Source organism: Okeania sp. KiyG1, from assembly GCF_014132355.1.
Classification (GTDB): Bacteria; Cyanobacteriota; Cyanobacteriia; order Cyanobacteriales; family Microcoleaceae; genus Okeania.
Genome location: NZ_BLZO01000198.1, coordinates 57672 through 115342 on the forward strand (window position 1 = coordinate 57672; position 57671 = coordinate 115342).

The 57671-nt window shown below is 34.3% G+C and carries 51 protein-coding genes and 3 pseudogenes (1 of these 54 only partly in view); 26 read left to right on the forward strand and 28 right to left on the reverse strand.

The window, feature by feature from the left end; genetic code table 11:
• Positions 1 to 1420, reverse strand: partial view of an FAD-dependent oxidoreductase gene (locus SAGCYANO_RS43315; protein ID WP_202225645.1) — the 5' portion only. 632 nt of this gene lie to the left of the window's left edge; 1420 of the gene's 2052 nt are visible here — the first part of the coding sequence; its start codon is at positions 1418 to 1420; its stop codon lies off the left edge, out of view.
• A 609-nt stretch (positions 1421 to 2029) separates the two neighbouring features.
• On the opposite strand from SAGCYANO_RS43315, the gene SAGCYANO_RS47175 reads away from it, so the two are divergent.
• The 4 genes from SAGCYANO_RS47175 to SAGCYANO_RS43335 all read left to right on the forward strand — a co-directional run bounded on the left by SAGCYANO_RS47175 (position 2030) and on the right by SAGCYANO_RS43335 (position 4568).
• Positions 2030 to 3430 (forward strand): GUN4 domain-containing protein, encoded by a 1401-nt coding sequence (locus SAGCYANO_RS47175; RefSeq protein WP_237397283.1) that lies wholly within the window; start codon positions 2030 to 2032, stop codon positions 3428 to 3430.
• Between the two features lie 211 nt (positions 3431 to 3641).
• Positions 3642 to 3932 carry a prevent-host-death protein gene (locus SAGCYANO_RS43325; protein ID WP_202225646.1) on the forward strand — a complete coding sequence of 97 codons (291 nt, stop codon included), beginning with the start codon at positions 3642 to 3644 and terminating at the stop codon, positions 3930 to 3932.
• Complete coding sequence (locus SAGCYANO_RS43330) at positions 3904 to 4317, forward strand: type II toxin-antitoxin system VapC family toxin (RefSeq protein WP_237397284.1); 414 nt, start codon at positions 3904 to 3906, stop codon at positions 4315 to 4317. Before SAGCYANO_RS43325 ends, SAGCYANO_RS43330 begins: the two co-directional genes overlap by 29 nt.
• A 23-nt stretch (positions 4318 to 4340) precedes the next feature.
• Positions 4341 to 4568 (forward strand): hypothetical protein, encoded by a 228-nt coding sequence (locus SAGCYANO_RS43335; RefSeq protein WP_202225648.1) that lies wholly within the window; start codon positions 4341 to 4343, stop codon positions 4566 to 4568.
• Positions 4569 to 4584: 16 nt separating this feature from the next.
• Here the strand turns inward: SAGCYANO_RS43335 and SAGCYANO_RS43340 are convergent, their stop codons facing one another.
• Positions 4585 to 4821 carry a UPF0175 family protein gene (locus tag SAGCYANO_RS43340; protein ID WP_202225649.1) on the reverse strand — a complete coding sequence of 79 codons (237 nt, stop codon included), beginning with the start codon at positions 4819 to 4821 and terminating at the stop codon, positions 4585 to 4587.
• Between the two features lie 221 nt (positions 4822 to 5042).
• Positions 5043 to 5636, reverse strand: a complete 594-nt coding sequence (locus SAGCYANO_RS43345) for a COP23 domain-containing protein (RefSeq protein ID WP_237397285.1) — start codon at positions 5634 to 5636, stop codon at positions 5043 to 5045.
• 360 nt (positions 5637 to 5996) lie between these two features.
• Between SAGCYANO_RS43345 and SAGCYANO_RS43350 the strand changes: the two genes are divergently transcribed.
• On the forward strand, positions 5997 to 6515 hold the full coding sequence (locus SAGCYANO_RS43350; protein ID WP_202225650.1) for a helix-turn-helix domain-containing protein: 519 nt from the start codon (positions 5997 to 5999) through the stop codon (positions 6513 to 6515).
• 767 nt (positions 6516 to 7282) lie between these two features.
• Here the strand turns inward: SAGCYANO_RS43350 and dndD are convergent.
• The 9 genes from dndD to SAGCYANO_RS47185 form a co-directional block, all read right to left on the reverse strand.
• Positions 7283 to 9265, reverse strand: a complete 1983-nt coding sequence (gene dndD / locus SAGCYANO_RS43355) for a DNA sulfur modification protein DndD (RefSeq protein WP_202225651.1) — start codon at positions 9263 to 9265, stop codon at positions 7283 to 7285.
• A gap of 1330 nt (positions 9266 to 10595) precedes the next feature.
• Positions 10596 to 10895, reverse strand: coding sequence for a hypothetical protein (locus SAGCYANO_RS43395; protein WP_202225658.1), 300 nt, complete (start codon positions 10893 to 10895; stop codon positions 10596 to 10598).
• A gap of 295 nt (positions 10896 to 11190) precedes the next feature.
• The gene (locus SAGCYANO_RS43410; RefSeq protein WP_202225661.1) at positions 11191 to 11493 is read right to left on the reverse strand and encodes a hypothetical protein; all 303 of its coding nucleotides are present in this window, start codon (positions 11491 to 11493) and stop codon (positions 11191 to 11193) included.
• Between the two features lie 295 nt (positions 11494 to 11788).
• The gene (locus tag SAGCYANO_RS43425; protein WP_202225661.1) at positions 11789 to 12091 is read right to left on the reverse strand and encodes a hypothetical protein; all 303 of its coding nucleotides are present in this window, start codon (positions 12089 to 12091) and stop codon (positions 11789 to 11791) included.
• Positions 12092 to 12224: 133 nt separating this feature from the next.
• Entirely contained in the window at positions 12225 to 12389 is a 165-nt protein-coding gene (locus SAGCYANO_RS43435; RefSeq protein ID WP_202225665.1) for a hypothetical protein, read from the reverse strand.
• Between the two features lie 281 nt (positions 12390 to 12670).
• Complete coding sequence (locus SAGCYANO_RS48770) at positions 12671 to 12799, reverse strand: hypothetical protein (protein ID WP_255502920.1); 129 nt, start codon at positions 12797 to 12799, stop codon at positions 12671 to 12673.
• A 107-nt stretch (positions 12800 to 12906) separates the two neighbouring features.
• Positions 12907 to 14463, reverse strand: a complete 1557-nt coding sequence (dndC, locus tag SAGCYANO_RS43445; protein WP_202225667.1) for a DNA phosphorothioation system sulfurtransferase DndC — start codon at positions 14461 to 14463, stop codon at positions 12907 to 12909.
• A 169-nt stretch (positions 14464 to 14632) separates the two neighbouring features.
• On the reverse strand, positions 14633 to 15034 hold the full coding sequence (locus SAGCYANO_RS47180; protein ID WP_237397286.1) for an HNH endonuclease: 402 nt from the start codon (positions 15032 to 15034) through the stop codon (positions 14633 to 14635).
• Positions 14995 to 15480 carry a hypothetical protein gene (locus SAGCYANO_RS47185; RefSeq protein ID WP_237397287.1) on the reverse strand — a complete coding sequence of 162 codons (486 nt, stop codon included), beginning with the start codon at positions 15478 to 15480 and terminating at the stop codon, positions 14995 to 14997. Before SAGCYANO_RS47185 ends, SAGCYANO_RS47180 begins: the two co-directional genes overlap by 40 nt.
• 1242 nt (positions 15481 to 16722) lie before the next feature.
• Between SAGCYANO_RS47185 and SAGCYANO_RS43455 the strand changes: the two genes are divergently transcribed.
• Positions 16723 to 18189: a DGQHR domain-containing protein gene (locus SAGCYANO_RS43455; RefSeq protein ID WP_237397288.1), complete on the forward strand. Its 1467-nt coding sequence runs from the start codon at positions 16723 to 16725 to the stop codon at positions 18187 to 18189.
• An 888-nt stretch (positions 18190 to 19077) separates the two neighbouring features.
• Here the strand turns inward: SAGCYANO_RS43455 and SAGCYANO_RS43460 are convergent.
• The gene (locus SAGCYANO_RS43460) at positions 19078 to 19338 is read right to left on the reverse strand and encodes a hypothetical protein (protein ID WP_202225668.1); all 261 of its coding nucleotides are present in this window, start codon (positions 19336 to 19338) and stop codon (positions 19078 to 19080) included.
• A 655-nt stretch (positions 19339 to 19993) separates the two neighbouring features.
• On the opposite strand from SAGCYANO_RS43460, the gene SAGCYANO_RS43465 reads away from it, so the two are divergent.
• Positions 19994 to 20884: a GlcNAc-transferase family protein gene (locus SAGCYANO_RS43465; protein ID WP_202225669.1), complete on the forward strand. Its 891-nt coding sequence runs from the start codon at positions 19994 to 19996 to the stop codon at positions 20882 to 20884.
• 508 nt (positions 20885 to 21392) lie between these two features.
• Here the strand turns inward: SAGCYANO_RS43465 and SAGCYANO_RS43470 are convergent.
• From SAGCYANO_RS43470 to SAGCYANO_RS43480, 3 genes are all read right to left on the reverse strand, one after another.
• Positions 21393 to 21800: a Uma2 family endonuclease gene (locus SAGCYANO_RS43470; RefSeq protein WP_375340113.1), complete on the reverse strand. Its 408-nt coding sequence runs from the start codon at positions 21798 to 21800 to the stop codon at positions 21393 to 21395.
• A gap of 157 nt (positions 21801 to 21957) precedes the next feature.
• Positions 21958 to 22881, reverse strand: a complete 924-nt coding sequence (locus tag SAGCYANO_RS43475; protein WP_202225670.1) for a hypothetical protein — start codon at positions 22879 to 22881, stop codon at positions 21958 to 21960.
• 270 nt (positions 22882 to 23151) lie between these two features.
• A complete protein-coding gene (locus SAGCYANO_RS43480) occupies positions 23152 to 24009 on the reverse strand; it encodes a sugar kinase (protein ID WP_202225671.1) in 858 nt (285 codons plus the stop codon).
• 370 nt (positions 24010 to 24379) lie between these two features.
• Between SAGCYANO_RS43480 and SAGCYANO_RS43485 the strand changes: the two genes are divergently transcribed.
• Positions 24380 to 25768 carry a DNA phosphorothioation system restriction enzyme gene (locus SAGCYANO_RS43485; RefSeq protein WP_202225672.1) on the forward strand — a complete coding sequence of 463 codons (1389 nt, stop codon included), beginning with the start codon at positions 24380 to 24382 and terminating at the stop codon, positions 25766 to 25768.
• 65 nt (positions 25769 to 25833) lie between these two features.
• On the opposite strand, the gene SAGCYANO_RS43490 is transcribed toward SAGCYANO_RS43485, so the two are convergent.
• Both SAGCYANO_RS43490 and SAGCYANO_RS43495 read right to left on the reverse strand, forming a co-directional pair.
• Positions 25834 to 28236 (reverse strand): hypothetical protein, encoded by a 2403-nt coding sequence (locus SAGCYANO_RS43490; protein ID WP_202225673.1) that lies wholly within the window; start codon positions 28234 to 28236, stop codon positions 25834 to 25836.
• A 15-nt stretch (positions 28237 to 28251) separates the two neighbouring features.
• Complete coding sequence (locus SAGCYANO_RS43495; protein WP_202225674.1) at positions 28252 to 29355, reverse strand: NACHT domain-containing NTPase; 1104 nt, start codon at positions 29353 to 29355, stop codon at positions 28252 to 28254.
• A gap of 379 nt (positions 29356 to 29734) precedes the next feature.
• Here SAGCYANO_RS43495 and SAGCYANO_RS43500 point away from each other — a divergent pair, with 379 nt between their 5' ends.
• The 6 genes from SAGCYANO_RS43500 to SAGCYANO_RS43525 all read left to right on the forward strand — a co-directional run bounded on the left by SAGCYANO_RS43500 (position 29735) and on the right by SAGCYANO_RS43525 (position 34726).
• Entirely contained in the window at positions 29735 to 30292 is a 558-nt protein-coding gene (locus SAGCYANO_RS43500; RefSeq protein WP_202225675.1) for a hypothetical protein, read from the forward strand.
• 212 nt (positions 30293 to 30504) lie between these two features.
• On the forward strand, positions 30505 to 30684 hold the full coding sequence (locus SAGCYANO_RS43505) for a hypothetical protein (protein ID WP_202225676.1): 180 nt from the start codon (positions 30505 to 30507) through the stop codon (positions 30682 to 30684).
• 137 nt (positions 30685 to 30821) lie between these two features.
• Positions 30822 to 30995: a hypothetical protein gene (locus SAGCYANO_RS43510; protein WP_202225677.1), complete on the forward strand. Its 174-nt coding sequence runs from the start codon at positions 30822 to 30824 to the stop codon at positions 30993 to 30995.
• 572 nt (positions 30996 to 31567) lie between these two features.
• The gene (locus tag SAGCYANO_RS43515; protein ID WP_202225678.1) at positions 31568 to 31813 is read left to right on the forward strand and encodes a hypothetical protein; all 246 of its coding nucleotides are present in this window, start codon (positions 31568 to 31570) and stop codon (positions 31811 to 31813) included.
• Positions 31810 to 33876: an AAA family ATPase gene (locus tag SAGCYANO_RS43520; RefSeq protein WP_202225679.1), complete on the forward strand. Its 2067-nt coding sequence runs from the start codon at positions 31810 to 31812 to the stop codon at positions 33874 to 33876. The genes SAGCYANO_RS43515 and SAGCYANO_RS43520 overlap by 4 nt, the downstream gene beginning before the upstream one ends.
• A 382-nt stretch (positions 33877 to 34258) precedes the next feature.
• Positions 34259 to 34726: a DUF4332 domain-containing protein gene (locus tag SAGCYANO_RS43525; protein WP_202225680.1), complete on the forward strand. Its 468-nt coding sequence runs from the start codon at positions 34259 to 34261 to the stop codon at positions 34724 to 34726.
• 153 nt (positions 34727 to 34879) lie between these two features.
• Here SAGCYANO_RS43525 and SAGCYANO_RS43530 read toward each other — a convergent pair.
• The 3 genes and pseudogenes from SAGCYANO_RS43530 to SAGCYANO_RS43535 all read right to left on the reverse strand — a co-directional run bounded on the left by SAGCYANO_RS43530 (position 34880) and on the right by SAGCYANO_RS43535 (position 38117).
• Positions 34880 to 35876: pseudogene (locus SAGCYANO_RS43530) on the reverse strand (RNA-guided endonuclease InsQ/TnpB family protein).
• On the reverse strand, positions 35851 to 36039 hold the full coding sequence (locus SAGCYANO_RS51245; RefSeq protein ID WP_375340114.1) for a helix-turn-helix domain-containing protein: 189 nt from the start codon (positions 36037 to 36039) through the stop codon (positions 35851 to 35853). Before SAGCYANO_RS51245 ends, SAGCYANO_RS43530 begins: the two are co-directional and overlap by 26 nt.
• Positions 36040 to 37352: 1313 nt before the next feature.
• Positions 37353 to 38117, reverse strand: a complete 765-nt coding sequence (locus tag SAGCYANO_RS43535) for a class I SAM-dependent methyltransferase (RefSeq protein WP_202225681.1) — start codon at positions 38115 to 38117, stop codon at positions 37353 to 37355.
• 535 nt (positions 38118 to 38652) lie between these two features.
• Here SAGCYANO_RS43535 and SAGCYANO_RS43540 point away from each other — a divergent pair.
• From SAGCYANO_RS43540 to glgA, 3 genes are all read left to right on the forward strand, one after another.
• Positions 38653 to 38988 carry a nucleoside triphosphate pyrophosphohydrolase gene (locus SAGCYANO_RS43540; RefSeq protein WP_202225682.1) on the forward strand — a complete coding sequence of 112 codons (336 nt, stop codon included), beginning with the start codon at positions 38653 to 38655 and terminating at the stop codon, positions 38986 to 38988.
• A 543-nt stretch (positions 38989 to 39531) separates the two neighbouring features.
• A complete protein-coding gene (locus tag SAGCYANO_RS43545) occupies positions 39532 to 39996 on the forward strand; it encodes a DNA phosphorothioation-associated protein 4 (protein ID WP_202225683.1) in 465 nt (154 codons plus the stop codon).
• 611 nt (positions 39997 to 40607) lie between these two features.
• Positions 40608 to 42026 (forward strand): glycogen synthase GlgA, encoded by a 1419-nt coding sequence (glgA, locus tag SAGCYANO_RS43550; RefSeq protein ID WP_202225684.1) that lies wholly within the window; start codon positions 40608 to 40610, stop codon positions 42024 to 42026.
• Between the two features lie 82 nt (positions 42027 to 42108).
• Here the strand turns inward: glgA and SAGCYANO_RS43555 are convergent, their stop codons facing one another.
• The 5 genes from SAGCYANO_RS43555 to SAGCYANO_RS43575 form a co-directional block, all read right to left on the reverse strand.
• The gene (locus SAGCYANO_RS43555; RefSeq protein ID WP_202225685.1) at positions 42109 to 42921 is read right to left on the reverse strand and encodes a hypothetical protein; all 813 of its coding nucleotides are present in this window, start codon (positions 42919 to 42921) and stop codon (positions 42109 to 42111) included.
• Between the two features lie 175 nt (positions 42922 to 43096).
• Entirely contained in the window at positions 43097 to 43282 is a 186-nt protein-coding gene (locus SAGCYANO_RS43560; RefSeq protein WP_202225686.1) for a hypothetical protein, read from the reverse strand.
• A gap of 146 nt (positions 43283 to 43428) precedes the next feature.
• Positions 43429 to 43830 carry a hypothetical protein gene (locus SAGCYANO_RS43565; protein ID WP_202225687.1) on the reverse strand — a complete coding sequence of 134 codons (402 nt, stop codon included), beginning with the start codon at positions 43828 to 43830 and terminating at the stop codon, positions 43429 to 43431.
• Positions 43831 to 44034: 204 nt separating this feature from the next.
• Positions 44035 to 44208 carry a hypothetical protein gene (locus SAGCYANO_RS43570; protein WP_202225688.1) on the reverse strand — a complete coding sequence of 58 codons (174 nt, stop codon included), beginning with the start codon at positions 44206 to 44208 and terminating at the stop codon, positions 44035 to 44037.
• A gap of 462 nt (positions 44209 to 44670) precedes the next feature.
• A complete protein-coding gene (locus SAGCYANO_RS43575) occupies positions 44671 to 45099 on the reverse strand; it encodes a DUF1824 family protein (protein WP_202225689.1) in 429 nt (142 codons plus the stop codon).
• Between the two features lie 878 nt (positions 45100 to 45977).
• Here SAGCYANO_RS43575 and SAGCYANO_RS49850 point away from each other — a divergent pair.
• The 4 genes from SAGCYANO_RS49850 (at position 45978) to SAGCYANO_RS43590 (ending at position 51072) form a co-directional block, all read left to right on the forward strand.
• A complete protein-coding gene (locus SAGCYANO_RS49850; RefSeq protein WP_307786330.1) occupies positions 45978 to 46676 on the forward strand; it encodes an RNA-guided endonuclease TnpB family protein in 699 nt (232 codons plus the stop codon).
• Positions 46660 to 47199: an RNA-guided endonuclease TnpB family protein gene (locus SAGCYANO_RS49855; protein ID WP_307786331.1), complete on the forward strand. Its 540-nt coding sequence runs from the start codon at positions 46660 to 46662 to the stop codon at positions 47197 to 47199. Before SAGCYANO_RS49850 ends, SAGCYANO_RS49855 begins: the two co-directional genes overlap by 17 nt.
• Positions 47200 to 47827: 628 nt before the next feature.
• Entirely contained in the window at positions 47828 to 48997 is a 1170-nt protein-coding gene (locus tag SAGCYANO_RS43585) for a glycosyltransferase family 4 protein (protein WP_202225690.1), read from the forward strand.
• Positions 48998 to 49071: 74 nt separating this feature from the next.
• Complete coding sequence (locus tag SAGCYANO_RS43590; RefSeq protein WP_375340116.1) at positions 49072 to 51072, forward strand: ABC transporter ATP-binding protein; 2001 nt, start codon at positions 49072 to 49074, stop codon at positions 51070 to 51072.
• Positions 51073 to 52144: 1072 nt separating this feature from the next.
• Here the strand turns inward: SAGCYANO_RS43590 and SAGCYANO_RS43595 are convergent.
• Complete coding sequence (locus tag SAGCYANO_RS43595) at positions 52145 to 53020, reverse strand: alpha/beta fold hydrolase (RefSeq protein ID WP_202225691.1); 876 nt, start codon at positions 53018 to 53020, stop codon at positions 52145 to 52147.
• Positions 53021 to 53103: 83 nt separating this feature from the next.
• Between SAGCYANO_RS43595 and SAGCYANO_RS47190 the strand changes: the two are divergent.
• The 5 genes and pseudogenes from SAGCYANO_RS47190 to frr form a co-directional block, all read left to right on the forward strand.
• Positions 53104 to 53265, forward strand: a pseudogene (locus SAGCYANO_RS47190) (transposase); the annotation flags it as partial.
• A 379-nt stretch (positions 53266 to 53644) separates the two neighbouring features.
• Positions 53645 to 54554, forward strand: a pseudogene (gene speB / locus SAGCYANO_RS43600) (agmatinase).
• A gap of 80 nt (positions 54555 to 54634) precedes the next feature.
• Positions 54635 to 55192: a thioredoxin family protein gene (locus tag SAGCYANO_RS43605; RefSeq protein WP_202225718.1), complete on the forward strand. Its 558-nt coding sequence runs from the start codon at positions 54635 to 54637 to the stop codon at positions 55190 to 55192.
• Positions 55193 to 55800: 608 nt separating this feature from the next.
• Entirely contained in the window at positions 55801 to 56523 is a 723-nt protein-coding gene (gene pyrH / locus SAGCYANO_RS43610; RefSeq protein ID WP_202225692.1) for a UMP kinase, read from the forward strand.
• Positions 56520 to 57068: a ribosome recycling factor gene (gene frr / locus SAGCYANO_RS43615; RefSeq protein WP_202225693.1), complete on the forward strand. Its 549-nt coding sequence runs from the start codon at positions 56520 to 56522 to the stop codon at positions 57066 to 57068. The genes pyrH and frr overlap by 4 nt, the downstream gene beginning before the upstream one ends.
• A 337-nt stretch (positions 57069 to 57405) precedes the next feature.
• Here the strand turns inward: frr and SAGCYANO_RS48775 are convergent, their stop codons facing one another.
• Positions 57406 to 57534: a hypothetical protein gene (locus SAGCYANO_RS48775; RefSeq protein ID WP_255502921.1), complete on the reverse strand. Its 129-nt coding sequence runs from the start codon at positions 57532 to 57534 to the stop codon at positions 57406 to 57408.
• Positions 57535 to 57671 lie beyond the last annotated feature (137 nt).

Consider the following 57671-nt stretch of genomic DNA (forward strand, 5'->3'; position numbering starts at 1 on the left):
CTTTAATGCCTGTACTACCTGCCCAAGGTTTCGGGTCGATCAAACCAAACAACTTGGAAGAATTCATAATGTGGGGAATTCGCATACTATCGCGGATTTTATAGTCCTCATCGCCACCGAAAACTGCTGTACTTTTATTATAATTACTGTTAGCAACTCCATAGTCCCTAGGTGGAACTTTTGCATCTAGATTCATACGAATCTGCATACTGCGGAGAGTTGTAGCAACAATCACATAATCGTATTGCTTACATTCTACTGTATTGTTAGGGGTTCCTGTTTGGATGCTGTAAACATTTACCTGGTTTGTATCATCTTGATCAATCCCAACGTAGTCAACAGTTTCGTTGCAAATAGTAACACCTGGACTAGCACCATCACCATGATTGTACTCCAATAGCCCATTGACAATATCAGCCATTGCCATACTAGGCGAATATTCTTGGTCATACTGCCAAAGTAAAAGACGAAATATCTCTAGAAAACAAACGGGGAACAAAGGACCGAAACCTCCACTTCCTAATCCTAAAACAGCAAACATATTGTACTGTTCCTCTCCCCAACGTTCTTCAAAGTAATCTTCAAGGGCCTTAACAAATGGCACATCATTGTAAATGCGCAAAAAGTAATTCCAGTAGTCGATAATTTGATTTTTTTGTTCACAGTTCAGAAGTTCTTCCTGGAGCAAATTAGCGATACTATCTACATTATTATGATCTCCATAATTTAGAGAACCGATGAATTCTCCTATATCGCTTTGTAGCTGTTCCCAATTGACATTGTTTGGGTTGCCTGGGTCTTCTGGTTGTGGGAATGGCTCATCTTTCCAACTGTATTTTAATCCCCGGAAAATTATCTGTGTAGCGACTACACCAGGGTTCGGGAAAATTTCCTGTATTTTATCTGGCTCTCCTGGATTGGATTTCTCCCAAACATTGGAAAAGTAATGCCAAAACAACTTGGAGTTTTCTGGGACTCTCATCGGCCCCATTTCATTTGTATATTCTTTGTTATTATTGCCTGTAAATTTGGGGGAATATGCACGTCCACCAACTAGAGCTTCTCCGTCTTTACGACGAGCTTCATAGACTGTGATATTTTTAATTCCTGCTCGACGCAATTCATAGGCGGCTGTTGCTCCGGCATAACCAGCTCCTATTATAGCAACCTTTACATTTTCTTGAAATTCTTCTTTAACGTTTGCAAAAGCATTAGAATCATCTCGTACCAATTGAGGATAATCATAAACAAAGCTATCCACCATGCGGGAATACCCGCTGTTTAGTTCACTTAGTAATTTACCCACAATGAGATTCTCGTCTCCTGATTGATCTTGAGGAATTCTTTCAGTCTTGGCCTTCAGCTTACCAATACCCTTTACTCCTCCAAAACCACACAATGATGGAAATATACCAGGCATAATTCACTTCCTTATAGTTACTAATTTAAGCTTATCATCTTTGCAGCTCTTCTAAGATAGTATAGTTAATCTAGGAGTCAGGAGTCAACAGGGAAGAGAATTTAGAAAGATTTGCACACTGGCACTCAGATGAAAAATTTTTATACCGAATTAAGTGGATTTGATATGAAGAAGTAGACAGAAAAAAGTGGATAAAATCTGCTTACCAAAAATCACCTTTTTTTGAGATTTGTCTGATTGTTTTGAGCATCAGATTCAAGCTAATATTAGTCAGCGATCGCACTTGACAAGCAGAAAAAGTTGTTATATTCTCTAATTAAATAACTATTATGGGAGAATAGTGGCTCTTTTTTTTAGGGCAATTAATTTTTCAATTTTCTCTATGGCAAAGGAAAGCCTTTCATTAATGGATAATGGATAATGGATAATTGATAATTGATAATTACCTCGGATTTTAACCGTTACGGAATTGAATATAGGGAAATATTATTTCTTTTTTCCCCTTAAAAGGTGAGGCTTCAAGGCGCGAATTATTTAATTATTAATTATTTGGTAATTTAAGTTTTAGGTAAAATCAAGAAAAATCTAATTTCCGAACTGCTGAAACAGATGAAGTCTCTACATCGAATCCTTGGTCTAACTTTCCTTACATTAACTCTAACTAATTGTTCCTTATCCTCAGAACAAATATTTTCTCGACTAGAGCCTAGTATTGTCAGATTATTTTATAGAAATCAACCCGGACATGGAACTGGTTTTTTTGTCCGGGGAGAAAAGGGAGTCTGTACGGTACTAACGGCAGCTCATGTTGTGCAAAAAGAAGGAGAAAGAGCATTACAGACTGAAGATGAAAAAGTCTGGGATGTTGCTACGGTAGAAATATTTCCCAGAGATATAGATTTAGCTTTGGTTACTTTTCGCCCAGAGGGAGGAAAATGTAATTATCCGGCGCTGAAAATAGGTAATTCTGAAAGTCTGAAAACTGGTAGTTCTATTTATATTTCTGGTTTTCCCATTCGGCGTGGGAAATTAGTACCTCAATCTGTTTTAGGTAATGTTACACGTTTGGATAATTTGGCGCGGGGTTATGGAGTTTCTTATCAAACTTTGACTGTGGGTGGAATGAGTGGAGCGCCTGTTATGGATGAGAAGGGTGAGGTTGTGGCAGTGCATGGGATGAGTGATGTGGAGGTTGTGAAAAGTTTTGCTTCTCTACAGAGGAGTTTGTCTGAGTCGGAACGGCAGACTTTTCAGCAAGCTGTGGAAAGGGTGGAGACTGGTGTTCAACGTTTGACTTTTTCTTGGGGTATGCCTATTAATTTGTTTCGGGAGTATCGAGGGAGGGCAATCGCTCTTGGTGGAGAAAAGCAGGAGGTTGATTTACAAAAGGTACTGCGAGAGGTAGAAACTGGAAGACAAAAGCTACTTCAAGAACAGGAAGCTAAACTACAAAAGAAATTGGAGGAAGAAAAACGGCAGCCTGAAGAGGTAAAACAACAAGAACAAGAGCTGAAGGCTGAAAAACAAAAGCAGGTAGAAAACGAAATTTCTCTAGTTTCAGCTAAGGGGGTTGATTATAATAAGTTACGTAACTTATTGGCGGCGGGAAAATGGAAGGAAGCAGACGATGAAACAGAGAGAGTCATGGAAAAAGTTGCAGGTAGGGAGTCGGAAGGATGGTTGAGACTTGATGATCTGGAAAATTTTCCCTGCCAGGATTTAGGCACTATTGACAAACTTTGGGTAAAATATAGTAACGGTAAGTTTGGTTTTTCTTTTCAGGAGCGAATTTATCATGGTTTGGGTGGTACGAAGGAGTACAACAGAAAAGTATGGGAAGCTTTTGGAGATAAAATAGGATGGCGTCAAAGAGGAGAATGGTTGCGTTACAATGACATAACGTTCAGTATCAGCACGCCTTATACGGGGCATCTCCCCAAAGGTGTGGAAGAGGGAGGGGGGATGTCATGGTGGGAGGTACTCTTCTCTCGTGTGGAAACTTGTATTTAGCGAAGCCTAACGCGTCATCAAATTATCTACCATCTCAAAAAAAGGTGCGTAACGGCAAAATTTCTGGAGTTTCCCGAAAATCAAAAAGAGGAAATCGTCACACACTCTGGGATTTTCTGACTTCTAACTTCAAGATAGCGATCGCCTGACTATGCTAATATAAACAACATTAAATTATCAATCGAAATATTAATAATATAGGAGGTAAAAATTGAATTGGGAAATACACGAAGCACAACAAAATTTATCAGACCTCATCAAAGCGACAACCCAAAAACCACAAATGATTTATGAACAAGAAAAACTTGTAGCAGCTATTATAGATGCTCAAACATTTCAGGAATTTTTAGCATGGCAAAAACAACATCAAAAACCTTCCTTAGCTGATACCTTTGGAGAGTTACGAAGTTTGTGTACTGAAGCAGATTATGTACTAGAAATTCCCTCTCGCAAAAATAGAGCAAACCCTTTTAGTGACGATTTTGAAAATGTTTCTCCTTGACACAAATATTATTAGTGAATTAGCACGAAAAAAACCTAATCCAAATGTATTAAATTGGGCAGCAAAAGTAACAGAAATATCCGTTAGTGTCGTTACAGTTGAGGAAATATCCTATGGCTTAAGTTGGAAACCAAACTCTCAAATTCAAGAATGGTTTGAGAATTTTTTTGAGTCTAACTGTCAGATTTTTCCAGTTACTACAAATATTGCCAAATTATCTGGAAAATTGAGAGGTAGATTCCAATCTCAAGGTCAGACACGCTCTCAAGCAGATATGATAATAGCTGCTACTGCTAAAATTCATCAACTAACTTTAGTCACTCGTAATACACGAGATTTTGAAGGTTGTGGAGTTTTACTTCTTAATCCTTTCGAGGATAAATAATATTAAATTATCAATCAAAATATATGTCAATTGTAATTAACTTAACTCCTGAATTAGAAGTACGACTCCGGGAAAAATCAACTCAACAAGGACAAGATATTTCCCTAGTTGTCAGTGAATTACTTGCCAGAGTATTAGACTGGGAAACTGTCGATACCGCAGAAGCTATTGAAGGTATTCAACAAGGATTAGATGATTTTGAAAATGGTCGATTTCGTTCTTTTGATGAGTTTGCTAAAGCACAACGTTAGATTCAGTTATCAGTTATCAGTTATCAGCTTTTGATAGTTGAGTAATTATCTCTTCCCGTAACTCTTCAGCAGAATAATTAAAAATAGGGATTTTATATTGTCCTAAAACTTCGATAAAAGCTGATTTAGAATATCCTGCTAATTTTGCTGCTTTTCCTAAATAAATTTTATTAATTTCATACAACTTTATTGCTAAGAATAACTTAGCCTCATTTTCCGAAATTCCCATAGGAAGTTCACAAACTAAATTCATAATTGCTCCTTTTCAGTTATCAGTTATCAGCTTTGGATGGTTAAGTTATCAGTTTTCCCCGATCGACTGCCGATGTCTAATAATTGATAATTAATCCCTAAAGGTTTAAAGCTTCTCCCTCCTAATAATTAATAATTAAGAAAAGAATTTTTAAACCTTTAAATTTCTATCTAACTTTATCAAGCTCTAATTATCAATTATCAATTATCCATTATCCATTATCAGTTATCTCCTGCCAACTTATCTTCCGTCGCCAAAAAATTTCCTAAATCAAGCACAGGGGACTCTCTGGAAAAATCAGGATGTGTACCTTGATAAACAGTCGAACCATCAAATAACGCTTTAGTCATATCTACCATTGCCTGATAACCATCAACTTCCACATCCAAAGTTAACAATAACGGACAACTATCACCACTCAACTTTGTTTTCGCACAAATAACTTCTTGCTCTGGAGTATTAGGATCTCGGCGACTTTCTATGGAAAGTAAACCATCTTTGCGGAAATATTCTAAGCGCTCCTCTATTTTTTCACAACGTTTAGCAGGAGTCCAACCCCCTCCCATAGGTATCACAATACCTAACCAGGGATGTTTACCTTTATCATTGTCATACATTACCGTCCAAACTTTTTGATTTTTATTTCCATCCAGTTTTAATTCGCAGGAAAAGCGGTCTGTTTTTTTTACCAGAAGGGTAGGCCAATCTTTGACAAGATCGATGAAACCAACTACTTCCATTAATAATCCAGCTATGGGAATTATTACAACTAATATGAACTTTCCTATTCGTGCAATTTTTCCATTCTCTGCCACAAGTTTCTCCTCATCTATATATATTTATGAATATTTTTTGAGGGTATCTAAATAAACCCACAATATTTTACTCAATTTTTTGTGAGGAGTTTTCGGAAAGGTTGAACTATTTCAGTTATCAGTAAAAATATTGCTTGTCTTGTTAAAAATTTCAGATTTGATATACTGATAACTGATAACTGAAATGAGTATCTCACCCGAAAGACTTAAAGAATTACAAAATATAAAAGACTCTGAGATTGACACCTCTTTAGTGTAATGTAGCGAAATGAACAGAATTTTTACTTATGATAACTTAAAAATTTATATACCTCCAAAAAGTTATAAGTTATTGATAAAAACTATAGTGCTAGAGTAAAAATGACTATTATTACGACTAGAGAAGCAGCTTTTTTATTAGGTATTTGTTGTCAGAGAGTTAGAGTTCTACTTTCTCAGGGAAGAGTAAAAGGGGCTTATAAACATAAAGGATTTTGGCGTATTCCTCTGTATGGCCAAATGCCTGTTGTTATACCAGGTACTAGAGGACCGGAAGGCGTCTGGTGTAAGAGGCTGCGACAAGCCCCCACAAGAATTCATGTCAATCAAAAGAAAATTCAAGCCAATGGTAAGAGAATCAACACAGATCCTCAAATGACTCCCGAGCAACTAATACCAGTGGTTTCCATGAAGCAGGGGAAACATAATTATTTAGGTTATCAGATGGAGATTCATGGTCCTTGTCGTATCGTATATAAACCTTACCACCCCTTAAGTTGTGGTGCTCATTTGTGGATTGAGACCTATCATCCGGTGCAATTTGTAGATACTCAGTTTAAACCTGCTACGGCGAAGCGAGCCTATAAATACGTTGAGAACCAGTATAAAAGAAAATTTTAGCTATCCTTAATCGCTTTGTTTACTGAAGAAGATTGCTATTAATTTGTTCTATACATTATAACTGCTGTAAAACTCTGGTATTTGACTTTAACAGAGAAAAATTATGGTGATTGAATTAAGGTGTGAGTAGAAAGAAAGTTTTTGCCTTACCAAAAATAGCTGATTTTCAGATTAATTCTATTTTTAAAGTACATACGAATACTTTTGCTATGAATAACAAAAAATATGTTTTCAGCCGTCAGTAAAAAAGCTAAATGGTTACATTGGTAGATAAATTTTCTACCTCTGTGTGAGTAACTTCAGTTGAAGAAGCAGAGGGAAAAAAATTGCTTACCAAAAATATCTCATTTCCAGATTAGTTTGATTTTTTTGACAATCATATTTGAGTAAATATTCACATGGATAAGTAAATTTTTGACTCTTGTGTGGCTAACTTTAATTAAAGTGACAGAGGGAAAAATTTTTGCTTACCAAAAGTAGCCTCTTTCCAGGTTAGTTTAATTTTTTTGAGAATCATATTTGAGTAAATACTCGTCAGCGATAGCCTACAAATTCTGGAGATTTTCTCCTTCTACCTAAACAACTTCAGTTGAAAAAGCAGAAGTCAAAAAGTTGCTGACCAGAAGTATTCTTTTTTTGAGATTTGTCTGATTTTTTTGAGAATCATATTCGAGTAAATATTAGTAAGCGATCGCCTCCAAAATTTTGAAGATTTTCGATTTTACCTCAGCAACTTTAATTAAAAAAGTAGAGATAAAAAAAGTGGCTTACCAAAAGTATCCTTTTTTGAGATTAGTTTGATTTTTTTGAGAATCATATTCCAGCAAATACTCGTGAGCGATCGCCTCCAAACTACGGAGATTTTCTACCTCTAATTTACCAATCTCAGTATCAGTAGATAACAGAATAACTTGATGACTAGCAGAAGGGAAATAACGTTCTACTAAATTCTGACGGTGAGATGAATCTAATCTACCTAAAGGTGTATCAATAGCGACGGGTAAATGTCTACCAGAAACCCTTGCCAAACCCCACAAAAACGAAATTGCTAAAAGCTGTTTTTCTCCAGCAGAAATGCGATGTTTAGGAACAATTTGCCCTTGATTATCGTAGAGAGAAAGAGCAAAATTATTAGTATCAATAGCCACACGATGTACCAAATCTGATTTATGCAAAAGATAGCGGAAACATTCAGTAACTTCCATCTCTAACTTATTCAATTTTTTCAAAGTTAACTTCTCCTTAAATAGCTGCAAAGTTTTCTTCACTTTGCCAGAAGATTCAATGATATTTTGAATATTGTGACGTTCGATAGTTTCATCAGTATAACTAAATAATTCCTTCTTAGTTTGAGTAATAGCATCGTCCATTTTTTTACGCTCGCGATCGCTATTTTCACAAGCTATCTGTATCCTAGCTAATTCAGTTTGTGCCTCCTCTAAAGCAGTTTCCAAAATTTCATAAGCTTCCGGAGATGCTGCACTTACCAACTGCTTTTCCAAAACATTAATTTCCACTTCAAAATCTTTGAGACGAGTTAAATTTTCCCGAGCATTTTTCCGACAATTTTCAATTTCATAGCGCAACAAATTTTCTAGTAAAGTTAACGCCTCCTCATCTGCCAATAACCAAGATTCATCACTTTGATTAATATCCTCTTCAATCATCAGATTTTCTTGATTAAGAAACGTTTGAATTTTACTAATTTTGCCAGCAGGAATAGACAACTCATTCAGGTAATTAACTAAACGTCGGTCTCTTTCCTGAAAAGCATCCAAAGCTATTTCTGCTTCATGGCGTAAAATCTCTACATCACCCTGAGAACTTGCTTGTTCCAAAAGAGGAGAAATTAAAGCTAGAGGTAAAGCTCCCGCAGCAAGTTCAATCATTTCCTGACGAGCATTCTCCATATCTAACTCTATATCTTTAAACTCTTGTTCTAACTGACTTCTCTCCGCAGCAATTTTTCCCCCTTCCGAAACAAATTTTCTCATGGCTTTTTGCTGTTTTTGTTGAGCCTTTTTTAACTGCTTTTGCAAATCTGCTAATTTTTCCGTAGCAACTTCCAAATCTGTCTTTTGTTGATGGAGTTTTTGTTCAATTTCTTCTAAATTTTTTAATTCTGTAGTTTTAGCAATTTGTTTCTTTTTCCGAGTCACCAAAATATCTAAATCTGTTGCCAGACGTTCAGCTAATTCCAGTCCTAATAATGATTGAATTGCATCTACAACCAAAGGTGGAGGAATTTCTAGTTCAGCCAACTCTTTTACCTGTTCTCCATCAAAGAGAAATAGATTAGAAATTCCCAAAGGTAAGAGATTTTCTATATATTCATCCCAGGCATTTGCTAAGTAGGAATCAGGCCATTCACCATCAAGAATTCCCAGACTATCTTTGCCATCTTTCGGATTTTTTTCCCAGGTACGAACTACGCGATATTCTACAAGTTGGTCATCTTGAATATGTTCAAAAGCTAATTCAATGCGAGTTTTTTCTGTAGGGGGAGTATTACGATTTACGCATTGAGAAAGAAAGTCGCCATAAGTTAAGTTTCCTCTAGTTGAACATTGGGCGCGATGACCATAAAGTGCGAGGCGAATAGCATCTAAAAGAGTAGTTTTTCCTCCTCCATTCATACCTCCAAATAAGATGATGGGACGGGGGCGATCGGTAAGGGTAGGGCGGAGGTTTATTGTTTGTTTACCGGAGTATGGTCCGAAATTTTGTAAGACGAGTTCTAGGAAAATCATTTTTTAGGGAATAGGGAATAGGGAATAGGGAATAGGGAGTAGGAGGAAAGGTAGTGGGTTAATGAAGTCAGAAGTTAGAAGTTATTTTTGTAACGGGGATTTGAGTTCCGCTCCAAAAATATTGCGCCTTAAAAGGCGGGGTTTTAGACCCATATTATTTTGATAATTAACTTGATTTTTTTATTCTTAGAATTTACCTTTTTCGGTAGGAGGTAAGTTTGACAAATAGAATTTTCTTGTCAACCAACGCACGATTTTTTGCCTTTGACTTAGACTGAGAAAAAGGGAGGTTTGCCACAGATGAGTTTGCCAGATAAATTTTCATAACTTTCTAGTCATTGTGGAATTTTTCCCAGTAGAAGGTAAGTCTGACCAATCCAATTTTCTTATAATTTTTGCCTTTGACTTAGACTGAGAAAAAGGGAGGTTTCCCACAGATGAGGTAAACAGAGAAATTTTCATAACTTTCTAGTCATTGTGGAATTTTTTCCGGTAGGAGGTAAGTCTGACCAATCCAATTTTCTTCTCAAGTAACAGATAATTTCTGCCTTTAACTTAAACTGGGAAAAACAGAGGTTTCCCACAGATGAGGTAAAGAGAGAAATTTTCATAATTTTCTAGTTATTGTGGAATTTTTCCCAGTAGGAGGTAAGTCTGACAAATCCAATTTTCTTGTAATTTTTGCCTTTGACTTAGACTGAGAAAAAGGGAGGTTTCCCACAGATGAGGTAAACAGAGAAATTTTCATAACTTTCTAGTCATTGTGGAATTTTTCCCAGTAGAAGGTAAGTCTGACAAATCCAATTTTCTTCTCAAGTAACAGATGATTTTTGCCCTTAACTTAGACTGGGAAAAACAGAGGTTTCCCACAGATGAGGTAAACAGAGAAATTTTCATAATTTTCTAGTCATTGTGGAACTTTTCCCAGTAGGAGGTAAGTCTGACCAATCCAATTTTCTTGCCAAGCAACGCCCGAATTTTTGTCTTTGACTGAGACTGAGAAAAACAGAGGTTTCCCAGGGATGAGATTTCCAGATAAATTTTCATAACTTTCTAGTCATTGTGGAACTTTTCCCAGTAGGAGGTAAGTCTGACCAATCCAATTTTCTTGTAATTTTTGCCCTTAACTTAGACTGGGAAAAACAGAGGTTTCCCACAGATGAGGTAAACAGAGAAATTTTCATAATTTTCTAGTCATTGTGGAACTTTTCCCAGTAGGAGGTAAGTCTGACCAATCCAATTTTCTTGCCAAGCAACGCCCGAATTTTTGTCTTTGACTGAGACTGAGAAAAACAGAGGTTTCCCAGGGATGAGATTTCCAGATAAATTTTCATAATTTTCTAGTTATTGTGGAATTTTTCCCAGTAGAAGGTAAGTCTGATAAATCCAATTTTCTTCTCAAGTAACAGATAATTTTTGCCTTTAACTTAGACTGGGAAAAACAGAGGTTTTCCACAGATGAGTTTTCCCGATAAAATTTACATAAACTGCCATTCATTGTGGAATTTTCCCAGGAGGTAAGTTTTACAAATCGAATTTTCTTGCCAAGCAACGCCCGAATTTTTGCCTTTGACTTAGACTGGGAAAAACAGAGGTTTCCCACAGATGAGGTAAAGAGAGAAATTTTCATAATTTTCTAGTCATTGTTGAACTTTTCCCAGTAGGAGGTAACTCTGACAAATCGAATTTTCTTGCCAAGCAACGCCCGAATTTTTGTCTTTGACTGAGACTGAGAAAAACAGAGGTTTCCCAGGGATGAGATTTCCAGAGAAATTTTCATAACTTTCTAGTCATTGTGGAATTTTTTCCGGTAGGAGGTAAGTCTGACAAATCCAATTTTCTTCTCAAGTAACAGATAATTTTTGCCCTTAACTTAGACTGGGAAAAACAGAGATTTCCCACAGATGAGGTAAACAGATAAATTTTCATAATTTTCTAGTTATTGTGGAATTTTTCCCAGTAGAAGGTAAGTCTGATAAATCCAATTTTCTTCTCAAGTAACAGATAATTTTTGCCTTTAACTTAGACTGGGAAAAACAGAGGTTTTCCACAGATGAGTTTTCCCGATAAAATTTACATAAACTGCCATTCATTGTGGAATTTTCCCAGTAGGAGGTAAGTTTTACAAATCGAATTTTCTTGCCAAGCAACGCCCGAATTTTTGCCTTTGACTTAGACTGGGAAAAACAGAGGTTTCCCACAGATGAGGTAAAGAGAGAAATTTTCATAATTTTCTAGTCATTGTTGAACTTTTCCCAGTAGGAGGTAACTCTGACAAATCGAATTTTCTTGCCAAGCAACGCCCGAATTTTTGTCTTTGACTGAGACTGAGAAAAACAGAAGTTTCCCAGGGATGATATTTCCAGAGAAATTTTCATAATTTTCTAGTCATTGTTGAACTTTTCCCAGTAGAAGGTAAGTCTGACAAATCCAATTTTCTTCTCAAGTAACAGATAATTTTTGCCCTTAACTTAGACTGGGAAAAACAGAGATTTCCCACAGATGAGGTAAACAGATAAATTTTCATAATTTTCTAGTTATTGTGGAATTTTTCCCAGTAGAAGGTAAGTCTGATAAATCCAATTTTCTTCTCAAGTAACAGATAATTTTTGCCTTTAACTTAGACTGGGAAAAACAGAGGTTTTCCACAGATGAGTTTTCCCGATAAAATTTACATAAACTGCCATTCATTGTGGAATTTTCCCAGTAGGAGGTAAGTTTTACAAATCGAATTTTCTTGCCAAGCAACGCCCGAATTTTTGCCTTTGACTTAGACTGGGAAAAACAGAGGTTTCCCACAGATGAGGTAAACAGAGAAATTTTCATAACTTTCTAGTCATTGTGGAATTTTTTCCAGTAGAAGGTAAGTCTGACAAATCCAATTTTCTTGTAATTTTTGCCTTTGACTTAGACTGAGAAAAACAGAAGTTTCCCAAAGATAAGGTAAAGAGAGAAATTTTCATAACTTTCTAGTCATTGTGGAATTTTTCCCGGTAGAAGGTAAGTCTGAGAAATATAATTTTCTTGCCAAGCAACGCCCGAATTTTTGCCTTTGATTTAGACTTGCCAAAATAGAGGTTTTCCACAGATGAGTTTTCCCGATAAAATTTACATAAGCTCCCATTCATTGTAATTTTCCCAGTAGGAGGTAAGTTTTACAAATCGAATTTTCTTGCCAAGCAACGCCCGAATTTTTGCCTTTGACTTAGACTGAGAAAAACAGAGGTTTCCCACAGATGAGGTAAACAGAGAAATTTTCATAACTTTCTAGTCATTGTGGAATTTTTCCCGGTAGAAGGTAAGTCTGACAAATCCAATTTTCTTCTCAAGTAACAGATAATTTTTGCCTTTAACTTAGACTGGGAAAAACAGAGGTTTTCCACAGATGAGTTTTCCCGATAAAATTTACATAAGCTCCCATTCATTGTAATTTTCCCAGTAGGAGGTAAGTTTTACAAATCGAATTTTCTTGCCAAGCAACGCCCGAATTTTTGCCTTTGACTTAGACTGAGAAGTTGTTAGTAATTTTTGCATTTTTCCCATAGTAGAAAAGATAAATTTTCCAGATAAAGTTTCATATTTTTATTTCTCCTCTACTCCTCTACTCCCCTACTCCCCTACTCCCCTACTCCCCTACTCCCTCACTCAATATCTGCCGAACTTTGACCAGAAAACTTCATGTTTGCCCAACTTAATTGTTTAATTTTATCTGAGACTTTTCCTTTCTCGACAGCTTCTTTGAGGTCTCTTTTATTATGAGCGTTTTGAATAGCTTCTTCCTTGGAACGAGAACTTGTTTCAAAACATTGTTCGAGACTTTCATAAATCTTATATCGGTGAGACTTAATATAATATTGCCGCTCTGTATCTAACAGTTTTGCCATAAGTTCAAGGTGCATTTCATCCCCATTACATATTTCTTCTAATACTGACCATTCATCACTACCTAAAAGACTGATTCCTGCACCAGGACGACAGTCTTTAAATTCCTCTCCTGTTACTTCTTCATATATACGAGGTAAACTATCATCAAACTCGTGTTTTTCCTCTAACCAAATGCGTCTAATTTCACTCAGTTCTTCCAGAGAAATGAGAGTAATATCTCGCATATTTTCTGGAGCAGTTTCACGAATTTGTGTTTGAGCTTCTAACAGTTTTCTCAGTAAAGTATCTCGCCATTCTTTTTTATATGGACCAGGAATTGGTTCTACAGAAACTTCACCATCTATATTCCGTTCAAATAGTTGAACTGTACCCCAAATTCGCCGAAAGTCTCTTTTATCTCTATCAGAAATATCTAGTTCCCGACGCAAATCTACAAGAGGTTGTAACCATTCTTTTTCTTCATCATTTTGAATCATTGCTGACATAGATTTATCACTATCTACTAAGGTGCAAACCCAGCATCCAAAACGAGAACTTCCACAACTAGGAGTAGAAGTATCAACTACTAACGGACATTCATTATCTTCCGTCGCACCTCGATACATTGCTAGTAAATCTTTATTACTATTTCCCCAAGGATTTTCCCACTGCATTAAATATAGCCAAACTTCATCAGTTCGCCAGTCTTCAATAGGAGAATAAATTAAAGAATTAAGTAAATTGGCATTAGGACTAAGGCGTTCCCGAACTCGTTTTTCTTCTAGTCTTTTCATTGTTCTAGCGCGGTTAAGACTTTCAGTTTTACGAGTACCTAAAACTAGGATAACTTCTCCATTAGTTCGTACAGCATTACGAATGAAAAGATTAGATGGTTCAATTTTTAAACGTCCCGTACACCATCTAAATTTCAGACGGGGTGCGGGATAACCTTTACCAATTAAACCTACCCAATATGTATATTGAATATCTGGTTGTAGAAGGTGAGTTTCTATTGGCATTTTCTGTTTTTGGGCAACTCTCTCAATGTTTTTTAGAGATTGTTTAACCCAAGCAGAAACATAAGGATTTTCTACTCGTGTATCAGTGGTAATGACATAGATTTTTTTTGTTCTTTTTTCTGCTGGCAAAGCAGCGATAGCATTCCATATAAGTTGCAAAACTGCTGTACTATCTTTTCCTCCAGAATATCCAACAATTAAGGGAATTTCATCAAGGCAATATAATTCTTGAATTTCTATAGTTAGCTTTTCTATATCTTTGATTAGTTCAGCGGTTGTCCGCTCTGGAAAAAGAGATTTTTGTATTCCTACCATTTTTCAATACTCCTAAAATTTTTTAATTTATTCTGTATTTTTATGTTTATGAGATAAATACATTTTGGCGATGCCATTGTAAAGCTTCTATTCTGGGGAAAGATTCTTTTTCATTTGGCAACCAAAGCTGATTACTATTAAATTCCTTCATTGGTTTAGAATTTGGTGATTATTCTAAGAAATTATTGGAAACGATGATTTTATAATCATCAGTTATGGTAAATAAACCTTTATCGAATGCCCAATGATGATTTTTACACAGTGATATGCCGTTATTTATTCTATTGTCATAAAATTTGGCAAATGGTTTGATATGCGCTCCATCTACAATGTTTTGCTTGATTGACATGGTGACTTTCATTCCACAAAAAGCACATTTATAGTTATAGGTATGTACAACTGCTTTACGAAAGATACCATCTCTAACTACAGATTTTCTGAGATATGATTTAGGTTGTTTTTTCTCTTGGTTTAATAAATTAATTGAGCTTTCTTCCTCATCATCCTCTTTTTGGAATCTTTCATTAATTGCTAGAAGTTCTTTAATATCTTTTGATTGGCTGAAAACCAAGTTGCAATTAGTACATCTATTAATTCTTTTCTATAATTTTTGTCTTGCAATAGTTCAAAAAGTTCTGGGTCTAAACTGGCATACTCAACTACTTCTTTCAACTTTTTAACGGAACTTGGTTGCTTTAAAGAATTATTTTTAGATTCAATATGCCAAAATCCTTCGCTCTGTAGATAGAAAAAAGGAAGGTGTAAATTATCTTTACCTTGATAAGTACCAGAAGATAAAATATCCCAATGTTTATTAAAGGTATCAATTAATTGCTCTGAAGCAGCTATCTGATTATTTTCAATGAAACCTTGTGCAATTAAATCAATTACAGACAAAATTAAAATGGGCTTATATTCTGCATTCGGACCTAGTCTTTTACTTGTCTTAAGTTCGGTAAAACGTTGACAGTAGTATGCTAAATTTTTTTCCCTATGTAATTCTTGATTTTCACTCATTTATAGCACTAGCTAAAACATCTGTATTTTCACTATTTATTTCTGATAAACCAGTAGATTGAGTAAATAGGTAGGCAAAATTAAATCTAAAATAACTATCAAAGTTAAATTTACCATAACTATTCTAATTCCTCCTTTTTTAACTAGCTATCAGCTATTAGCTATCAGCCTAAAAATTTGTACATAGACTTCTATAAGTTGTTTAATTTGATGAGGGGTTTAAATCCCCTTCTAAAAAACTGATTGCTGAACTGCTATTTGCGGAGCATTCCGTCAGGAAACGCTTTTTAAATTGCAAAATTAAGTTGATTAGTTTCTCAGTTATACCTGCTACTTTCATTAATTGATAATGAATAATGGATAATTACTTCTGGTTAAAACCGTTACGAAATTGAATATAAGCAAATTTGATTTCTTCTCTTGGTCGATTGGATATGGTTAGGAAACCCATCAACCCCACCCAACGGGTGCGCTCCTAAGATCGACCGCTTTTTTATCCTTTAAAGGAGAGGCTTTAAACCTAGATTCGATTAATTATCAATTATCCATTTTAATCTTATACTTATACAAAATAAATAAGTTTTTAATCCCTTTTTTTGCAGAAATAAATAAACTGTATATTAGATACTATTTCTATTTTCAGTAAGGATGTATTCGTCAACTAAAATAGCTGATCTTCAAATTTATTAAGTAGTAAGTTTTAAGAAAAATACTAATAAATTATTCATTTTTCTCTAAACACTATGCTCTGTGAAAACTGGCTTTTAATAGCTGAATGGCTATTATTTTGATGGTATAGCACTACGCATTAAGATTAGGACAGCTAAGAAACTTCAAAATATTACAGTTAAAATTTTTGACTCTAGCTGATAGCTGAATGTTGTTTGCGGAGCATGACAAACGGAAATGCTTATAGCTATCAAAAGACATCAATATTCATGCCTCATGTTCCATCGGTTAGTATTGACATAATAAATAGTATATGATACAAAAATTACTATACAATTAACAATTATACTGACTCAAAAGTTTTTAAAAACGTTTGTTGACAAAAATTTATATATGTAGTGATTTTCAAAAAAATTAAAAATATTTCCTAACATCAGCGATGAAAAGACCAATAAACCCACCTCAGAAATAGCAAAAGAAATTTTAGAAAATGATAATCGAGAAAGAGAAGCGATCGCCATCCTTTTAGACAAACATATAGGCAAAGATGACAGACTTTTAGTACAAAAAACCATGATGGGAAAAACCGAAGCTTATATAGGTTCCGTCACTCTAGAATGGTTAGATAGTCGTGTACGTTTTGCCTCTCAATTACCATTATTTCGGCAAAAATTTGATGTAGAAACAGATAATGTAATTCGTGACGCAGAAACAATAGATGAAATTCAACAACGACCTTTAGATTGGTCTCGTCAAGCTCCATTAACCCTATATTTAGCAACAAGAAAAGCACATAAATTTCCAGCAGTATTAGTAGTAATTAGTCCTAGTTGGGTAGATAATCCCAAAGCAGAAGAATGGAATAAAAATGGTGAAGCAAATAAATCTGCTACTGATTTTTTACCCCTAGATTCAACCGGAAAAGTAGGATTATTAGACCTACGTTTAGAAGTAGCAGTATTTGCCCTAGACGGTCAACATCGACTCATGGGAATTCAAGGATTAATGGAATTAATCAAAACAGGTAGGTTGCCTAGATATAACAAACAAAAAAAACCAGTAGGTGCAGCTATTAACATTGATGATTTAGCGGAAACCCATCATATTGAATTGCCAGAATTACAAAAATTAGCTTACGAACAAATAGGTATAGAATTTATTCCCGCAGTAGTAAAAGGAGAAAGTAGAGCACAAGCACGACGGAGAGTTAGGTCAGTTTTTGCTCATGTAAATTTGACTGCCGTAAAATTAAGTAAAGGGCAGTTGGCATTATTAAATGAGGACGATGGGTTTGCTATTGTGGCTAGAAAAGCAGCAATTTATCATCCTTTATTAAAAGAGAAAGATGATAGAAACCCACGGGTGAATTGGGATAGTGCAACTGTGGCAACTAAGTCTACTGTTTTAACAACTCTTCAGGCAATTCAAGAAATGTCTGAAAGATATTTAAAACCTCGTTATCCTCATTGGAAACCTTCAGATAGAGGTTTAATTCCCATGCGTCCTGAAGAAGAAGAATTAGAAGAGGGGCTAGAGGAATTTATGTTGTTTTGGAATTATTTATCTAATTTACCTAGTTATTCAAGATTAGAAAATGGTGCCGAAACTCCAGAATTGAGAAGATTTAGTTTTGAGATAAAACCAGGAGAAGGTCATGTTTTATTTCGCCCCGTTGGACAAATTGCTTTTGCTGAAGCTCTAGGAATTTTAATATACAAAAAAGGATTTTCTCTCGAGGAGGTTTTTCAGAAATTAAATAAGTATGATGTGGATGGTGGTTTGAGTGGAATAGAATTTTCTGACTCTATTTGGTATGGGGTTTTATATGATTTTAATCGGAAGCGAATGTCGGTAGCTGGGAGAGATTTAGCGATGAGATTGTTTATCTATATATTAGGTGGAATTTCTGACAAAATGGAACGAGCAGAAATTCGTCGGGAGTTGGCAGAAGCAAGGAGAGTTGGGGATAATCAAGCTGTAGATTTTCAAGGTAAGTTTGTGGAATTAAAAAAGGTAGGGTTGCCGAAAATTTTGTCCTAGAGTGTTAGAAAAAAAGGCAAGGTCATTTCAGTTATCAGTTATCAGTTATCAGTTATCAGTACCTCTGCAATAAGGAGGCTTGAAATAAGGAATATTCTATTTTTTTCTCCCCTTAAAAGGATAGGTTTTAGACCACAATTTTTCGTTGAGGAAGAGTTGATTGATGTTTTGAATTTTTTCAAATTCTTTAGACTAGCTTTAATGCAATGAGCTACAAAAATTTATCTGCAATGCAATGAAAGCTGTTTTATACCAAGGGTGAAAAAAGAATGCTTTTGTGAAGTGAAACTTCAATTATTAAGTAATTAACACAAGCGCAATGACATTTTTGATAATTAGTACACCAGGAGCGTATTAATAATTCTTATGTTTACCGAAAAATTCAGGTATAAAGCCTCTCCATTTATGGAGAAAAAAGAAAAAAATCCTTTGATCCAATCCTCTTATTTATAAGAAGAGTTCATTAATTGATAATTGATAATTACCTCTAGTTAAAACCGTTACGGAATTGAATATAAGGAAATATCCTAGCACTTTTTTCCCCTTAAAAGAGGAGGCTTTAAACCAGAATTATTTAATTATTAATTATTCGGTAACTAGACAGTGCAAAGTTCTTGGAATAACTATTGCTAGCTAAGGCTTTCAGCGATCTAAAGGTTAAAAACTCTTTATTCACAGCTGTAAGTACTGTAAGCCTTTTCCAGTAATACTTTCAGTATTCAAAGCAAATAGTTTTTTGGCAGAACTTTGTACTCTCCAGTTCGGTAATTCTAAATTCTAAATTCTAAATTCTAAATTCTAAATTCTAAATTCTAAATTCTAAATTCTTGAATTCTCCCCCACTCCCCTACTCAAGAATCAGTAATACTACGCTACAGAATATTATTTTCAACCATTACTAAATAAATATTTTTCTAAATACTCCCAATGTTGATGTCCGTATTCTTCTCGTAGTAAATCTTTTACATCAGCATTAATAACTAATTCTCCATCTTGATTATCTTGGAATAGTAGTCCATGAGCAAGCACCTCTTGTAGATTGGTGAGAGTATCTATTAAATTGGCGATCGAATAATGTTCTTCTACCCATTCAACAGGACTAGGTATTTCAGAATTAACATTGATTGGATTATTAGTATTAACTTCCATAATTTAATATCAGTAAAAACCCTGAATTTTAATCAATTGTTCAATCTTAATATATCATCTGATTATTTATGTTGTAATTTCAGTGAAGCTAGTTAAGGTGTTCGCCATGAAAATTTTTATGTGTTTTGCGGTCTAGATCGATTGAATAGTATGACCTATTGTTGATCTACGGATGTTTAAGAAAATAATAGGAGCTATATTAGGAGAAGTGAGGATTAAGGAAAAGAAAAAAGTAAACTACCTTTTTTACCTATGGATCGATGCCTAACTTCTAGTCCATGAGATAGTACAAATGTCGCAAATAAGGAAGAATAAAAAAGTAAAAAATAATAGACATCTCCAGAAAAGAGGGAGTAGGCAGTAGGCAGTAGGGACGTTGCATGCAACGTCCCTACAGAGGAATAATTGATAATTTATGTGTGAGAATTGATTTGATTTTGGATTTTTGGAGATGTCTAATAGAGATAAGTCACTTTTAGCATTCTTTTTTATCGTTGATACAATACTAAATCGAATTTAGCTTGTAATTTTTATAAAAAGTCGAAGTTTTTGCTTAAACTAGGATTTGAGTATTTAAATAACTGGATTCTGATTTGTGCTATCTAAAGTAGTAATAGGTTAAACAACATAATTAAGATGGCTATAAACAAATTTTATGGATAGTATTTTTATTCAAATAGTTGCCTATCGCGATTTAGAATTAGTCCCAACAGTAGAAGAAGCGATCGCTCATGCCACTCATCCTGAACGCCTCACTTTTGGCATTTGTTGGCAGTATGGTACGGATGAGGAAAAGGACTATATCAGCAAACTTAAAGGTATTAAAGATTGTCGTATTATTGCAGTGCCTGCTTCTGAAGCTCGTGGCGTAGGTTGGGCGAGGTCTTTGGTACAAAAGTTGTGGCAAAAGGAACGTTATACTCTACAAATTGATGCCCACATGAGATTTTTGCCTGGCTGGGACATAGAATTGATTAAAATGCTGGAAATGTGTCCCAGTGAAAAACCTCTTTTGAGTACTTATCCTCCTGCTTACAGACCCCCCAGGGAATTGGTTGGGGATACGCCAAGTCGGTTAGAGGCAAAGGGGTTTGGAGATCCTGGTATTTTAAGTTTAAGAGCTATAGGCGATTTGAGTAAATGTAGTATTCCACAATTAGGAACTTTTGTTGCTGCTGGATTTATTTTTGCAGATGGGTTAATTATTGAGGAAGTACCCTACGACCCGGAGATTTATTTTACTGGGGAAGAGGTGTTATTTGCTGCGAAAGCTTGGACAAGGGGATGGGATATTTATCATCCTAATCTTAGTGTTTGTTGGCATTTTTATAATACTGGTAAAAAGCGGGTTGTACATTGGGAAGATCATCAAGATTGGTGGGTGCAAAATAAGATATCTGAATCTCGTTTCCGTCAGATTTTAGGTATGGAAACTGCCACGGAAGATTTTGGAATTTATGGGTTAGGAAATGTCAGAAGTTTGGCAGATTATGAGGCGTTAGCTGGTGTGAGTTTTAAGGAACGTTGGTTTATTCGTTTTATGTAAGCATTTAGCTGTCAGCTATTAGCTATCAGCTATTAATTTTGGAGAAGATAAAAGTAACCTTTGAAATTGAGAAAGAATAAAAAATTACTAGCAAAGTCTCCTTTCTAAACCTGAGAAGTAATTATTCATTACTCATTGCTGATAGCTGACTGCTAATAGCTGTTTGCGCAGCATTCCGGAGGAAATGCTTACCGTTTTATTTAGGGAAGTTAAAAGTTAAAAGTTAAAAGTTAAAAGTTAAAAGTTAAAAGTTAAAAGTCATCAGGAAGTTAGCCAAATACAAGCGTGGGAATTTTTCTCTTTCTTGAAAATCGGAAAGTTCTCTGAATTTATGAATCAGGAAAAATTTAAAGTCCACACTCAAAAGTAATTAATTTTCAAGCTAATAAATCATCTACTTCAACACTAAAACCTATTAAAACTTTTTGAGTAGTAACAACTTGACCAGAAGTAAACATTAAACCTTGATTTTCAGTAACTATTATTATCCATTTACTTTCAGGAAAAACTAACCAAATTCTTCACCACCAGACTCTAAATATTCCTGAGCTTTTAAAAAGACATTTTCAGCTAAATCTGTAGGGGAAATAATCTCTGCACTTAAAGGAAAACTTTGAGGCAAAGTAGGATAATTTCCATATTCTGAAACTAACTCAGGAGTTAGATAAGCAATATCAGGCGATCGCCCTTGTTTATTAGTACGGCAAGGTACATCTGTATAAACTTCTCCACCTTGTTTGCTGGAATTTTTATAGTTATCCCAATAACGACCGAGCTTAAATTGAATTTTTCCATGTCTTAATGTTATGCCGTTTTTTTCTATTAATTTGCCGTCTACCCATTCCATTTTTTCAGGAGGGTTTTTTGTGAAGTCTTCTAAGGAAATATTTTGATTGATGAGAGTAGAATTTATCATAGTTTAAGAAGGAAGAAGGAAGAAGTAAAGTAAGGATATAGCTGAGAAGCTCTGTCAATTTTTTTGAGGGAATGAAAAAGTCAGGAGCAAAAATATGATATTGTATTGATAGTAGAGTTTAGCATCAATACCCAAATCAAATTATCAAATTATTGTGCTATTTTTCGTCTGTTTCCTGCTCCTGATTATAAGCACTCTTAATCATATCTCCAATTGATACACTTGAATCCTCTATTTTTGAAACATTTACATTGTACTTAGCTGGTTGAGTTTTATTTTTTTGAAAAGGCAGTATTAGAAGCTCTGCAATTTTTTTAGAAAAAGTACCTATATCTAGAATGATAATTAACAATATAGCTAATTTTACGAAAAAAGCCGTAAATTCACCGGACAAAGGAATCATTTCCAAGATTTGTGGAAGAGTAAAAAACAATATCAAGAAGGTGACAAAATTCATAATTCTAGAAATTTCATCCCTCTCTCCTTTATATGTTCTTGGAATAAGTTCAACTTTACTAATATCTTGAATTGAGCAAAACAATTTTGGTACTTCCTTTTCCTCAGTTCGTCTTCCCGACAAAAATCGAAATCCTACTTTACTTTTCGGTAAAATTTCTCTTATCAAATACCTTTTTTTTGCTTCATCTTGCTTACTATCCTTTATCTCAATTTCCTCTATACCCATTAAATTATCATTTAAAGGTGGCTCGAAAAATTGCTCTAAAATTCCAACGCTTGTAGAAAAAAGTTCAAAAGTAATTTCTTGATTTTTAATGACTTTTCGACCAGTATTTTCAATATCGCAAGAGATGACATACAAATCTGCAATCTTCTTATCATCTTCACCATAAAGGATACTAATATTTTTCTGACCTATATCTTTTTTGAACTCTAAAATACTCAATATATTTATTGTATAGGAAAGCTCCATAGTTTGGTCTTGACGTTGCTTGTTTGATGAGAAGTAATTAAATAACGCTACTGAAAAACCAGAGATAATAGCAATAGCAACCTTTTGCCAGAAATCATTATTCTCTAATAGTGTTTGAATTATTTTCGGATATTCATTTAAGTTATCCATCTGATAATCTCCTTATTTTTTTAAATAATAATGAGGTGCATCTCATATTTGCAAAAATACTTTTTTCTTATTCCCTATTCCCTGTTCCCTGTTCCCTGTTCCCTGTTCCCTAAAAGCGATAAATTTTTGGCTTTATTCTTGCATTGAGATGCACCTTAACAATGATTAATTTTATACCAATTTGTTAAAGATATGGAGGAGTTTTATCCCCCCAAACCCCCCTTGGAAAGGGGGGCTAAGAATTCAGGTTTATGTCATTTCAGTTAACTGTTAACTGATTATCCACTGTCTAGTTCCGAAATATTCACAAGAATGAGCAGCAATATTAACAGCATTTGCCAATGCTTCTGTAAATTCTCCATGAAAAATATAGTGACAAAATGCTCCATGAAAAATATCACCTGCACCTAAAGTATCAACAGCATTAATTTTCGGAACTTCCACATTACCAAGCTTACCTTGACTCAAATACTTGATAGGTTTTTCTCCTTGAGTAATAGCAATATGTGGAATATTTTGATTTGCTAAGTAGGTAAAAACTTCCTCTTGACTCTCACAATTAGGAGGATAAAAATTAGCAGAACAAATAGCATAATCAACAAAAGGTAAAATTTCCTCAAATCCTGGTTTCCAACTACCACCATCTATAACAATAGGAATGTTTTTTGACTTAGCAAGTTGAGCAACTTCTAAACTCGCTGCCATTTGATGACCGTCGATTAAAACAATATCAATATTATGAATAATATCTGGGGAAATAAATTCTTTTGAGATTTGAGACTTAGTAGCATTGATAGAAATTACAGCGCGATCGCCTGTATTTTGAGTAGTAATAATTGATGAAACTGGTGGTGGTTCGTCACGATTTTTATCTAAGTCTTGTATTGTGACATTATGCTTTTCTAAATCAGCCCTAATTAGGTGAGTTATTGGATGATTTCCTAACCCACAGAGAAGAGTTGTTTGATTATCAAAATAGCTAAATGTTACGGCAGCATTTGTGGCAGGTCCCCCTGCTGTAATAGTATAATCGGCAGCAACAACTTTTTTATTTTTCTCAGGATAAGTTGCTGTGAGATAAACTAAATCTAAGGTTATTAATCCGACAAATAATCCGGTTTTAGTCATAATTTTATTCTGGTTTACCAATTTCAAAAAATATATTTATATCCAAAAGTAAAGTAAGTATTGTATTAGGAACAATAAATCCAAGTATTTCTAAATATCAATGCTTAGAGGTTGTCTGAAAAGTCCCATTTGCTACATCCAAGCCCCCGCGCATCCCCCTATTTTGGGGGACTAGAGCAAGCAAATTGACTCTTGTTCCCCCCAAATTTGGGGGGCTAGGGGGGCAAAATTCAGTATCAAAAAACTTTCTGACTTCTGACTTTGTTAAACACGCCTTCTTTGATTTAAATTTAAAACCAAGTTCCGATAACTATATAATAGATTTATTTATCGAAAAATCGAAAATTGGTGTATCTAAAAATTAGTATAAATGAATAAACTAACAGTAAATTTTTGCTGTCCGACAATGCCATCTCATCTTAAATTACGACCCTATCAAGAACAAGCTATTAATAATTGGTTTACAAATCGAGGTAGGGGAATTTTGAAAATGGCAACAGGTAGTGGAAAAACAATAACTGCCTTAGCGATCGCTACTCAACTTTATCAAAAAATTGCTTTACAAGCATTAATTGTGATTTGTCCTTATCGTCATTTAGTAACTCAATGGGCAAGAGAATGTGAAAAGTTTAATCTTCAAACCATTCTGGCTTTTGAGAATGTACATACTTGGCAAAATCAACTTTCTACTACACTTTATAATATTCATTCTGGCTATGAAAAATTTATTACTGTTATTACTACAAACTCTACTTTTATTTCAGATAGTCTCCAATCTCAGATTAAATATTTTCCTGAAAAAACTCTGATTATTGGGGATGAAGCACATCATTTAGGTTCGCCCAAGTTAGAGAAGAGTTTACCAAAAAATATTGGTTTAAGACTTGCTTTGTCTGCCACGCCAGAAAGATATTTTGATGACCAAGGAACTACGGCAATTTTAGATTATTTTGGTGAAGTATTACAGCCTGAATTAACTTTGGCTGATGCCATTAGACAAGGTGCTTTAGCTCGTTATCTTTATTATCCAATTTTAGTGGAATTGACTGAAGCAGAAAGTCGAGCTTATGCAAAATTAACTTCCAAAATTGGTTGGGCATTATTATTATCAGAAAAAGAAAATGTAGAAATAGAAAAAGAAGATTTAACAGCTTTATTAATGCAGCGTTCCCGTTTAGTAGCTTCAGCAACAAATAAATTAATAGCATTAAAAGCATTAATGGCAAAACGTTTACAAACCAGTCATACTTTATTTTATTGTGGGGATAGTTCCGTAGAAACTGAAGATATTTCAAACTTAAGACAAATGGAAGCAGTGGTAAGAATATTAGGTTATGAATTAGGTTATCGAGTTAATACTTATACTGCTGAGACTCCAATTAAAAAAAGAGAGAAATTAAGACAACAATTTGAAAGTGGAGAATTGCAAGGTTTAGTAGCAATTAGATGTTTAGATGAAGGGGTAGATATACCAGCAATTAAAAATGCAGTTATTTTGGCAAGTAGTCAAAATCCACGACAATTTATTCAGAGAAGAGGGAGAATTTTACGACCTCATCCAAGTAAGGAAAGGGCAACTTTATTTGATATGATTGTTTTGCCTCCAGATATGGGTAGAAGTACCTTGGAAGTAGAAAGAAATTTACTGAGAAAGGAGTTAAAAAGGTTTTTAGAATTTGCAGATTTAGCAGACAATGCTGGAGAAGCTAGAGTGAAATTACTAAGCATTCAAAAAAGGTATGGATTATTAGATATTTGATATTTGATTAAGGCAAGAAGTAAGAGAGAAAAAGAAGTATTTTTGGGCTTTTATTTTTTCACAGTTTACTGAGTAGAACTTGGAGAGTACCAAGCATTATGAAAGTCTGGGTAGCTCATGTGTTGAGCGCAGTGCCAAACAATATCATTTGCAGCTACATATCGTATTAAGTCATAATTATAAACTTCGCTTTGTACAGACTTTTTTTCTTGCATATAAAAATTTTGTTGTACATATTCTTTGAGATTAGCAACCATCACCTTTAATTGTTTTACTTCACTAATTTCTGTGAGTGCAAGAGCAACTTGAGTGGGAATTTCTGGATTTTCAATTACGACAATAAAATTAATAGCCTCTTCAAGTATTTGGGGAATTAAAAATGCTCCTAGTTTTGTTAAAGCATATAGCCAAGTTGAACGAAATTGTGCATCTTTGCTCTGTTTTATCCGCTCTAAAAATTTCTTAAGTGTATCAATATCATTGTTGGCAATCGCATATTTTATGTTTCTAAAAAAAATGTGTTCACTAGATTCTAATGTTAATTTTTCTTGGTCTTCCAAAAAATCCTTAAATTTTTCATATTGTTGCATTTGTATTTCGTTAAAAAATAGGTCAGATTCAAAATCATCATCATCGTTATCATCAAGCATTTCAGGCTCAAAATAAAATGTATTTGTGTTAATTTCATTTAGTATGCTATCTGCTAACTCAATTACATATTGCTCATTAGAGTTATTTCGCAGTGTTATTAATGAGTTTAAAATATTTTTATCTGTCAAAATAATATCATTAATAACTGAGATAGTGCATAATATGGAATCTTTTTCCATGTTTCTACAGTGCTGTTCTAATGGCATAATAACTAGACTTCTTAGCAATTCCACATAGGTAAATTTTTGAGGATTTAAAATACTATACTTTTTAGCAAAATCAAGCAATAGAAAAACTTTTATTTCTTCCATTTCATCAGCATATAAATACAAACATATTATATCATTAATTATTTCTGAACTTATGTCTCTTTTCTCCAATATTTTTAATGCTTGATCGATAACTAGATGCTCTTCTTCCGGATATATCAGCTTAATTAAAATTGCATCATTTATTCTATTATCAACTTTTAGCTTTTCTAATAAATTTAAAATATTAAAAACAACCAAAATTTTTGCTTTGTATTCAACCATAGCAAGACTGATAATTTCTAAAAATTCATCATCATTCTCAAAGTCAATTACACCAAAATAACTTAGCTTATCAAGATGGTTACTTGTGAGAAACCGAATGTTATAGTCTTCACTAAAAAGAAAAAACAATAGCTTTCTTAAAACGTCTTCACTAATAATTTCTTTATTGATACTTTGATTATCTAATAATACTCTAATAATAGAAATACATTTATTTTCATCTTCGTTAGATAAAAATAGTTCAACTAATATACTTGTAGCTTGGGGATGAAATTTATCATATTTTAGTATAATTTCAGCAGCTTCTAATGCAATAGAATAATCAGAGTCTAAAAAATCAGCTACTTTATCTAGTACAGCCTCTTTATTTGGAGATATTTCAAACAATATTTTAGTTATTTCAAAGCGTTTATCCTGGTAGTTTTCAGAATTAAGGTAATAGTTTAAGAGATTTGAAGATAGGCTAGGGAAGACTTTCAAAATATTTAAAAATAAATCATCAAAACAATATGGTATCAACCACTTAAGTCCACCTTGATAATAAATGTTAGTTATAATAGAAAAAATTGATTTTTCTATTATTTCTTTACATTGATAATAATTTCCTAATCTGTATAATGCTGCCACGATAAAAGGAAAAATTTGAAAACCATAAAACTCTAAACACTTATCTGACTCAAAATAATCAAAAATGTTGAGAAATTTTTCTCTATCTCTTGTTGAACATTTACCACTTTCCATCCACATCAAAGCTACTTCTTGCCAGTATGAATCAAAAATTCGGTAGGTTGAGTTTGACACATTTCCAGGAATATGGTTAAACAAAAACTCCCAGTTAGGAATGACAAGACTAGCAAAATATTCTTGAAAAGTAGGATGGAAAAACCTATAAGCTTTATCTGTCTTAACTTCTTCATCTACTAAAACTAATAAATCTAAATCTAAAGCCAAATTAAACAATTTATCATCCTGAATTTCTTTGTAAATTAAACTCTCAGACAACCGAAACCTTTCCAAACTATCTAAACCAGCTAAAGCTACCCTACCCAAAGCTTGATGAAGTTGATTTTTTAAATTATGCCTAACATTCCAATCAATATCTATTTTTTCAGGCTTCCACTCATAAAAATACCGGATAAACTGTTGATAAAGTCCTGCTTTTGTTTCTGGAAATTCTGCATTTTTGTCAAAATAAAAAATCTGACACAACAACGATAACCTCAGAGGATTTCTCACCAAATCATAAATCCTTTCATGGCGCGACTCTTTTAACTTTTGCTCCAACTTTTTACCCAGTTTTTAATTCTCAGCTTTAACAAACCACTGATGAATAAAATCATCGACTTGCTCAAATTTAAACTCCAAAGTTTTGTAAGTTTCAAAACCACTAAGAGGATTATTAAAATTAACATCCCAAACATTTGTGCGACAAGTTAAAACTACTCGCGCTGCATTTAAGAAACCAGTAAGTTGTTGTTGAATATTTCTCAGAGTTTTCCCTGCCGAACTTTCCCCTATTTCATCCACACCATCAAGCAACAACCACACCTCATTCTTTTGTAATAATTTTGTTAAAAGTTTCTCCAAAGTTGCTGAGTCAATATCTAAATCTATGAAAAACATCGCATTTGGCAACCACTTTTTCAGAATGTACTCTTCCAGTGTTTTTCCCTGCAAATCTCCCAATGGGATACATATATATAGATGGTTTGTGTTTTTCAGGTAGGTAGCAATTTTATCTAACCAAGTCGTCTTACCCGATCCTGCTTCTCCAACAATAGCAGTAAATTTATTTTTCTTCCCTTGAATAACATCCAACAAAAATTCATCATATTCGTAAGTGCGGGTAATAACCTCTTTCTCCCTGAACTTTTCCATCCCATTATTCTCACTGTGACGTTGTTGTAATTTGCGTTCAACTAACCCCAATTTCACAAATACTTCAACTTCACATCCTATTTGAGTTGCTTTACGTCTGAGTTGTTGAGTTGTTTGCTGCTTTTCCAGCATTTTTGCACATACTTCACGCCAATTAATTTTTATTTCAGTGGGGGTAGAAGGTGAGTTTTCTGGTTTTTTTCTATATTTTTTCAGGAGTTTATGAAAGTCTAATTTTTCTCCATCAGCATCTTCTCCTAACTCAAATTTCTCTCGAATAGCTAAAGAGATTTCTTTTCCTTTTTTTAATGCTTGTCGGAGAGAACCTTCAGCATATCCTGATTTTTTGGCAGCTTCAGCGTGAGTTAAACCACTTAACTTTCCTAAGAGTGCAGCTTTTGAACTTGGTGCTAAATCTTTCTTTTTTTTATGTTGTTTTTCTACAAGAATTTCTGCCAAGTCTCTGAATAATTCGTCAATATTCCAATTCTCGTAAACTTCTGAAAATTCTTCTTCAAATGTCATTTACTTAAACTATTTTGATAAATCTACAAATCTAATTTTATCAATATTTATCATAGCACTTGTAAGCATTCAGCTATTAGCATTTCCTGCGGAATTATCCGCAAACAGCCATCAGATGCATGAACATATTCAAGCAATAAATGAGGTTAGGTTATAGCCAATTTCATTAATGAATTTTAATCCTCCTTGGCGGATAATTCCCCTCCAGTATGATAATGAATTAATAACAAATAGCTGATAGCTGATGGCTGACTGCTGAATGCTTACTAGCACTCACAAAATACTCACAGTTTTACTCACACTTACTCACACACTGTAAGTAGATTTTATCTAATCTTCTAGATAAGCTGTAAATAGTTAACAAAAAGGAGAAAAAATTATGACTGCTTATCAACTCAGCCTTTTCCCTAACACTGAATATATCTCTAGTAAATCTAATAATTTAGATGACTTATCTTCTGCTTATCGTAATTTTAAAAGTGGCGAAGTTATCAACGAATTAGAAATGAAAGTCATAGACATTTTGGAAATTGTTTTAGGAAATAATTTCCGTTATTGCCCCCAAATCACTCTCAAGAGTATTTGTCCTAACGCTGGCTGGATACCAAAAAATATTTGGGAAATCTGGATTAATTCCAAAGTAGATATTGCTGTAATAGAACGAGGTTTAAAAACAAATCGTCAAGCAAAATTAGTAATAGAATGTCAGTCATTTTGCCATAAACTCCCAGAAGTAAAAGAAAGCGACTACCACAAATATCAAATTTTATATACTGTAAATATTCCGTTAATTTATGTAGAGCAAGTTCCAGAAGATGAGCGTTTTTATCGGTTTTATACACCCAATGAAACAACCCAAATATTTTATAACTTAATCACCCAAGATAATAGACAGCAACTCAAAACATTTCTAGAACAAAACATTGTTCAAAAATAATCAAATTCATGGCAGTTTTAAAGTTATAAAGTTAGCTAAAATTTAGGTTTGGTTGAGAAAAGAAACCCAGCAGGATCTTGGTGAGTCGGGTTAAGCGACAGAGTAACCTAACCTACTAACTAAACCTAAACAATGTTAGAATAAAATTTGTTGGGCTAATATTGGATTTTGTGGCGCAACCTAGCTAAAATTAATTAAATATTTAGAATTAAATGTTTAGTGAGTATAAACCAATTAACCCAAGCAATAAACAAGCTCAAACCTGTCTAAAAGTTTGTCAGATTATGATTACTATTAATTTAAAACCAGAAATTGAAGCTCTAATCCAAGAAAAAGCTACGTCACAAGACTTATCAATTGAACAATATATTGAAATTTTAATAGAAAAATAAATTGAAAAAATTGTTTCTGAAGTTCAGGAAACAGCCTACTTATTTAAAAGTGAAACTAACAAAACTAGGCTGTTAAATGCTATCGAAAATCTTGAACATAAAACCAATTTAATTTAACTTTCATTAGAGGAAATTGAGTGAGTAAAAGAATTCTATTTGAAACTTCTGCTTTTTCAGACTTTACTGAGTGGGTTATTTCAGTTATCAGTTATCAGTTATCAGTACCTCTGATGAAATTATTATTATTGCCTGTAAATACCATTATTAGTAATAAAAGAATTTTAGATATTATATTTTTTTGTGCCGAATGATAGTTCATTAATGAATAATGGATAATGGATAATTACCTGTGGTTAAAACCGAGAGGATTGAAGATAAGGAAATATTATTTCTTCTCTTGGTCGATTGGATATGGCGAGGAGACTTCGCCATCCCTCGAGCGTTTTTTTTTCCTTAAAAGAGGAGGCTTTAAACCATAATTATTGAATTATTAATTAGGGCTTGCTGATTAAATCTCAAAACATTTAGAGATAAAGGTTTCAAGAATTTTAGGTGCTGAAAAAGTAGCAGCTTTTCGGTTGATGGAGCGGAAAAAGTGAAGATTTTTCTATCATTATGATAGAAAAAGTAAGGGTGGATTATGAATGACTAGTTCTTCAGCTAACTCCCCTAAATCCTAACTCTTCACTACTCCCTACTCCCTACTCCCTACCATAGCAAAAAGACTTTATTCAGCAAACCCTAATTATTAATTATTAGGTAAAAAAAGCAACTCCAGTTTATTTCAGACAACTATCTCTAGCATTCTCTTATTCTTTTCAAAATTTACTCCTTCTTCCCTACTCCCTACTCCCTTCTTACATTAAAATGACTTTCAAATACAATGACTTTCAAATACTCAGACAAAAGAATCACAGAAATATCAACTATTTTTTCAGAAAAGCAGTCAAAATATAATCATAAAACTCAAACAAAACTGAATAATATTCAAGAACCAATTACTACTGCACCCCCAGAAGTAAAGCAAATTATTGGGAGAGTATTACAACTAGAAAAAGACCGACTTTATAAAAAAACACCCCGGATAAACGATGATATTCTCAAAATTATCAAGGAAGCAGTGCAATGAAATTAATTTCAATTATCTTGTGTAACTTTCGTCAGTTTTACGGCAAAACTCCAGAAATAATCTTGGCATCAGGTCAGAAAAATACAACAATTATTCATGGCAATAATGGTGCAGGTAAAACTACCATAATGAACGCCTTTACTTGGGTACTTTATGAAAAATTTAGCGCCGCTTTTGTCGTAGAAACTCAACTTGTAAATAAACGAGCAATTACAGAAGCAAAACTTGGTAAAGCCATAGCTTGTTGGGTAGAAATTGTATTTGAACATGATAATAAACGGTATCAAGCCAAACGTTTATCACGAGCTTATAGGAATGAAAAAAATGAAATTGAACATGGTAAAAGTGAATTATATATGCAGATAGCTGGAGATGACGGACGTTGGTCTCCACCCCCAGAACATCCTGATGATATTATTGGTAGAATTTTGCCAGAAAGTTTGCATCGATATTTCTTTTTTGACGGAGAAAGAATTGAGTATATTGTTAGAGATGACCGGAAAAGTGAAATAGCAGAAGCGACAAAAGAATTATTAGGAATTGAAGTATTAAATCGTTCTGTTAGACATTTAGGAGAAGCCAAAAAATCCTTAGAAACTGATTTAAGATTAATTGGTAATCCTGAAACTAAAAAACTGCTGAAAGAAAAAAATCAAATTGAACAAGAAATTAACAAATTATCAAAACGCCAAACAGAGATAGAGAAAGAATTACAAAATCATCGAGAAGTTAAGAAAGAAATTAGTAGTCGTTTAGTGGAATTTAAAGGTGCAGAAGGATTACCCCAACAAAAAGGCCAATTAAATCTCCAGATAGTATCAATCAAAGAACAAATATTACAAGCTCATCAGGGGTTAAAAAGAGCCATATCAACTCGTGGTTATATGGTTTTCTTGTCAGATGCCATAGAAAAATTCCGAGAACTTTTTGGTAATTTAAAAGAAAAAGGAGAGTTACCCATAGGAATTAAAAGACAGTTTGTACAACAATTATTAGAAAAACAACGTTGTATTTGTGGAGCAGAATTAACTATAGATTCTCCAGGGAGAAAATCAGTAGAAAAATGGATGGAAAAAGCCGAAATTGCTGATGTAGAAGAAACCGCAATTAGAATGAGTATACAGATAGATGAAATTGACAAACAAGTAGTGGAATTTTGGGATGAAGTTGATAGACAACAAGCTAATATCGAAAAATTACGTCATCAACTTTCACGGGTTGAAAATGAATTAGAGTCAGTTCATAAAAAACTACGAAATTATCCAGACGAAGATATTCAGCAGTTACAAAAACGCTTAGATGAAATTGAAATTAAAGTAGGAAACTTAAACCGAGAAACTGGCTCAAATGCTCTACAACTAGAAACTTTAAATAAAGAAATTAAAATCTTAGATAAACAACTTGATAAACAACAAATGAATGAATTAAAACAAGTTTTAGCCCAAAGGCGAATTGCCGCTACTCAAGATGCTATCAATAGATTGATAGAAGTCCGAGGGCGTCTAGAAAAACAGTTTAGAGTTTCCTTAGAAAAACGAGTACAAGAATTATTTTCAGAAATTTCTTTTACTCCCTATATTCCTAAATTGAATGAAAATTATGAATTAACTTTAGTAGAAAATACTGGTGGAGAAGATGCCTTAGTTGCCGCTTCTACAGGAGAAAATCAAATCCTAAGTTTGGCATTTATTGGTAGTATTATTGACGAAGTACGAATCTGGAGTCAAAAAAACACTTTAATGGGACCAGATAGTAGCACTTTTCCCATAGTAATGGATTCCCCTTTTGGCAGTTTAGACGAAATTTATCGCAGACAAATTGCTAATATTATTCCTCAACTAGCAAATCAATTAGTTGTATTAGTAACTAAAACTCAATGGCGAGGTGAAGTAGCTGAAGAAATGGCTGATTATATTGGTAGAGAATATGTGCTTTCTTATAATTCTCCAAAATTAGATTGTGAAGAAGATGCTATTCACTTAAGTGGAAAATCTTATGCTTTGGTAAAACGTAGTCCGAATGAGTTTGAATATACAGAAGTGCTGGAGGTAGATTATGATTAAATCCTCAAAATTATTTATGTGAATTAGTATTAGTAACATAAGTTGAAGTTGTTGAACAGGGTAAGCTCATCTTAACAATCATTGACAAATAGTATTTTTTGTGTTCCTGTTGCTCTGAAAGCTTTTTAGATTAATTTAGTAACTAGAATACATTCCAATTGTTAAGCAAGAAAACCCATAATTATGAATATTTTGTGATATTAATAATTCCTTGAAAAGCTTGTACTGCAAGCAGCTCATAAAAACCTTTATTTATCAATAGTATTTTAGATGAGCTTGCCCTGATAACTGATAACTGATAACTGATAACTGATAACTGAAATGACTTCTTATCATAGCTCCTCGACAGAAGGTAAAATAGTGAAAGTCAAATAACAGATAAATGATGATAAATAATATTCAAGATATTGAAGGCATGAATTCTGTATATGCTGAAAAATTAATAGGAGTAGGTATCACTAAAGTAACAGAACTATTAGAACAATGTTCGTCTCTCGCAGGAATAGAAGAATTAGAGCAAGCTACTACCATTGAAAAAGACCTGATTATTCAGTGGGTAAATTTTGCTGATTTATCACAAATTAAAGGAATAGACCGGGAATATTTTTCCCTCTTATCAGCTTTAGGAATACATACAATTTCTCAGTTAAAAAATCGGTTTCCTGAAACACTCCACTCTCAGATGATGAAGCTTAACCGTCAAAAACAACTGGTACAATGTTTACCTAGTTTAAGTCTTGTTAGAAGTTGGGTTGCTCAGGCAACAAACCTTCAAAGAAAAACTGCCCATAACAATGTGCCAACTACTAAATTACCATCAAAAAAATGGTCTATAGATTGGTCTGATTAAGAAAAAAGGTAGCGATCGACAAGTAATGATTTTTGCAGTTTAATTTCTAACAATTAAAGGAATATACCAAGTGACATACTCCCACACTAAGCTGAAGCTATAGTGTGGGCTTCTCGTTTCGCAGTCCCGGTACCCCGTCGGACTCCACGAGCTTTAAGGACGTCTGGGCCCTGCCGCCCTATTTTTTATATTTATCGCTGCGTTTACATCGCGGTCTATTACTGTACCGCAGTGCGGACAAGAATGAGTTCTTTGGGATAATTCTTTCGGGACTTTTTCCCCACAGTTTGAGCAGTCTTGGCTGGTATTTTTGGGGTTTACTGCTATAGTCTTCTGTCCAGCATTTCCGGCTTTGACAGTCAAAATAGTCAGGAATTGACCCCATCCAGCATCGTTAATTGATTTGCTCAAACGGGTCTTTGCTAGCCCTTTAATGTTTAATTTTTCGTGGGCGATAACTTCGGCTTTTGATAACAATTCATTGGCTGTTTTAAAATGAAAATCTTTACGTTTATCGGCTACTTTTTTATGTTGTTTAGCTAAGGCTTTGACAGCTTTTAACCATCTTTTACTACCTTTCTTTTGATAAACGTTTCTGTAGAATCTTTAATCGCTGCTGAGAAGAGCGATAGTATTGAGGTATGGGGACAGATTCTCCTTCACTTGTTACTAAGAATTCCTTTAGCCCCATATCAATTCCCAGAGTATTTTTTAATGTAGGTTCCACTTCACTTGTGGAAGTTGGAACTGATTTGTCTTCTAGGGATAAAGTCACATAATAACCATCTCCTTTACGACTAATAGTTACAGTTTTTATTTGAAAACCATCAGGTAACGGCCGATGTTGAATCAACTTTATATTGCCTATTTTGGGCAAGTTTATCTTGTTTCCTTCTATGCAGTCTTGCTTGATTTGAGGATAAGTAAAACTGCGATAACGTCCTTTTCCTTTAAACCTTGGTTTTCCTAATTTTCCTCCATTTTTGTCTGCCTTAAACCATCTATCAAAAGCAAGTTTTACCCGTTTTATGCAATCTTGCAAAACCTGAGAATGAATCAACTTGTAGGAAGGAAACTTGTCTTTGGTATTGACCAAATCTTTTTTTTGAGAGTAATAATCTGGATTATCCCTGAGTCTTGGAATTGGCATCTACCTTGGGGCAAGCATTAACCGGACAACGGTTTTCTGACCACCATGAGAATCTTTCACCTAACCGATAGTTGTACTGCCGACGCAACAATTCCAACCACATTTCTATTGTGGCTAACTGTTCTTTATTTGGCCTTAATTTATATTGGTAGGCAGTGCCCATGGTGGAAATTTTCCGGGGTGATAGCAATATAATAATACAAGTTTTTCAACTAGGGCGAAAGCTTCTGCTGGGATAGCATGCAAATTTAATAGGTTCGATGCCCATTCAATTTGTCGCCGATTCATCTCACGCCAAATCTGCATAATTATGGCGTGAGGCTTCTCGGCGATTCAGCTAAAATTTAGCTGATAGTAAATAGTCATTCATCTGTTTCATAGAAGCGATCGCTCTACTGAAAAACTCTACACATTATCATCCTGTGAAGCACCTAAAAAATCCCCAAGGTTTTTTGCCTTGCATTGCTCAAATAATTGTGAGATAATTTAACTATAAGGGTTAACTTGCCTATACGCTTGACTTTTTATTCAATCAAGAAATATATATGACATACTCAACACTTACTACCACAAATAGTCTAGAGAAATAAAAGACACAAATATAGCCAGACTTGAGGTGAATTTTATTAGTTATCTGTATAGAAGCGATCGCTCTACTGAAAAACTCTACACATTATCATCCTGTGAAGCACCTAAAAAATCCCCAAGGTTTTTTGCCTTGCATTGCTCAAATAATTGTGAGACAATCTAACTATAAGGGTGAACTCGCCTATACACTTGACTTTTTATTCAATCAAGAAATAGAAATACTCAGCACTCACTGCCACAAATAGCCATGAGAAATAGAGGTGATTCTTATAAGTTATTTGTTGATAGCGATGTAGCTACTGCACTTGCTCCGCCAACGCTCCATTGAAAAACCGGACAACTTTTTATTTTGTGAAGCACCTAAAAAATCGCCAAGGTTTTTTGCCTTGCATTGCTCAAATAATTGTGAGAGAATTTAACTATAAGGGTTAACTTGACCCTACGCTTGACTTTTTATTCAATCAAAGAATATATGATGAAATACCCAGCACTCTCTAGCACAAATAGTCTGGAAAAATAAAAGACACAAATATAGCCAGAGTTGAGGTGGTTTTTATTAGTCCTCTATATAGAAGCGATCGCTCTAGTGCAGGATGGCAGAAATAACTAACCAGTTACAAATGACTTCCGCGTAGCGACTCTATTGATAAAACCCCACAACTTTTCATTTTGTGAAGCACCTAAAAAATCGCCAAGGTTTTTTGCCTTGCACTCTCCAAATAATTGTGAGATAATTTAACTATAAGGGTTAACTCGCCCCTCCGCTTGACTTTTTATTCAATACAAAAATAGTATTTCACCCACATATAAAATCTCAGTGATTTTCAATTAGAGGAAGTTTAAATATCCCCCCAATCGAAAATTCAGACTTTTTAACCGTGAATTTTATCAAGAAAATTCAGACTTTTTAAACACTAGAAAATGTTGTTGTGGTAAAAAATCATCAGTCTCTTGCCAAACCAAACCCACAGAATTCATTTCTTTTTTCACCTGTTTCTCAGTCATCTTGTGCAAACCTTTAATCATAATCATCGGATTTTCACCCCGATATTCCAATAAAATAACCCGCCCACCAGACTTCAAAGCAGCAACTATTCCTAACATCATTTCTCGCGGATATTCAAACTCATGATAAGCATCAACTAACAAAGCAATATCAACAGTAGAAGGAGACAACTTAGGATTATCTACATCCCCTAAAACCGTCTCAATATTAGTAATATTTTCCTCATTTTTAACAAAATTAATTAACTCCAACATCTCCGGTTGTACATCTACGGCAATAACCTTACCTTGAGGAATCAAAGGACTAATTCTAAAAGTAAAATAACCAGTACCAGCACCAATATCTGCCACAACATCCGTAGGTTTTAAATCAAGATAATCGATAGCACTTTGAGGATTTTCTCTATAACTTCTGCTAGGTCTTTCTAACCATGTAGCACCTTCATGACCCATAACTTTAGCTATTTCTCGACCTAGATAAAATTTCCCAATACCTTCCGGGTTATGGATAGTTTTATATTGATAAACTCCATCTGAACTAGCAACCACATTAGCTTTTATAGAACAAGCATTTAAGACCAAACCTAGAATAGCTATAAATAAAATTATAGCTACATTTTGAAAATACTTCCTGAACTGTTTATTCATTGCTAAGTATAATTAAATAACAGGAATAATCTTATCATATTTCATCAAATCAGTAAGTTAATATAAAACAAAAAAAACCTGATAATTAGTTTAATTATACTTGCCTTATATTCATCCATTTTGAGTATTTTTAGTAAGCATTCCGCAGGAAATGTTTACCATTTTCAAACAGAATAATGAATTACTATTACCACGGCAATAGTTGATTTTTTTCAATCATTTAAAATTCACAATTAATAACCACTCATTCTTTTTGAGAAAATAATTGAGTCAGAATAAATATCAATGAATCTTCTACTTTTAAGGAGAAGCTTAAAACATGAAATAATTAATCATTGGATAACTTTAACTCAAAAATCCATATATTTAAGCAGAAAAAAATAATTTTAAATTTAATTATTTTAGTTATAAAATAATTGAAAAACAAGAGAAATATTCCCTATTTGACTAGATTGGTATATATTTTAATTGGAGATACAGTAGTTTGTATCAATTCAAGCAATCAACAAAAATTAATTGGTAAATTAATACAATTATGCCTCAAGAATATAATAAATTAGTACGCGATCGCATACCAGAAATTATCCGTAAAAATGGTTTAGAGTGTGAAACGATCGCTCTCTCAGAAACAGAATATCGCCAAGCATTACGAGAAAAACTTATTGAAGAAGCCCAAGAAGCAGCAACAGCAAGTAACAGTGAATTAGCCATAGAAATAGCCGACCTATTAGAAGTAGTAGATGCTTTACTCAAAAGTTATGGAATTTCTCATAATCAAATTACACTCGAACGAGACCGAAAACGCGCAACTAAAGGAGATTTTGAGCAAAAAATTATGTTATTGTGGACAAAAGAAAATACTACTAAATAGAAATTATTAAAAATGTTGAGGAAAAACATCTTCAACAATTAATAATTAATAATTAATAATTAATAATTACCTCTTCTTTTCAAGGAGAGCATTGACTCCAAGAAAAAAATTTTCTTGTTTCTCCTTTAAGAGCTGATTTGTAAACTTCGCCAAAAGTGTTATATTATCTAGCTTGTAGCAATTAATAATTTACTTGACAAAAATCCTGGAATCCTGGAATCTAAGTATAGCAAGTAATTCAGTGCCTTAATATTTACTTTATAAATCAGCTCTAAAGGAGAGGCTTTAAACCTTAGTTATTCGATAAATTTTTTGTCAAATTAGACTACCTACTACAATGGTAGAAGTAAATCGTTTAATACTTCCAAAAATGTTAGTATAAATTGAAGCAGATATTTCACAATAATAATAAAGATGATAAATATCTGCTTACTACTTAATCATACTGTAGATAAAATTAAACAATTAATAATTGCCTATTCTTATTCTTAAAATAGGAAATGTCTTTCCAACTGTTCCCTGCTATATGTTTAAATTTTAGTAATGAATAGAATTAGAATTGCCAGAGATAAAGCAGATTTAGTCAAAGCTTTAACCGAGTCAGAAGAAAAAACAGGTCCTTTTAAAACTTATGCCGATGTAATGGTATTTGCCGCATCTTTAGCCATTAAGAAAAACCACCGAGTTCCACTAACAGAAATTTCTCAAAGAGAACCCGGTCCAATTAGTATTGAAGTGTTTTGGTCTAGGGGATATGAAAGTGTTATTAAATTAATCGCGATCGCCGACACAAAAGATACAAAAATTATCTCTCCAGTAAATGAAGAAATAGAAGAGAATTGCATTAAAATATTTGAAGAATATGCCAATGGAGGGCTAGAAATATTACGAGATGAAATGCGGGGAGCAGTAAATTATTCAGAACGACTTTTATTAGTCTTAATTTCCCAGAGGTATCAAAAATCTCAAACAGAAACAGAATTTGACTTAACTAAATTTTTGAAATAAATAAAAAGTTCAAAAATCAACAAATAACAGTTAACAATTAAAAATTAATCATCACCTCTTTCTTTTAAAAAATCATAGAATTGACTAAAAAGAAATATCAATAACTTTTATCCTTCGGCACACTTTTTTTCTTAGAAAAAACCTCAATCTATAATTTACACTTCAAATAAAAACACCATACTTAATTGAAGAAGGCAGCTATGCTACGGGAGCTGTTTTTTTTAACTTTTAACCTTTAACCCACATTCGGAAATTCAAGAGCGTATCATTAAAAGTAGTATATAAATCCTGAACTTGGTAGGTATTTATACTATGCAAATCATCTCAATTACTTTTTTCGTCGATCGATCTTCCCAGTAAAAAATTTACGCATAAATACTTGCTATATTTGATTACTCAATCACGGCAGCTATGATTTTCTTCTAAAATTCTGTCTCCTGTCTCCTGTCTCCTGACTCCTGATTCTATACTACATTTTGTGGTGCGGAATGTGGGCTTTAACCTTTAACTTTTGACTTTTAAGTTTTGACTTTTGACTTATAGTCTAGATGCGCCCATACAGGTATGATGGCGATATTGAGCATCAAAAAGGGAACGCAAATTAAAGAATCATGCGAATTTTATTTGTGGCAGCTGAAGTAACTCCTTTAGCCAAAGTTGGTGGTATGGCCGATGTAGTAGGAGCCTTACCCAAAGTGCTACGGGCCATGGGTCACGATGTCCGTATCCTTATGCCTTACTATGGCTTTCTGGGCGACAAAATGGAAATCCCAGAAGAACCAATCTGGGAAGGAAATGCTATGTATCAAAGCTTTGGCATTTATGAGACAGTACTACCAAAAAGTGATGTACCGTTATATCTGTTTGGTCATCCTAGCTTTTGGCCACGTCGTATCTACTACGGAGATGACGAAGACTGGAGGTTCACTCTATTTGCCAATGGAGCGGCTGAGTTTTGCTGGAATGGCTGGAAACCAGATATTATTCATTGCAATGACTGGCACACAGGTATGATACCAGTTTGGATGAACGAAACCCCAGATATTAAGACCGTATTTACTATTCATAACCTAGCTTATCAAGGACCTTGGCGCTGGTACTTGGAAAGAATTACTTGGTGTCCCTGGTACATGGAAGGCCATAATACAATGGCAGCAGCAGTTCAGTTTGCAGATCGAGTAACTACTGTTTCTCCCACTTATGCTAGTCAGATCCAAACACCTAATTATGGTGAACGCCTAGATGGTTTAATGTCCTTTGTGAGCGGGAAACTACATGGCATCCTCAATGGTATCGATATGAACTTTTATAATCCAGCTAGTGACAGATATATTGCTCAAACTTATAGCGTCGATACCCTGGAGAAACGTGCTGATAATAAAATTGCTCTTCAAGAAGAGGTGGGTTTTGAAGTAAATAAGAATACCTTTCTCGTAGGAATGGTCTCCCGACTGGTAGAGCAAAAGGGACTCGATCTAATGCTGCAAGTCTTGGATCGGTTTATGGCCTACACCGATAGTCAGTTTATATTGTTGGGCACGGGCGATCGCTTCTATGAAACTCAAATGTGGCAGATAGCTACTCGTTACCCTGGTCGTATGAGTGTGCAACTTTTATATAATGATGCACTATCTCGACGGATCTATGCAGGTACCGATGCTTTTTTAATGCCTAGTCGGTTTGAGCCTTGTGGTATTAGTCAAATGTTGGCCATGCGGTATGGTAGCGTACCTATTGTACGTCGCACAGGAGGGTTAGTTGATACAGTACCTTTCCATGACCCAGTTAACAATGCTGGTACTGGCTATTGTTTCGATCGCTATGAACCACTAGACTTCTTTACTGCAATGGTTAGAGCTTGTGAAGCTTTCCGCTTTAAAGAGCAATGGCAAGAATTACAGAAACGTGGGATGAGACAAAACTTTAGTTGGGACAAATCAGCTCAGGAGTATATTAAAATGTACAAATCAATACTTGGATTACCTGAGGAAGAAACAGCAGTAGAGAAAGAACCTGAATTAGTACAGTAAGAAATTTATAATAGGAACTGGGGTAAATTTCCCCAATTCCTTCAGTTTAAGATTATTAGATAGGATCAATCTATTGTTTGATTTATTTTAAATTTTTCTTGCTCTTTTTCTTTCCATCCTTAGTGTATTTTTCAATTAGAGTATTAAATACATTATCAGCAAAGCGATCGCTAAAGCCTACCAGAAAAGATAGAATCAAAATTACTTCGGTAGTTATCTTTTCTGATGTTAATAAAGATAAGCCAGAAATAAGAATTAGGTAAAAAGCAGAACCCAGAACAATTCCTTGTACCGATCTAGTAACAGTCCATTTAAGCACATTACCAAATTCATAAATTGGTTGACGATTAAAGCGATAAATCATTGCTGCAAAGCTACCTATAAAACTCCAGAAAACAACAGGCCAAGGAATATTAATTAATGGAAGTTTTAGTTCATTCAAAGATTTTTCTCCCACTGAAACTAAAGGTCCATAAAATAATCCCCCAACAATCATCACTAAAATAATTCCCACAATAGTTATAGTAACTAAACCAGTAGTTGCTCTTGCCTTCTGTAGATCGAAGTTTACCAATTTTTCAACCAAATAACGCCTTTTTTCAATATCAATCATTATCCCTATCGTAGCTTGTGCTTCGTCACTTAAGACATAGATATTTTTATCTTGATCGTCTTTATTATTTCGCTCTTTATTATCTTTATTTTGACTAATAGAAATTTGTTCATTTTCTGATTCTTTTACTAGATTTTTGATTAAATCAAAAGAATTTACGATCTCTTCAGGATTTGAATTTTTAATTATCTCGACTACAGTTTGATGGGAAACTATATTATTTTGTTGGTTTGATAATTTCCCTTCAGTGTTTTGGTTCTCTATATCGAACTTTTCTATCAAATTATTGAGCTTTTCCACCAACTTGCTAAGTAAGCATTCAGCCGTCAGATATCAGCTATCAGCTATTGCTTTTAATGAGTGATAAAAGCTTTATTGACTGAGCTAGAAAAATCTTACTACAAAAGTCAGCTCTAAAGTCTATATTCATTTAAAACTCGTCCTTAAGCACAGGTTATTATTGCTGATAGCTGACAGCTAATAGCTTAATGCTTACCTTACTAATAACACTCAAATGGGTTTCTGCCTCCTCCCGAATTTCCTTATATCCAATTTTAGAAACCATATTTGCAACTAACTCTTTACTAGATGAAGCTGGATATAAAGCCAGAATAAATGAATTATTTAACTTAGATATTTGCAAATTTACTTCATCTGCTATACTTCCTAGAGATTGTAGTAAAATCTTATCTTCTTCAGGACTTTCACCTATTTGAGATTGTATTTTTCTAATCTGTTCAAAATATTTTCCTGCAGTAATTAGTTCATCATTCTGATTAATGTAATTTTTTATATTTTTTTGATTAATTGACCAAGTGTAAATACAGGCTTAAAAAAAATCTCCATATTTTGAAATGTCAAATCACTTATAACATCAAATACTGAAATGGGATAAAGTTGACGAATTTTATCTAACTCATCCATACTTTCTTTGACTGTAAAAAATTGAGTTATTTTTCCTTTGATTTGTTCTATTTGAGTGAGGATACGCTGAGTATATTCTTTGTTCAAATGGATGAATTTGACATCAGCTTTAATATTTGTACCGGCAAGAAAATTTGAGTTCCCTTGATTAATGTTTTGAATAAAATTTTGATTTCCGGAAAGAATACCTGGGTCTTTACCTAAATAATCACCTCTACTAACATTTTCCTTGATTTTTTGTTTAACATCATCTACATCTTTCTGCAAAGCTTTTATTTTATTAGTTAGCCTTTGTATTTGTCTAACATACTCTTGAAAATCTGTTGAAGAACTAGATTGAAGTTCTGTTTCAAATAGATGTTGAACTTCTTCAGCTTCTCTCGCAAAATCAGGTTCTGTATTAATTTTTCCTTGTAAAGTATCAGCAATTATCTTTAAAGTTTGAGTCAGTGGTTCTTCAGCATTACTTGTTTATAATTGATTCCATAGTAACCTGGTTTGAAAATTTTCCTCAAGCTCTTCTTTAGTTCTTTGTTTTAGAGAAGTTATTTTTTGAAACGTTGTTTTAGATATTTTTGATCCACCTTCTTCAGCAAACCTATTAACTAGCAATGATAATAAAAATGGGACAACAAAAGTTTCCATAACCAATTACCTAAAAATCAAGATCTAAAGCCTCCCCTTTAAGGGGATAAAAGCAGTCGTTAGCGGAGCTTCCCGTAGGGTGGGATGGCGATCTTCGGAGCGGCTCTGTCAAGAGCGGGTCTCGGAGCCATATCCAATGGACTAAGAGAAAAGAGAATTCCGTATTTCAAGCCTCCTTATTGCAGAGGTACTGATAACTGATAACTGATAACTGATAACTGAAATTACCCTAGTTCTTTATTGGTTTAAACATCAAAATAAATATAATAAAAACCTAGTATTTTTAATTGAAAATTAATTAATAAATTTGTCAATAATTAACCATAAATATATATAGCAGATGCGGTCATATATGAAGTGCAGATATTAACAAGTAAATGTCTACAATGTGAGCATATTGACCGCAATGAGCATACCTCACCCCCGATGGAATTTGCTGTAAAAAAATTATTTGTCTAAATTTTAGGCAAATAAGTCAAGTGGTAAATAACCATAAGTTCCATTAACTTCTGTCGCTTCAGCAGATTGACAAGATACTAATACTCCTCTATATTTTCCGATATAGGGTTCAAGATGATATGACTCTTTCATCCCATTAAACTTGATATAAACTGAACCTTCAATTGCTCTAAAATTAGAGTCATCAATTAAAGTATTATTATATCCTAATGCCCTTAGATAGCTTTCTAAAGCAGATAAAGCTTCAGTAGTTGATTCGGCACAAATTCCCAACATTTGATAGTCAGACAAATTAACTAATAGCAAAATTGCTGCTTGAGTAATAGCTTTTTCCTCTGGTGATTCTACTAACTTAATGTTTTGGCAAGTAAATTTATGGAGGATTTTTTCAGCTTGAGCAACGGTGAGATTCTGAATGTTTTGAGTAGACATATAATATGGCAAATTGTATGACGATAATATCTTTAAACAATTAATAATTAATAATTACCTTTCCTTGAAAAGAAGAGGATTGACTAAAAGAAAAGTTTTTTCTTCTCTTTGTCGATTGAATATGGCGAAGTATCCTCACCATCCCATCCTACGGAAAGCTCCGAATATTGACAGCTTTTTTCTCCTTTAAAGGAGCGGCTTTTAACCTTAATTATTGGTAATATTTGTGGGATAACAGGAGTTTTATGAAAATTATACAATTTTCAATAAATTAAATAAGTATAGTAGGCATCTCCAGAAAAGAAGGAATAGGGAACAGCGAGAAATAATTGATAATTTATGGATAATAATTGATTTTTTTTTGATTTTTGGATGTCTAGTACAGGATGGCGGAAATAACTACTTACAAAATCCTCAAACAATTACAAATCAAAAATGATTGACTGTTAACTTCCGCGTAGCGACACTACTTAATGAATGATAGCCTCATATTAAATCTATCATATTGTCTAAGGTACAAAATTTATAATAGTTAACTGAGAATATGAAAAATACTATAGCGTTTCTCAAGTTACCGAGGTACAGTTGTTTTTCTTCTTTTCTACTCCCTACTCCCTACTCCCTAAAGTAAACCAGTTTTGTATCTCACACTTCTTGGAAATTGCTATATAGCAACCAGCCTATTTTTATACTTCCTACTCTCCAACCCCCTGAAAAAATTAGCTATCTCAAGAGAACGGGGTTAATACTAACTTTTGAACTTTCATGTAATAATTGACCGAAAAAATGGGTCTCAAGCCTCGCCTTTTTAGGGCGACTTTTTAGTTGATTTTTTCAATAAATATGTTAACCTATATGTTAGTTTGATGCGTCAAGTTATGAAAGCTAGATTTAAGTACCGTATATATCCAACGCCGGGACAAAAATACCGATTAGCCAAGCTATTTGGCTGTGTCCGTGTGGTTTGGAATGATAGTCTAGCTTACTCCCAACAGAGGTATAAATCAGAAGAAAAGAAATCTACTAATTCAGAACTACAAAAGCTTTTTATTACTCAAGCTAAAAAGACTAAATGCAGAGAATGGTTGTCAGAGGTTTCTAATATACCACTGCAGCAGTCCTTGAATGATTTAAACCGTAGGGGCGAACGGCCGTTCGCCCCTACAAACTTTTTTAAATCAACTCAAGGCCAGAGAAAAGGTAAACCTGTTAAACCTCCTAAATTTAAAAGTAGAAAGTCAAAGCAAACTGCGAGGTTTACAAAGGGAGGGTTTAAAGTTGGTCAACACAAAGTTTATTTAGCCAAAATTGGAAAGCTGAAAATTGTATGGTCAAGAGAATTACCTACTGCTACATCATCAGTAACAGTAATCAAAGATTCAGCCCATAGATACTTCTTAAGTTTTGTAGTAGAAATACAACCAGAAATCTTACCTAAAACTGATAATTCAGTAGGTATAGATTTAGGTATTAAAACCTTTGCTACATTTAGTGACGGTACAAAGATTGATGCTCCTAAACCACTGAAGAAACGAATTAAGAAGTTAAGAAAGGTAAAGTTTGTCATTATCTCATAAAACTAAAGGGTCAAAAAGGTATGAAAAAGCAAGGATTAGAGTTGCTAAGTTCCATGCAAAACTGAAAGATACAAGGACAGATTTTCTACATAAATTATCTACTAAAATAATTCGTGAAAACCAAACAATTGTTTTAGAAGATTTAAACGTTTCTGGAATGGTAAAAAACCGTAAATTATCCAGAGCCATATCAGATTTAGGTTGGAGACAATTCCGGACATTCTTAGATGGAATTGCTGAAAAATATGGTCGTGATTTTAGAGTAATTAGTCGTTGGGAACCGACCTCTCAAATTTGCTCAAATTGTGGCTTTAAAGGTGGAAAATTAGACCTTAAGGTGCGAGAGTGGGAGTGTCTAAACTGTGGCACAAAACACGATAGAGATGAGAATGCAGCAATAAATATATTAGTCGCCGGAGGGCATTCGGAGACAAAAAACGGACGTGGAGGCAAGTGTAAGACTACTGCAAAAGTAGCAGCAGCCTGTGAAACGTCAACCCACCCAGGAGCTTCGGCTCGGTAGGAATCTCCGCGCCTAAAGGCGCGGAGAGGATGTCAAATGAGTTATTATCGCTCTTAATCGACTATAGCCATCCTAGATATAAAATGAATATTTGCTACATATCAAAAAAATTAACCCTCAGTATTTAGATAACTAACATTTGTTCAAAATATATTTATTTAGGACAGGTATATTCTTTCAAGAAAAACATTGTATGGAAAAATATTTTTTATGATGAGCGACAACCTTAGTCAAATTTATTATTAATAGATAAACTAGAAAAATTGGCTATCTATAAAAAAAACAATAATTTATAACTATATTCACAGATATTTAGTTGTGTAAATACTTTTAAATTTATCCATATAGCGAAAAAATCTGGTTTAAAGCCTCCTCCTTTTGAGGGGATAAAAAAAGAGAATATTTCAGATTGCAAGCCTCCTTCTTGCAGAGGTATAACTGATAACTGAAATCACACTAATCACTCCTATTTCTATTGTTATTAACAAAATATTGCACAAACAAAATATCTAGATAGGGATACAGAAAGAAATTGCTCAATACCTAAATTACCAAATTAAGAAAATAATCCTTAGACCCAAGAAATAAAATTAGAATAGAAGTCGTAAAATCAGGAAATTAATCATCAGTGAAAGTATCATTAGTTGTTAGTGACTTATCAAGCAGTGGTGTGGGTAGATGGGGAGGCGCAGTTCGTCCTTTCTTATTATCTCAAGCATTGAAAAAACTACAAGTAGAAGTAGAAATTGTCGGCTTTGTTAGTGGAGAAAAACAACAACTAACAACTAATCAGGAGAATTATATTATCGCCATAGATAGCCACAATTACTATCCCAAATTTTTATTATCAGCCAAACAACTTCTAGATAAAATAACAGGAGACATAATTTACGCCTACAAATTAAAACCTACCAGTCTAGGTTTATCTCTAGTAAGAAAAATGCAAACCCATCGCCCAGTATTTTTGGATATTGACGATTGGGAGTTAAGCTGGCATGGAGGAGATAATTGGAAATATCATCCCACTCTTAAACAATTAGCTAGAGATATTTTGAAACCAGAAGGAGCATTACGACAACCAGACCATCCCTTTTATTTAAAATGGATAGAAAGTTTTGTCTCCAAAGCAGACAGGGTAACTCTACATAATCAATTTCTCAAAAAACGCTTTGGTGGGACTTATTTACCAAATGGAAAAGATACCACTCTATTCGACCCAAGCAAGTACAATCCAGAGGTAAGTAGAACTCGTTATGGCTTAAGCGATTATAAAATTTTAATGTTTCCAGGGGCACCACGACCTTATAAAGGTGTAGAAGACGTGTTAATAGCCCTAGAGAATATCAATCAGCCAGATTTAAGATTGGTCATTGTCGGAGGTAGTCCTTATGATGATTATGACCGTCAACTAATGGAAAGATGGGGAAATTGGATAATTAAAATGCCCAAATATCCACCTACAGTGATGCCAGAAATTGTAGCGGCTGCCCATATAATAGTAGTCCCCCAGAGAGATACTCCAGAAGCTCAAGCACAATTTCCATTAAAACTAACTGATGGGATGGCAATGGCCAAACCAATTATTGCCACAAAAGTAGGGGACATACCAGAAATTGTAGGCGATACTGGCTATTTAGTCGATCCTAGTTCTCCCGAACAAATTGCAGCACAAATTGAACTAATATTTAATGACTTAGCCACAGCAAATATCAAAGGCATAAAAGCTAGAGAAAGATGTATTAAATATTATAGTATTGATGCTATGGTCGCCATTTTATCAGAGTTAATCAAAATTTAGCGAGAAGGTTGAAGAGTAGAAAAAATTGAGATAATCGAAGATATTAGGAAAATATAAATGTCTAAAAAGAATTTATTTTAAGATTTATTCGGCGTTACCCTTTCCACATAATAGGAAATATTATATTAGGCTTTGCCGGAGGATTATTTAATGGAGTTAATACAGCCCTAATAGTACCTATACTACTACAAATTTCTGGGCAAGAAATTGAACTGAAGGGTTCTCCTCCTATAATTCAGTTTTTATTATCTCCCTTTGACGGAGTTCCAGAAAAGTATCGTCTTGTGGTGATGCTTTTAGCAGTCATATTAACTATTGTTCTGAAAAATTTAACCACATATTTAAAAAGTTTGTTATCAGTAGCTTTTACTCGTAGCCTCACAAATAGTATTAAATCCGAAATGTTCCAAACATTAATGGATAGCGATTTAGACTTCTTCACGAAAGTAAAAGTAGGAGATTTAACAAAACGTTTAGGCTCAGATACAGCTCAGTGCACACAAACTATTAATGCTTATATTAATCTAGTAACTCAATCAATAACTATTTTATTATTTGTCAGTATACTAATTTCTATCTCTTGGCAACTTACTTTAATTTCTACTCTATTGGTAACCTTAATAGCAGGTATTAATCAATTATTTATCCGTCGTTCAAAGAAATTTGGATCTTTTTTGAACCGGGAACAAAAAACTTATGCCATCAAAGTAATTGAAACTCTTAATGGTATTCGTTTAATTAAATCAGTAAGTAGCGAAAATAGAGAATATAAGCAGTTAAGAAAATTAATGCTGTCCTTGGAAAACATAGCGCTGAAAGCCAAAATGAATTCAGCATTAATAGCACCAGTGAATGAGGTTACCAGCATAATTACGGTAATCAGTATATTATTATTAGGTAGAACTTTATTTGCCGATCAAGTAGCAAATGTTTCTGCTATTTTACTTACTTATCTTTTAGTTCTATTTCGTTTACTACCAATGATATCAGGAATTAATGGTATCCGTAATCAAGTTGCCAAAGGGTCTGCTAGTTTTGATATGGCTGTAGACTTATGGAGAAGAGATAATAAACCAATTATGAAACCTGGTTCCATACCCTTTCAAAAAGTTAGGAGAAAAATTCATTTTAATAAAATTTCTTTCTCTTATCCAGGCAATAGTAATTTAGTTCTCAAAAATGTTGATGTCTCTGTACCTAAAGGTAAAACCTTAGCATTAGTGGGAGGTTCGGGAGCAGGTAAGTCAACATTTGCTGACCTACTACCAAGATTTTATGACCCTATCTCTGGTTCCATCACTATAGATGGCATTGACTTGCGTGAGTTCGATATTACCAGTCTCAGAAAAAGAACTGGTATTGTTAGTCAAACTACTCATTTATTCAACGACACAGTCAGAAATAATATTTTTTATGCTCGTCCTGACGCCACAGAAGATGAAATGATTAAAGCTGCCAAACAAGCTAATGCTTATGATTTTATTATGGAATTGCCAAAGCAATGGGAAACCGAAATAGGCGATCGGGGTGTAATGCTTTCAGGAGGCCAACGTCAACGTTTGGCCATTGCTAGGGCCTTATTGCAAGATCCAGAAATATTAATCTTAGACGAGGCCACCAGTGCTCTTGATACTGTTTCTGAGCGTTTGGTGCAGGAGGCCATCGATAAATTAAGTCGAGACCGAACAGTTTTAGTTATTGCCCACCGTCTCTCAACAATTCAAAATGCAGATCAAATAGCTGTTTTAGAGCGTGGAGAATTAGTGGAAATTGGCACTCATTTAGAACTTCTAGAAAAAGAAGATGGTTACTATCGCCGTCTCTATTCTATACAGTTTGGCGACCAATCTCAGCTAGGTAATTATGTTGACCAGAAAATTTTGACTAAAGCTTCTTATGAAGCTCGTGGTTCTCTCAATCAAATTATTGGTTCTTTAAGACTATTAGCTGATGAAATAATTGATACTCCCGAAGAACAGACAGAACTTACTGAGGAAGCTTTTCAGTCAGCAATTTCTCTTTTAAGAACCCTAGAAATATTTGAAAATCAAATGGTAAACAAGAAGAAAGTTTAACGCTCAAAGTTTTATTGGCTCAGTTATGAATAGACCTCTCCGGAAAAGAGGGAGTAGGGAGTAGTAGGGACGCCCTTATGCAACGTCCCTACAGAGTAGGGGGAAAGAATTGATTTATATAGTGCAATAATTGATTTGATTTTTGATGATCGCGCCTATGTCTAATAATTAATCAAAAATTTTAATATTGATATATAGCGCTGCTCGCTCAGGTATTTACAACTTCCAGATAAAAGTGCAGTAAGGGAAAAGGTATTTGACATCCTCCCGACGCTGCTCTGCGAGACAGCGCGGGATTCCCATCCACCAATCAAACATACTGTAGGGGCGATTCGCTCTTCGCCCCTACACTGAACGACTCAGGGCGGGTTGACACCTCACTGGAAAATGCTGGCAATGCCAGTAAGCACGCTTCCTCTATTTTAACATGCTTATCTGTAAAACTGCAAGATTGATTGGTTTTCCCATGGGACGCTCCCCTAATAGCTGCCGCACTTGCTCCGCCTTTTCCTGACGGAATGCTCCGCTTGCCATGTCGGCGACAGCCGTTAACGCAGTTATGCGAAGCGCAAAACGGGAGAGCGCGGGTCTTCAACCAACGTTGAGATAAAAAATCATGTGTAAATATGTCAGAGTGCATTGCTATATTTAGAGAGTTAGCTGATTTTATATAGTTATTTTATTTGAGATGTAAATCTAGATTGATATTATGTCTACGCTTTATCATTTGTGTAAACCCAAGGGTTAATATCTACAGAAAATTTAAGTTTTTCTTGCTTTTAAACCTTCCTGCCTCTTCCCTCTTCCCTCTTCCCTCTTCCTTACCGAATAATTAAGGTAAAAATCATCTCCTTTAAAGGAGAAACAAGCGGTCGAGGGATGGCGAGGTCTCCTCGCTGTCCGACCATCGACCAAGAGAGAAAAAACTTTCCTTTTATTCAATCCTCTTTCTTTTAGGGAGAGGTAATTATCAATTATCAATTATCAATTATCAATTATTGAACTTTGCTCCAGATAAAAACGCTATAGAAAAATAGAAAAATTTTGTCATACTAAAATGCTAAATGGAGTTCTATCGCTCCCATTTTTCAAATATCCATTCTTGCAAAATAGGATTGACTAATTCCGGTGCTTCATCTTGAGGACAATGACCAACTCCAGGTAAAGGAATAAACTTTTGTACTGTTTCAAACTTAGCAAATTCCTTTGCCAATTCAATATTTTCCCAGGGGTCTTCTTCTCCCCATAAAATGAGAGCCGGACATGGTAATATTGGCAATAAATCTTCGGGTAAAGGTCCTTGAGAATAACCAGTAAAAGCCACAAAAACATCAACTGCTCCCTCATCTTTTGCTGGTGTTAAGAGTAGATTTATTAATTCATCAGTAACAGCTTCAGAACGTTTATAAGCTTGCAATAATACTCGTCTGACTGTTTTCTTTGTTGCTAACTGATTAAAAAATATTTGACTTACCCACTTGACTTTTAGTATCTTTTGTACTATATATGCCCCTTGACTACGATACCAAGGAAGAGTAGCTCTTTTCCGTTCGTGCAAAAGTCGCAAAGAACAATTGATAATTCCTATACCTAAAGCAATATCAGGAGAATCTACTGCTGCCTGCATCACCGCAATACAACCAACAGAATTTCCTATTAGAAAAGCAGGGGTGCCAACTATTTCTCTACAGAAATCAGCAATTTGTTGACCCCAGGTTTCAAATGTATAGGTAACATCTTTGCTTGGAGTTGGTTTAGCTGAAGCGCCAAAACCAAGTAAATCAATAGCATAACAACGACAATTGGTAGCTAGTACAGGGATATTTTTGCGCCAGTGTCCCCAGGAAGCACCAAAACCATGTACTAATACTACAGAAGGGCCTTTTTCTCCTTGGCTTTGGTAGCAAATAGGCCAACCTCGCCATATCCAAGTTTTAGCGGTAGTCATCAGAATTTTAAGATGTATCGATCATTAGCTTGATTATTTTACCTGAATTTACCGAAAAGTTGGGTTTAAAGCCTCGTCCTTAATCAAATAACTACCATAAAGCAAGAATTAGACTGGGAAAATGCCATTTGAAGGTTAGTAGACAGCGTAAAGACTGGGCTATTAAACAAGCTCGGTGCATAGTGGCATCTAACGATGTTATCGTCTATGTAGACCTGAAGATACAAAATATGGTCAAAAACCATTTAAACCTTCAGGACTTACGCATTTTTCCGACAAAAACGCTATATATACCATAGTGCTATAGTTTTTATATACTATATATAGTACCTTTGCATAAGTCCTGACCTTGAAAAAATGAGTAATTTATCTCAATAATTATCTTCTAAATTAGATTCATTATTTATTGATAAGTAGAGCGTTTCTCAAGTTACTGAGGTACAGTTGTTTTTCTTCTTTTCTATTACCGAATAATTAATAATTAAATCATTCAGCTTGATTAGCCTCCCCTTGGCTGCGACTTAAATAGGATTGCTATAATACTCTACATTTAACATTTACAATAACCATCAAAATTTTGCTAAATGTTAAATTATTCAACTCTAGAATACTAAAATTTTAAAAATGTCAGCAATTTATCCTACATCAAACCTACCATTTATAGGTTCAGAAATTGAACCAGACTATACCACTGCCAAAGTAGCAATTTTACCAATTCCTTATGAAGCTACTACCACTTATAGAAGGGGTTGTGTTAATGGTCCATCAGCAATATTAGATGCGTCTCAACAGTTAGAATGTTATGACGAAGAATTAGACCGAGAAACTGGTTTAGAAGTTGGTATCTATACCCATGAATCTATAGCAGATACAGGTAATGGAAAAAATATTACCATTAGATATGCTAAAAGTAACTCAAGAAACAGTAGAAAAATTAGTGAATGATGGAAAATTTGTTATTGCTATAGGTGGAGAACATAGTATTACAAATGGAATTGTTAAAGCTTATAAAAAAATATATTTGGATGAAAAATTTACAGTTATTCAAATAGATGCTCATGGCGATTTACGTTATGAATATGAAGGTTCAATATATAACCATGCCTGCGTAATGCGACGGATAATTGAAATGGAATTGCCAACAATACAAATCGGTATTCGTGCGATTTGCAAAGAGGAAGCCAATTTAATCAAGGAGAAAAATCTCACAGTTTTTCGTGCAAGGGAAATAGCTATTCAGCCAGATTGGATAGAAAGAGCGATCGCTAGTATTCCGACTCAACGAGTTTTTTTAACAATAGATTTAGATGGAATTGACCCAACATTAATTCCTGGAGTTGGTACGCCAGAACCTGGTGGGCTAAATTGGTATTCTTTAACTACATTTTTGCGGAAATTATTTGAATTACACGAAGTAATAGGTTGTGACATTATGGAGTTAGCTCCGATAGTTGATTCTGTAGTATCTGAGTTTACAGCAGCTAAATTAATCTATAAACTTATTGGGTATCAGGCATTAGCTCAAGGCTGGTAAAAATATGGGATATGATAGAAAAATATTTGTTATAAGTAAGGCGATTTTTGAAAGGTAATAGATATATGAGTTTGACTGAAATGACAGGAACAGAAATTGATAATTATGCTCCAGATTTTGAATTGCCAGGAGTAGATGGCGAGGTTCATCATTTAGCAAGATATTTAGAAACTTTTAAAGTAGTTTGTGTGATATTTTTGAGCAATCAATGCCCAGAAGTAGATTTATACATTGAACGGATTAAACAACTACAAAAAGATTTTCAAAACCAAGGAGTAATCATAATTGGAATGAATGCTAATGATGGGACGATTTCTCCCACAGAGAGTTTTGAAAAAATGAAAGAATTTGCAGATAAGAATCAACTAAATTTTCCCTATATTCGGGATGTAACTCAAGATGTAGCAGAAAGCTTTGGGGTTGACAAAACACCCGAAGCTTTTTTATTGGACCGGGAAGGTAAGTTACGGTATCGTGGCCAAATAGACGATAATGTTAATCAGCCAGAAGCAGTAAAAGTTGCTTATTTACATCAGGCAATTGCCCAACTTCTTCAAGATGAAGTAGTAACCCTATCCCATACAAAAGTTGTTGGTTGCTCAATTAAATGGCGTCGTTCAACAATTAATAATGAATAATGAATAATTAATAATTAATAATTAATAATTACCTCTCCTTCAAAAGAAGAGGATTGACTCAAAGGAAAGTTTTTTCTCTCTTGGTCGATTGGATATGGCGAGGTTTCCTCGCCATCCCTCCACCGCTTGTTTCTCTTTTAAAGGAGAGGGATTTTACCTTAATTATTCGGTAATTTCCAACTGTTGATAATTTCACTCCCACAGAAAATTTATATGAATCTGCCAAGAATGATGAAATTTATAGCGCGTAGCGCCAGGGAATAGGGAATAAGGAAAAAGAAAAAACGAGTACATAAGAATAAGATAACTGCTATATTCTATACTTCAAAGGAACACCTCAATTCTCACATCTGACTCGGTGATTGCTATATTAGACATATCTAATAATAAAAAATCAAATCAATTATCACACATAAATCATCAATTATTCCCCTCCACCGGAGGGGTTAGGGTGGGTTCCCTACTCCCTACTCCCTCTTTATAGAGGAGAAGTCTATTATTTTATGCAACTTCTTATAAATTTAGTATCAAGAATAAAATAGTGGAAAAAAGCAGATCAACTGGTATCGTATTGTGGAAGCAACTTTAGTTGAGAAAAGACTCAAAGTATGGGGACAGTCGATCGACGGGTTTTGCTGAAATTGAGTGGCGAATCCTTGATGGGAAGTCTGGGCTATGGCATAGATCCGGCAGTAGTCCAAGGAATTGCTCAAGAAGTGGCCGAAGTAGTGGCCACAGGAATTCAAATGGCAATTGTTGTTGGGGGCGGTAATATCTTTAGAGGTGTAAAAGCAGCCTCGAAAGGAATGGACCGAGCAACAGCAGATTATGTGGGCATGATTGCCACTGTAATGAATGCCATTACCTTACAAGATGCCCTCGAACAAGCAGGAGTACCGACAAGAGTCCAAACAGCGATCGCTATGCAGGAAGTAGCCGAACCTTACATTCGCCGTCGAGCCATTCGCCATCTAGAAAAAGGCCGAGTGGTAGTTTTTGGCGCAGGTTCTGGTAATCCATTTTTTACCACTGATACTACTGCTGCTCTGAGAGCTGCAGAAATTGATGCAGAGGTAATTTATAAAGCCACTAAAGTTGATGGGGTCTATGATTCCGATCCAGAGAAGAATCCACAGGCCAAAAGATACGAGTCCCTAACTTATGGGGAAGTATTAAGAGAAGACTTACGGGTAATGGACAGTACAGCGATCGCCCTTTGCAAAGAAAATAATATCCCGATTATTGTATTTAATCTTTCAGTTACGGGTAATATTCGTAAAGCCGTTATGGGAGAAAAAATTGGAACTATTGTGAGAGGTTTTGATGAATGAATATAGAAGAAGCTGAAAAGAAAATGAAAAAAGCAGTTGAAGCTACTCAAAATTCCTTCAACACGGTTAGAACTGGAAGAGCTAATGCTTCTCTTTTAGACAGAGTAATAGTTGAGTATTATGGAGTTCCAACTCCACTGAAATCTATGGCAAATATTGGCATCCCAGATGCTAGTACCATTACTATTCAACCTTTTGATAAAAGTAGTCTGGGCTTAATTGAAAAAGCAATTAATATGTCAGATGTTGGTTTAACTCCCAACAATGACGGATCTATTGTAAGGCTAAATATTCCTCCACTCACCAGTGAACGTCGTCAGGAAATGGTCAAGTTAGCAGCTAAACTGGCTGAAGAAGGGAAAGTTTCTGTCCGTAATATTCGTCGTGATGCTGTAGATTCAGTTCGTAAACAAGAAAAAAATAGCGATATTTCTAAAGATGAATCACGAGATTTGCAAGACAAAATTCAAAAAAAGACAGATAAATACGTCGCAAAAATAGATGAGTTATTAGCTGCGAAAGAGAAGGATATTACCACAGTTTAAAAACTTTTGAAAACATGAGTAAGTAAAAGTTAGAAGTCAAAAAAAATTAGGTATTAGATGGTAGGTATTACATAAACTTTTTCACTTAGTATCCGATAAGTAAATTAGTAAATTCTTATGGCCTATCATCTATTTGAAATGATGACTTGAGGAAGCTAAATAAAATCCGGTTGAATAATTGTAATTTCTAGTAGGAGTTGCGCAATTTTTGAACTTTAATACACTAAACTCTCGTTATTAGGAGTAATACCAATTTTAAAAAAGAATGCTATAAAAAGTGCCTCTCGATCAGATATGCTTAAAAATAATGGCTATCGTTCATTTTATATAGTTATCTCTATTTTTTTACCTTTTTTTCAATATTTCCTCCTTCTTCCTTCTTCCTTACTTCCTTCTTTCTTACTTCTACTATTTGTAACAAACACTTATCAAAATGGTATAATACCCATTTTATGTGAAGTAGCATTGAGATTAACTTCTCTCCTTTAGAACTGATGAGCCACTTGGCAAACTCTTGTTGCAGACGGCCTACAACCTAGAACTTAATTTAATGCGATCGGGACTTAGGCCAAGGTACTATATATAGTAGGTAAAAACTATAGC

What these genes read in the sequence shown, in the direction of transcription:
- SAGCYANO_RS47175 (WP_237397283.1), top strand. Translation starts at nt 2,030, where the DNA reads ATGAAGTCTCTACATCGAATCCTTGGTCTAACTTTCCTTACATTAACT.
- SAGCYANO_RS43335 (WP_202225648.1), top strand. Translation starts at nt 4,341, where the DNA reads ATGTCAATTGTAATTAACTTAACTCCTGAATTAGAAGTACGACTCCGG.
- SAGCYANO_RS43340 (WP_202225649.1), bottom strand. Translation starts at nt 4,821, where the DNA reads ATGAATTTAGTTTGTGAACTTCCTATGGGAATTTCGGAAAATGAGGCT.
- SAGCYANO_RS43350 (WP_202225650.1), top strand. Translation starts at nt 5,997, where the DNA reads ATGACTATTATTACGACTAGAGAAGCAGCTTTTTTATTAGGTATTTGT.
- dndD (WP_202225651.1), bottom strand. Translation starts at nt 9,265, where the DNA reads ATGATTTTCCTAGAACTCGTCTTACAAAATTTCGGACCATACTCCGGT.
- SAGCYANO_RS43395 (WP_202225658.1), bottom strand. Translation starts at nt 10,895, where the DNA reads ATGAAAATTTCTCTCTTTACCTCATCTGTGGGAAACCTCTGTTTTTCC.
- SAGCYANO_RS43410 (WP_202225661.1), bottom strand. Translation starts at nt 11,493, where the DNA reads ATGAAAATTTCTCTCTTTACCTCATCTGTGGGAAACCTCTGTTTTTCC.
- SAGCYANO_RS43425 (WP_202225661.1), bottom strand. Translation starts at nt 12,091, where the DNA reads ATGAAAATTTCTCTGTTTACCTCATCTGTGGGAAACCTCTGTTTTTCC.
- SAGCYANO_RS43435 (WP_202225665.1), bottom strand. Translation starts at nt 12,389, where the DNA reads ATGGGAGCTTATGTAAATTTTATCGGGAAAACTCATCTGTGGAAAACC.
- SAGCYANO_RS48770 (WP_255502920.1), bottom strand. Translation starts at nt 12,799, where the DNA reads ATGCAAAAATTACTAACAACTTCTCAGTCTAAGTCAAAGGCAAAAATT.
- dndC (WP_202225667.1), bottom strand. Translation starts at nt 14,463, where the DNA reads ATGGTAGGAATACAAAAATCTCTTTTTCCAGAGCGGACAACCGCTGAA.
- SAGCYANO_RS47185 (WP_237397287.1), bottom strand. Translation starts at nt 15,480, where the DNA reads ATGAGTGAAAATCAAGAATTACATAGGGAAAAAAATTTAGCATACTAC.
- SAGCYANO_RS43455 (WP_237397288.1), top strand. Translation starts at nt 16,723, where the DNA reads ATGATGGGAAAAACCGAAGCTTATATAGGTTCCGTCACTCTAGAATGG.
- SAGCYANO_RS43460 (WP_202225668.1), bottom strand. Translation starts at nt 19,338, where the DNA reads ATGGAAGTTAATACTAATAATCCAATCAATGTTAATTCTGAAATACCT.
- SAGCYANO_RS43465 (WP_202225669.1), top strand. Translation starts at nt 19,994, where the DNA reads ATGGATAGTATTTTTATTCAAATAGTTGCCTATCGCGATTTAGAATTA.
- SAGCYANO_RS43470 (WP_375340113.1), bottom strand. Translation starts at nt 21,800, where the DNA reads ATGATAAATTCTACTCTCATCAATCAAAATATTTCCTTAGAAGACTTC.
- SAGCYANO_RS43475 (WP_202225670.1), bottom strand. Translation starts at nt 22,881, where the DNA reads ATGGATAACTTAAATGAATATCCGAAAATAATTCAAACACTATTAGAG.
- SAGCYANO_RS43480 (WP_202225671.1), bottom strand. Translation starts at nt 24,009, where the DNA reads ATGACTAAAACCGGATTATTTGTCGGATTAATAACCTTAGATTTAGTT.
- SAGCYANO_RS43485 (WP_202225672.1), top strand. Translation starts at nt 24,380, where the DNA reads ATGAATAAACTAACAGTAAATTTTTGCTGTCCGACAATGCCATCTCAT.
- SAGCYANO_RS43495 (WP_202225674.1), bottom strand. Translation starts at nt 29,355, where the DNA reads ATGACATTTGAAGAAGAATTTTCAGAAGTTTACGAGAATTGGAATATT.
- SAGCYANO_RS43500 (WP_202225675.1), top strand. Translation starts at nt 29,735, where the DNA reads ATGACTGCTTATCAACTCAGCCTTTTCCCTAACACTGAATATATCTCT.
- SAGCYANO_RS43505 (WP_202225676.1), top strand. Translation starts at nt 30,505, where the DNA reads ATGTTTAGTGAGTATAAACCAATTAACCCAAGCAATAAACAAGCTCAA.
- SAGCYANO_RS43515 (WP_202225678.1), top strand. Translation starts at nt 31,568, where the DNA reads ATGACTTTCAAATACTCAGACAAAAGAATCACAGAAATATCAACTATT.
- SAGCYANO_RS43520 (WP_202225679.1), top strand. Translation starts at nt 31,810, where the DNA reads ATGAAATTAATTTCAATTATCTTGTGTAACTTTCGTCAGTTTTACGGC.
- SAGCYANO_RS43525 (WP_202225680.1), top strand. Translation starts at nt 34,259, where the DNA reads ATGATGATAAATAATATTCAAGATATTGAAGGCATGAATTCTGTATAT.
- SAGCYANO_RS51245 (WP_375340114.1), bottom strand. Translation starts at nt 36,039, where the DNA reads ATGGGCACTGCCTACCAATATAAATTAAGGCCAAATAAAGAACAGTTA.
- SAGCYANO_RS43535 (WP_202225681.1), bottom strand. Translation starts at nt 38,117, where the DNA reads ATGAATAAACAGTTCAGGAAGTATTTTCAAAATGTAGCTATAATTTTA.
- SAGCYANO_RS43540 (WP_202225682.1), top strand. Translation starts at nt 38,653, where the DNA reads ATGCCTCAAGAATATAATAAATTAGTACGCGATCGCATACCAGAAATT.
- SAGCYANO_RS43545 (WP_202225683.1), top strand. Translation starts at nt 39,532, where the DNA reads ATGAATAGAATTAGAATTGCCAGAGATAAAGCAGATTTAGTCAAAGCT.
- glgA (WP_202225684.1), top strand. Translation starts at nt 40,608, where the DNA reads ATGCGAATTTTATTTGTGGCAGCTGAAGTAACTCCTTTAGCCAAAGTT.
- SAGCYANO_RS43570 (WP_202225688.1), bottom strand. Translation starts at nt 44,208, where the DNA reads ATGGAAACTTTTGTTGTCCCATTTTTATTATCATTGCTAGTTAATAGG.
- SAGCYANO_RS43575 (WP_202225689.1), bottom strand. Translation starts at nt 45,099, where the DNA reads ATGTCTACTCAAAACATTCAGAATCTCACCGTTGCTCAAGCTGAAAAA.
- SAGCYANO_RS49850 (WP_307786330.1), top strand. Translation starts at nt 45,978, where the DNA reads ATGAAAGCTAGATTTAAGTACCGTATATATCCAACGCCGGGACAAAAA.
- SAGCYANO_RS43595 (WP_202225691.1), bottom strand. Translation starts at nt 53,020, where the DNA reads ATGACTACCGCTAAAACTTGGATATGGCGAGGTTGGCCTATTTGCTAC.
- SAGCYANO_RS43605 (WP_202225718.1), top strand. Translation starts at nt 54,635, where the DNA reads ATGACAGGAACAGAAATTGATAATTATGCTCCAGATTTTGAATTGCCA.
- pyrH (WP_202225692.1), top strand. Translation starts at nt 55,801, where the DNA reads ATGGGGACAGTCGATCGACGGGTTTTGCTGAAATTGAGTGGCGAATCC.
- frr (WP_202225693.1), top strand. Translation starts at nt 56,520, where the DNA reads ATGAATATAGAAGAAGCTGAAAAGAAAATGAAAAAAGCAGTTGAAGCT.
- SAGCYANO_RS48775 (WP_255502921.1), bottom strand. Translation starts at nt 57,534, where the DNA reads ATGCTACTTCACATAAAATGGGTATTATACCATTTTGATAAGTGTTTG.